Origin of the sequence: Lysobacter solisilvae (genome assembly GCF_016613535.2) — a bacterium.
Taxonomy (GTDB): domain Bacteria; phylum Pseudomonadota; class Gammaproteobacteria; order Xanthomonadales; family Xanthomonadaceae; genus Agrilutibacter; species Agrilutibacter solisilvae.
Genome location: NZ_CP071518.1, coordinates 1,536,354 through 1,590,899 on the forward strand (window position 1 = coordinate 1,536,354; position 54,546 = coordinate 1,590,899).

Here is a 54,546-nt window from a genome sequence, read left to right on the forward strand (position 1 = left end):
GAGCCCCGGGCAGCAGGCATCCGACGAAAGCCAGTGCGGCGCCTGGGCCACTGAACAGAGCGGCTTCGATCCTGCACATCCCCCCGTGCCAGCCACGGCCACGAACGCGCCGGTGACCGGCAGCGGAGCGCGGGTGCGCGGTGCCGCGGCGGGCGCCACCGTGGGCGCGATCGGCGGGAACGATGTTGGCAACGCGGCCGCAAAAGGCGCCGTGGTGGGCGGCGTCGTGCGGCGCAACCGCAATCGCATGGCGGCGTCCCAGCAGAACCAGGCCAACGCCCAGCAGGTGCAGGGCATGGAGCATTCGTATCGCATGGCACGCAAGTCGTGCCTGGAGGGTCGTGGCTACACGGTCAATTAGACGGCCGGCCGATAGTTCGCGCAGACGGAACTGAAGCCGTCGATCCGGTTCCGGTACGGCGTCCCGGCAATCTGCACGCGCCCCTGGGGTCACTCCGCACAGCGCCTGGACGGACCGGAAAGCCGACGCATGGAGGTCCGCCTCCGGATGTCCGGCCATACAATCCCGGCATGCGCCACTTCACCCGCTTGGCTCTGCATTGGCTCGTGGTCATCGCGATGATCGCGACCACCGCCGTGGCGCCCGCCCAGGCCGCCGGCGACGCCCTGCAGGCATACGCCACGGCGCAGATGGCGGCGGCCATGGCCGACATGCCCTGCGACGACGAAGCCCCGCAGTCCGCGCAGCATGAGATGCCCTGCGACTGCTGCACGCCGGCGTCCTGCGACCTGTCCGCGTGCCTGGGCACGGCGTGCCTGCCCGAATTGCCGCGTTTCGTAGCGGCCATTCCGCCGGCGGCGATTCCCTTGCCGTGGGTCACGCCCGCGCCGCCCACGCGCTTTGTAGATTCACCACTCAGGCCACCGATCGCCTGATCTCTCCGTAACACCCTGCCCGGGCGCATCGCGCCCGCATCGCCCTGTGCGGCGAACACGGAGAGTTCCAATGAAATCCCATCCACGCTGGGCGGCCCTCGGGCTGCTCGGCCTGCTGCCCGTGGTCGCGGCGGCCAAACCCATCGCCTTCGCCGACGGCACCACCGTCATGGCCGAGTACGGCGCGGGAACCATGAACGAGGTCCAGCTGTTCCATGCCCCGCGCTACTGGTACTCGGTGGGCGCAGGCTGGCTCGAGCTGGCCAGCGAAGACGGCAGCAAGCAGCGCCACATCACCTACCTGCGCGGCAACCTGCTGGTGAAGCGGTGGAACCTGCCCGGCGCCCAGGCCAATGTCTTCGTCTGGGGCGGCCTTGGGCAGGCCACCGGCAACGACTTCGAGGGCAGCGACTTCGCCCGCAATGCCGGTGTGCAGTTCGACTACGAGACCCGGCGCGTATACGGCGCCTACAAGGCCGACCTGCAGGAGAGCGACCACTTCTCGCATCGCATCGACACCCTGCAACTGGGCTGGGCGCCCTACAAGCACGACTACGACACCTTGGCCACCTGGTTCGTCCTGCAGGGCCGGCGCTATACCGGCGGCCTGGCCGAGGGCACCGAAACCGCACTGCTGGTCCGCTTCTTCAAGCGCGGCAAGTGGGTGGAAGTCGGCGCCACGACCGACGGCAGGCTCCAGGCCATGGCCATGTTCAATTTCTGATGAGGAAGCCACCCATGATTCGTTTCAGACTCCTGATTGCAGCGCTCCTGCTGGGACTGTCCCCGCTCGCATCCGCCACGACGATCGAGATGGACGTCAACGGCCTGGTCTGCGGCTTCTGCGCGCAGGGCATCGAGAAAACCTTCAGGGCCCTGCCGGCCACCGAGGGCGTCTACGTCAGCCTGGAGCACCGCCTCGTCGCCGTGAAGCTGAAGGACGGCAGCGACATCGATGATGTCACCTTGCGCAAGGCGCTGACCGATGCCGGCTACACGCTGGTCGCCATCCACCGGACGCAGCACTCACTCGACGAGATCCGCCAGCGGGTGAAGGCCGATGACTGAGGCCGCCGACCCCCGGTCTCCGCTGCGCCGCAACTTCAGCGCGGCGCTGCTCACGCTGCTGGCCAGTGGGGGCACGCTGGTGTGCTGCGTCCTGCCTGCCGTGATGGTGGCGCTGGGGGCCGGTGCCGCGCTGGCCGGACTGGTGACGGCCGTGCCGCAACTGGTCTGGCTGTCGGAGCACAAGGCGCTGGTGTTCGGCGTCGCCGGCGCGGCTCTGTTGTTCTCGGGCTGGATGCTCCGGCGCGCGCGCGGACTGCCGTGCCCGGCCGATCCCGCGCTGGCGTCGGCGTGCACTCGGTTGCGAAGGACCAGCGTGGTGCTGTGGTGCGCAGCCGCTGCGTGCACGGCGCTGGGCGCCGTGTTCGCCTTTGTCCTGCCTGCGCTGTCATGAGCCTTCGACGGGGCGTTCCGCAAACCGCCCTTCCCACGCCTGCGAGTACTGATCCCATGAATGATGCAACGCTGAAACTGCGCAGCACGCTCACCTGCCCGCATTGCGGCGGGCAGGCCGAGGAGACGATGCCGATTGATGCCTGCCGCTACTTCCACGAATGCACGTCGTGCGGACGCACGCTGTCGCCCAGGGCCGGCGACTGCTGCGTCTTGTGTTCCTACGGCGACGTGCCCTGTCCGCCGATCCAGAAGCACGGGCACTGCGGATGTGCCTAGCCCGGTCGTATCGCCCGGATCCCTGCAGGTGCCGTCGACATGGACGAACTCCCACCACGCGATCCGTGCATGTTCAGTCGAGCCGTTTCGTAGCCTCGGGCTGGTACGGCACGGCCATCACGCGCATGCGGGTCGTGCGACCTCCGGGAACAGGCCATTCGATGGAACTGCCCACGGCCAGCCCGAGCAGGGCCGTGCCCACGGGAGCCAGGATCGAAATCCGGTCGCGGGCGGCATCTGCCTCGTGCGGATACACCAGTTCGATCTCGCGTTGCTCTCCGGAGCCTTCATCCCGGCACACGACCCGGGAATGCATCGTCACGATGTCGGGCGGGACGTCCTGCGGCTCCACCAGCACGGCACGCGACAGTTCCTCCTCGAGCAGGGAGGCCATCGGCGTACTACGCGCTGTCGCACCCTGCAGCAGCGCTTCCAGTCGCCGTGCGTCATGAGTGGTTACGGTCAGGTTAGGGCGATCCATGGAGTTGTTCTCCGGCGGGCAACGCGCGCCAGGTTGCAGGGGAAAGAGGCAAAGTGCTCGCGCACCTGGCCTGGGGGTGAGTGACTGGGAGCCATGGGCTACTTCGGGGCGAAAAACATGGTTTCAAGTCGAGCGTGCGCCGCGTCCCGGCCATCAGCATTCCATCCTTGAACCGGTCGACGAAGCGGGCGGGGATCGCCATCACGCGTGTGTGACGGTCCGCCGTGCGCGCGTGGTTTCAACCCCACTCGAGCCGCGCGCGCGATGACGCACTTGCCCGGCCGCTGCAGGGCCGCGCGCTTTTCACCCCGGCGTAACAGACGTCGGCACCGCAAGGTGCTTAATCGCGCTTGCGAGGTGCGAAGCTGCAGTGCGGGCCCGACCGCTGCCTCGATGCGGCCAGCTTCCGCATCGAGCCCGCGACGCGCGGCATTCCCGTCGACAGACCAGGATGGCGACATGACCAGCAAGGGCCTTACCCGCGCCATCGGCTTGGCCGTCCTGCTGGCGCTGGCGGCCTGCAGCGCGTTGCCGCCGCGCCCTGAAATGCCGGACGCTTTCGCGCCGCCGCCGGCGACGCAGGGTGAGATGGCCGCGCGTCTGGCCCCGGAAGAGGCGCGCCATCCGGGCGAATCCGGATTCCGCCTGGTCAGCGCCGGGACCGAGGCCTACGCGCTGCGCACCTACAGCGCGCAGATCGCCACGCGCAGCCTGGATATCCAGACCTACATCTGGCACGGCGACCTCACCGGCAAGCTGCTGGCGCGGCGCGCGCTGGATGCCGCCGACCGCGGCGTGAAGGTGCGCATCCTGGTGGACGACATGGACGCGCGGGCGAAGAACGCCGGCTTCGCCGCGCTGGATGCGCACGGGAACATCGAGGTCCGGGTGTTCAATCCCTTCGCCAGCCGCGGCGGCGTGCTGCGCCGCGTCGGCGAACTCGCCACCGGCCTGCGGCGGCTCAACCACCGCATGCACAACAAGAGCTGGATCGCCGACAACCGCATGGCGCTGGTGGGCGGGCGCAACCTCGGCGACGAGTATTTCAACGCCAGTGCGGATACCAACTTCATCGATCTGGACCTGCTGATGGTCGGGCCGGTGGTGCCGCAGGTCAGCGCCAACTTCGACCGTTACTGGAACTCGCCGAGCAACTACCCGATCTGGGCGGTGAACAAGGCCCCGGCGGACGCGCAGGCGCTCGCCAAGGTGCGCGCGGTGCTGGAGGCCAGCCCGGCCGAACTGGCGGGCAGCAGGTACGCCACGGTGCTGCGCGAGGATCCGGACGTGCAGCGGATCATCGCCGGCGCGGGCAGCCTGCTGTGGAGCCGCGACTGGGTCTTCGTCAGCGACGACCCGCGCAAGGTCGATCGCAGCGGCGACCGGTTCGGCCAATCGGCGGTGCTGGCGGCGATTGCGCCCGCAATGCGCTCGTCGCAACGCGAGCTGCGCGTGATCTCGCCGTACTTCGTGCCAGGGCGCGAGGGCACCCGGGCCCTGCTGGAGATCGCCGCCACGGGCGTCGACGTCGAAGTCCTCACCAATTCGCTCGCCGCCACCGACGTGGCCGCGGTGCACAGCGGCTACGCGCGTGCGCGCAAGCAGCTGCTGGCAGGCGGCGTGGCGCTGTGGGAACTCAAGCCCGTTACCGCCGCGGCTTCGAATTTCAGCCTGGGCGGCTCGTCCGGCTCCAGCCTGCACACCAAGGCGCTGGTGATCGACGACCGCCAGGTCTTCGTCGGCTCCTACAACCTGGATCCCCGCTCGACCTCGCTCAACACCGAGCAGGGCGTTCTGGTCCGGCACCCGCAACTGGCGCGGCAGCTCACGCAGCTGTTCGCATCGCAGCAGCAGGGCACGCATGCCTGGCACGTGGAGCAGGTGGAGGGCCGGCTGCAGTGGAGCGACGGGACCAGGACCTGGACCGGCGAGCCGGAGGCGACGATGGGGCGGCGGATGCGGGTCTGGGTGGCGAAGCTGCTGCCGATCCAGTCGCAGCTGTAGGGGGCACTGATGGTCCCCGCAAGAAAAAGGCCGCCCGGAGGCGGCCTTTTCCAGTCGTGCAACTTCGACGGATCAGAAGCGCAGTTCAGCGCCCAGGGTCAGCGTCTTGGCCGTGACGTCCAGGCCGTCGCCGCTGCTCTTGAAGCGGTCGTAGTTCAGGCTCAGGCCGAACTTCTCGTTGAAGTCATAGCCCGCGCCGACGCCGATGTACGGCTTGGCCGAACTCGCCTCGGCTTCCTCGACCGAGCCGTCGTATTCGGCCGTGGCGACGCCACGGGCGAAGCCGGCGCGGCCGCCGATGAAGAAGCCCTTGTGGTCGCCGCCGAAGTTCTTCTTCGCGGCCACGCCGATGCCCACGCCGTGCAGCTTGATGCGGTAGTCATCGAAGCCGTCGTTGTAGGTGGCGCTGTAGACCTGGTTGTAGAAACCTTCCACGGCGAAGTTCGCGTTGAACCAGTAGCCACCACGGAAGCCCCAGGTGGTGTCGTTGTCGCTGGCGTCGCCGAAACCGTCGACCTGGAAGTCGAGATCGCTGCGGCCGCCTTCGACACGGATGAAGCCGCTGCCGTCGGCGAAGGCCGGTGCGGAAAGACCGGCCAGCGCCAGGCTGACGGCGAGCACGATGTGCTTGTTCACTGATTTCCCCTGTTATTTGTTTTTTGCCCGGTCATGCCGGGCGGGGGATGTTAAAAGATCATGAAGATGCCGGAAAGGCGCGTGGCCGGTTTTCCACCGGAAAACGGCGGGTTCGAAGCGGCCCGTGGTGAACCGGTCAGGTTTGCGCCTGCGCGAGCGCGCCCCCCGGCCGCACATCAGGGCGACCTTTGCCGATCGTGGCGAAAGCCCGGTGCGCACCTGCAGTCAGTCCCAAGCATGCGCCCCACGCTCCAGGCAGCGCCACAAGCGTGCCGCGGCCTGCGGCATCCAGGGATGCAAGCCAACGGCTACAGCCCCAGGTCGATTGCCTCGGTCACCGTGGTGGGGCCGCCGGTCAGTCCGTCGATGCGCACCAGGCCCACGAGCGGGCAGTAGGTCTTGTGCTCGATCGCGCCAGGCGACAGCTTCGACCATTCCTTGATGACCACGCAGCCATCGAAGTCGCCGATGGCGATGGATGTCGGGACGTCGATGCCTTTCACCTTGCCCATGTCCTCGGCGACACCTGCGTAGTACTCCTGCCGGTACTTCTGCCCGGGGCCAGGGTTCGCGAGCATGATCAGGCCGGCGACGGCGCCGTCGACACCGGCTTCCCACGACCCTTCCTTGCTCGTGCCCGCGGGATCGCCGTTCTCGTCGAACAGGTACTCGGTCGTGTCCTCGCCGAAGTACCAGACGTTGCCGGCGTCGTCCTGCGCATGCCAGTCGAAGGTATCCTCCAGCAGCACGTCGCGCCCGCCGTCGCAGTCCTCGTCCAGCCATTCGCGATCCTCGATCACGCGCGCGACCAGGCCGGCGTAGGGACCGGTAAAGGTCCTGGTGTCCTGCGTGACCACAAAGGAACCGACGATGCACTCGTCCTCGCCGACTTCGAAGTACACGATCTCCCGGCCCGCCGGGAGCGGCCAGTACGGGTTGTCGATCTGCAGCGGCGCGGAGAAGTTGGACAGCTGGAAGTCCGGCGTGACCAGGCCGCCGGCGTTCGCCGGTGCTGCGAACAGGCACAGGCCGGCGGCCGCGCCGCCCAGGAGATGCGCCCGCATTGCGGAAGTGATGGCGCTGCCCATGGCGCACCTCGGAGCGTGGCGGGGTCGGCTCGGGCATAGCGCGCGCGAAGGGAAGCCGCGGCGAAATTGCCGTTAGCGGTACGTGACCCGACCGTACATGCGGGTCGCGAACGTCGAGCTGGCCCCACTTTCCGGACGGCGTGCCCGGCAGCCCAAAAGAAAAGCCCCGCCGAAGCGGGGCTCTCCTGACATCAGCACGATCGCCCGCCACTTCACATCTGCGGCGGCACTTCCTCCTCGGCCCGCACACCCTGGCCGCTGAAGCGCTTGCCCAGCACGCGGCGCAGGGTGTCGAAGCCTTCGCTCTCCGCGTAGCGCTTGAGGATGCTGTAGCCGTCCAGTGCGGCGACCATGGCATCGGAGCCCAGCGCCATCTGCGTGTGGCGCGACTTGTCCACCAGCGTGGTCAGTCGCGTCAGGCGGACCTGCAGCGCGTCGTGCGAGGCGATGTCGCGCTTCATCTCTTCCACGTCGAAGCCGCGGGGCAGCAAGGCCAGGTTGTCGGAGATCACGTCGGCAGCGCCGCGCACGAAGGCCTCCGAGCCATCGCCCATCTTCACCAGCAGCCTGCGCTGGGAAGCCGACATGCCGACCAGGAACGGTTCCAGCGCCGCGGCCAGCGCGTCGATGGCCGTGTCCACCTGTGCCCACTGTTCGGGGCTGTAATGCTGATGCACGAGATTCTGTTTCATGTCTTCCCTGAGTCCTTGTGAGTGTCGCTCCAGGCCCGGCCACCATGGCCGGACGTGTGCAGCCACCGGGGCTGCATTGAACTAGCACGCAGGGCGATCGGGTCCGAGGACACGCTTGCATATGACGCGTGCTCATGTATCTGGCTTGTATCGGATGTGTCTGGTTTGTATCCGCGCCGGTGCGGATCATGGTTCTCGGAAGCGGGTGCCCGCTTGCGGATATCGGCTTGGAAACCCTCGCCTGCGCCGTGGATTGACGCGCGGCGTCGCAGGCGGCGCGCGCGTGCCTCGCCGCCGCCCCGAGCGACGCGAAGGACGTCCAACGCTTTCCGCCGCTGCTTCGCCGCACCCCATCGACGACGGCGCGGACCTGGCCGCTGTCTAATTTTTGTCCACGAGCTACCAAAAACGGGACGCGCGCGTCCGGAATTCAGACGCTCGCGTCCAAAAATCAGACGCTCGCGTCCGAAAAAGACACGCGCGCGTCCAAAAAAGAGTCGCTCGCGAGTGATTTCGGGACGACGGCGTGTGATTTCGGGACGCTCGCGTCCAAAAAAGACACGCGAGCGTCCGAAAAAGACTCGCGCGCGTCCCGTTTTCGGTAGCTCGCGGGCCGAATTCAGACGTCAGGCGCCGCTGCGAGGGGCGGCAGCGGGGCGCGGGAGGGTGGCGACCGGCACCGGAGTCGGCGGCCTGATCGCTCTGATTCCGCAGGGGTATTGACACACTTCCATAATTCCGGAAATATGGAATAATGGATACCGCCGCCGCCCTCAGCGCCTTGAGCGCCCTCAGCCACGACACCCGCCTGGCCGCCTTCCGCCACTTGGTGGAAGCCGGACCGGGGGGGCTGGCCGTGGGCGAACTGCGCGAGCGCCTGCAGACCCCGCCGGCGACCCTGAGCGCCCACCTCAACGTGCTGCGTGCCGCCGGCCTGGTACAGGACGAGCGCGTCGGCCGGGTCATCCAGGTGCGCGCCCACTACCCGCAGATGAACGCATTGCTCGCCTACCTCACCCAGAACTGCTGCGCCGGTGAAGGTGCCGCCGCGCAGGTCTGCTGCCCACCCACTGGAGAAACGAAACGATGAACCGCTTCCACGTGCATCTCAACGTCAACGACCTCGCCGCCAGCATCGGCTTCTACTCCAGCCTGTTCGGCAGCGCGCCCACCGTGCGCAAGGACGACTACGCCAAGTGGATGCTGGAAGACCCGCGGGTGAACTTCGCGATCTCCGCGCTGGGCCGCCCGGCGGGCGTGGACCACCTGGGCATCCAGGTGGACAGTGGCGACGAGCTGGCGAGCCTGGGCCAGCGCCTGGATGCCGCCGGCGCGGCAGTGATCCCCGAGGATGCCGCGGTGTGCTGCTACGCGCGCTCCGACAAGCTGTGGGCGCAGGACCCGCAGGGCACGCGCTGGGAAACCTTCCACACCGTGGGCGAGGCGACGACCTATTACGCCGGCGACGCCGCCTGCGCCACCGACGGGCAGGCCTGCACGCCCGACGTCACCCGCATGAAGCCGCGCACCGAAGTCGCCGCCAGCTGCTGCGCGCCGCAGTCCGGATGCTGCTGATGACGCAGCGTGTGCAGGAGGCGCCATGAAGCGCGTGCTGTTCGTCTGCGTGGAAAATTCCAACCGCAGCCAGATGGCGGAGGCGTTCGCGCGCCTCCACGGCGGCGACGAAGTCCAAGCGCTGAGCGCCGGGTCGAAACCTTCGGGTCAGATCAACCCCAAGGCCGTGCGCTTCATGGCCGAGCTGGGCTACGACCTGACGCGCCACGCGTCCAAGTCGCTCGACGAGGTCACGGGCGACTTCGATGCCGTCATCACCATGGGCTGCGGCGACGACTGCCCGTGGGTGCCCGCCAAGCGGCGCGAGGACTGGGCGCTGCCCGATCCGAAACACATGGACGACGACGGCTATCGCGCGGTGCGCGACGAGATCGGCGCACGCGTGATGTCCTTGCTGGCGCAGCTGTGATGCCACCGCTGCGCACGAAACTGCTGGCCGAATTCATCGGCACGGCGCTGTTGCTGGCCGCGGTCGTCGGCTCGGGGATCATGGGCGTGGCCCTGTCGCAGGGCAACGACGCGATCGCGCTGCTGGCCAATGCGGCGGCGACGGCGGGCGCGCTCTACGTGCTGATCGTCCTGTTCGGGCCGATCTCGGGCGCCCACTTCAACCCGGCCGTGACCCTGGCAATGCGTTGGCGCGGCCAGATCGGCAGCGCCGATGCTTTGGCCTACATCGCGGTCCAGGTCGGGGCCGCGGTGGCGGGCGTGCTGCTCGCACATGCCATGTTCGACCTGCCGCTGTGGCAGCCCGGCACCCACGCGCGCACCGGGCTGCCGCAATGGATCAGCGAGGCCGTCGCCACCTTCGGACTGCTGCTGACGATCCTGCTGGGCGTGCGTCATCGCCCGCAGGCGGTGCCGGCGCTGGTGGCTGCCTACATTTTTGCGGCGTACTGGTTCACCGCCAGCACGTCCTTCGCCAATCCGGCGGTGACCCTGGCGCGCGCGCTGACGCAGACCTTCGCGGGCATCCGTCCGGATGACGTGCCCGGCTTCGTCGTGGCACAGCTGGTCGGCATGGCGGCGGGGTGTGGCGTGGCCAGCCTGCTGGTGCCGGCCGTCACGCCCAAGGGCGAAACCGGGGACGTGCGGGCAGAACTGGCATCCCAGGAAATGCGGCGGCCCTGAGTTATTTCAGGGAGCACGCCCTTCGCTGGCCGGGGTGAGCCGGCCAGCGCAGACCACGTCGCGCTCAGGCCGTCACCGCGCCCTGCACGCGCCTCGGCGCGGATCGCCACCCCAGCAGGCGGGCGGGCAGATAGAGGATCGCCTGCAGCAGCGCGAACAGCGCGCCGAAGGTGATGCCGACCAGGCGGAACGGCAGCGACAGCAGCCAGACCAGCGGCCACAGCACCAGGGCCAGCAGGGCCAGCGGCCAGCACAGGACGAAGAGCACGCACCAGGCGAGCAGCGCGATCAGGGCCTTCATGTCGAACTCCTAGCAGCCGGAACGGACGGCATTCGCACCTTGCCCCCGAAGGAACCTCCCGGCAACCGGCGTGCGATGAAGCCGGCCAATCCGCGGACGAAGCCCCCCGCGTGGCGACGAAAAACCCCGGACAGCGACTGGTCGGTCGCCGAGGCGCGCCGCACGCGGCGACGCTATGGACGAGTCAGCCGGCGCCGCCGCTCGTGAAACGCCAGGCCAGCCAGGTCAACAGCACCAGCACCGACGGGCACACCCAGCCGAAGCGGGCCGCGATCGTGAACGTGTCGCCCTGGGGCTGTGCCGGATCCACGGGAGCGACCCGGGTCACGGCGGACGCCCAGGCCAGGTTGAGCAGCCAGCCCGCCGCGACACTAACGGCAGCGGCGACACGGATATCCAGCGCCGAATGCGAGATGAGCAGCCAGAACAGGGCCACGGGGAGGAACAGGGCCGCCAGCAAGACCGCGGTGACGAGGAACTTCGGCATGGCAATGGCGCCTGGGCTGAGCTGCGTCGAGCAGCGGCTTGAACTTGAATGACTCAATGATCTGTTTGGTAAAGCCAATCCAGGCTGGGAATCGCAGGAGCAAGAATGGGCTTCGCATACAGGGGTGAGTGCTTGATCGATCCGGCGAAACCCGCCTTCCCGATCAGATACGACATGCGTTCGAACTCTTCGGCACTGATCCTGGGGTCAAGCGTGACGGACGCGACAACCCTGTCAACGGGCACCTTGATCTGGGCGACGTCGCCAGGCACCTCCGAGACGTGCCGCGAGAGCACGAGGCGCACTTCCTGTTCGTGAGCAAAGGAGTCGCGCTTGTACAGGAGAACTGAGGCTGACCCCGGCGAGTAAGACGGAGCGCGAAGTACTTCCCGGAGGAAGTCACGCGACTCCAGCATGCATCTCAACTCCTCGCACGATCTGTACCGGACTTTCCCCAGATAGACCTGCTCCAGCGGGCTCTCGAACTGCGGCTTGCACTCCCTGAGCAGGGTATGGGCGTGGGCGGTGACAAGGACGCCGCGTCTGTCGCTCGAGTAGATGCGCCACATCGCGTCCGACTCCTCGCAAAGCGACCAGCACTGTGCAAACAGGCCTTCGTCGAAGTGTGGGATGCGCAGACGTCTGCCAGTATCGGACTCGATGATCTCGCGATTCAGTGGGTTCTCGTACGGGTCCTGCCAGTAAACCGAAGGCTTCACAAGCGAGAGCTGCTCATGGCGAACAAAATCGATGAATCGCTCGAAAGGAAATATGCGATGGATCAGCAACTCATTCCGCCCGAAAGAAAGCTCCTCGGCTTCGGTGAAATGGATGATCTGGCGGTCGCTGATTGACATGAGTAGTCGCCTGAAACCTGAAGCCTGAACCAAGCCAAGCCGCTGGACGAAACCGCCTCACTGCTCGGGCGCCGGTCCAGAGATGACGAACGCGATCGACGCAAGGAAAACGAAGAGCGCCATCGCGGTCCCCTCGACGAACCGTCGGGCCTCACTTCCGCGAGCGCCCGCGCTGCAACAGCAGCCAGCCGGAAATCAGCGCCGGCAGCCCGATGAACACCAGGCCCACGAGCGAAAGTCCCGTCGCCATGCCGTGCGCGTCAGGACTGCCGCTCGCGTCGACGACGACGATGGCCTGGATGAGATTGAAGCCCAGCAGCGCCGTGAAGAAGCCGCCGGCGACGAACAGGAGGGCTCCGAGGATTTCGCGAAGTATCTGCATGTGGATTGACGTCTGAAAGAAGCTGGGCTCGCGAAACGGCTGCGTATTGAGCGGGAGGTCAGGCCTAGCCGGCGACAGGCTCGAGCCATTTCGCAGGGAGCCAGCCGGAAACGCAAGGGCCCTCATAGGCACCCGGAGCCGGGGCAGGGGACGATACGCGACAGTCGAGGATTCCGTCCTGGGCCAGGACGACGGCCGACCATTGGGCATCGGACGAGGTGCCGCACAGATGCACCAGGTCGCCAGGCTTCAGGGTGATCACCTTGGCATGGCGCTGGCCCGGGCCCGTTCGCAGGGCGAGCGGCCGCCTGCTCGTCACGACGGCAAGACTGGTGCAGGCATCCATCCCGGGTTGATCGCCGACCTTGACCGGAACAGGCGGGGCGGCAGTGGCCGCAATAGCGAAGGTCAGCATCAGGAGTGTGATGCATCTAGTCATGGGGCCCGGACACCTCAATTGAAGCAGTACGGCTTGAATGGCGGGCGGATTTCACCGGCCGCACTTAACGACACGATGGTTGGCGCGCGGGTCGTACGCGGCGGACTCCCAGGGTGCGTACGTGATCCTGTCATGCACGCCCCAGAGATATTCGAACTGGCGGCCACCACCTGCGTCGACCGTGCCCAATGCGTACACCGCGCCGAACGTGCTCTCGAATCCATTCCTGAGTTCCACCCGGGTGACCGTCAGCGCGGTGCCCGCGGGAAGCTCCGCCAGCAGGGCGCGCCCGGGCGCCTGGTAATCGAGCAGGTCGGCCGAAGCATCGTCGGACTCGTACAGGTAGGCCACCCGTTTGAGCGTTACGTGGCCCGGTACGCCTTCGGGCGCGCACTCGGCACGCGAAATGTCACGCACGTGTGTGCAGGCGGCCAGCAGGAGTGTGACGAAGCAGGCGAGAAGTTTCATCCTCGATTTCCATGTCTGGATCAAGTGGAACCGCGACGCGCTTCTGCTCGTATGCCGTTCGTCAGAGGTCATTGACGACCACAATCCTGGGTCGGCCGGAATGAGCGGGCGGCTGCTGTGTCGGGGGTGCGCCGTGCGCAAGGATGGGGTCATTGCGCAATTCGTATTGCTGCTGGCGGTCCAGGCGGACGACCAGGGTGTCCGGATCGCGCCACAGGACGGTGACCTTGCCGGTGGCGTCGTTCTTGCCGCCGGCCTTGGTGGTGACGGCGGCGACGGCCACCTTCTCCAGGACGCTGCAGCTCCCGGCGGCCTGCTGCTCGACGATGGCGGCTACCAGGTACGTGCCGTTCTGCGCCTTGCAGCCGCACTCGCGGGCAACGGCCTTGAATGCATGGTCGGGCGATGGCGTCGAATCGATCAGACGATCCGGACATCCGAAGATGGAATCGGTGCATCCGCCGAGCAGGAGGGCGGTCACGACCAGGAGAGACGACGATTTTTCCATGAACTCCATCTCCCGGATCACGCCGCGCCGCGAAGCGGCTCGCGCTTGAAAAATGCTCAGTCCCCGTCCCGCCGCCTGGGCAAAACGGCATAGGCCACCAGCACCAACCCCATGAGCAATGGAATGCCCGCGGCGGCCGCATGGCCAAACCGCTCGCACAGCGCATTGATGATCGCGCCGGTGACCTTCCTTCCGGAGGGGCAGGAATCGGTTCGAGTGAAAAGGGCATAGGCCCAGCCGAAGGAGAAGGCGCCCAAGGCGCCGACCACGGGGCGCGAGTCCCAGAACCTGTCCCACATCCGCTTGAGTGCGGCATCCGGTGCGGCGTCCTCATCTGCGGTATCGGCAATCACCGGCCGCGGCGTTTCCGCAGGGGGTGCCGCGCGCTGCTCGTACGCGGCGCGAAGGTTCGCATGGTTCTTCGGATACTGGTGCTTGTTGATGCCAGCCAGTGCCTCTTCGAGCTCGCGAAGGCTGTACCGGGAGTAGTCGATGTCGCCGTCGCGCATGAGGTCCTGGGATGGTCGGATCGGAACTGACACTGGATCAGTGCCGGGCCGCGAAGGGATCAGGCGGGTCGGCGGTCAGGGGTTGACGCATGGAACACAAGCCCCGCCAAACCCAGTCCGACGATCGTAGCGCCGATGTCATGGGGGTCATAGATCCGCCCGCGGATGGGCTGCAGGAACTCCCACACGACCAGCCCGACCGCCGACACGATGCTCGCCGCGAAAAACCAGCGGCGGGTGGCTGGATAGGTGCCCACTGGGTTCTGGCCACACCAGACGCTCATGAAGGCGAAGGGCAGGGCTACGGCGGCAGCGACGTTGGGTAGCACGCCTAGTACGTAGTGGTAGATCTGGGGGCCGTCCAGATGCGCGCTGCGCGCCTGGTGCACCAGGCTCACCACGCCGAGCGAGGCGACGGCCAACATTCCATATTTCGTGGAGGGCTTCATGGACGGCTTCATGGGGTGTTGGTGTGCAGGCGGCTCGGGTGCGGTGGAATCACCGGGCGACGGGATGGCAGGCTGGCCGCGGTCTGGATGGATACGGACGCCGCCATGGGCGGGTCAGGCCTCGCGTGGCCACAGCGCGCGGACGAACCGCCAGCCCGCGACGATCCCGATGATCAGGGCCAGCGGCGCCCACAGGATCGCGGTCATCCCGTAAAGGGAGCTGATCGGGCCCGTCAGGCGCCACAGCACGGCCCATGGCAAATAGGTGATCGCGGCGGCGATGAGGAGACCTGCGAACACCAGCAGCACTTTGCGCAAGAGGGGAGGCATCGGTTGGGTTCGAAGGCATGGACGCGAAGCGGCGCCGACCGATTGTCCGTGCGCCGCCGCGCGTTGACTAGCCCGCGGGCAGGAAGCGGGTGACCTTCTGGCGGAGCAGTTGAACCAGCGCCGGGTCCATGTACTCGTACTCGTCCGGGATGTCGAGGCAGATCACCCGCTTGCCGCCCAGGTGCGCGCGGAACTTCCTGGACAGCTTGTCGCGATGCGCCTTCTCCATGACGAAGATGACGTCCGACCAGGCCAGCAGCTCCGGCGATACCGGGGTATTGGCATCGTTGCCCAGGCCGGCGGACTGCGTCTCCACGCCGGGCCAGTCAGCAAAGATCTGCTCCGCCGTGGGGCTGCGCAGGCGGTTCTGCGTGCAGATGAAGAGGACGTTGCGCGACAAGGAGGCTCCTGCGGCTCGAGGTTGGACCTTCTGGCCGCCAGTGGTTGGATGCAATCGACGAAGGCTTCTAAAGCTATCCGCGTCGCGAAATGGCTTCAGCTCCAATGGAGCGTCAGCACCCGTCCGCGGCAAGGATCTGAGCCGGTTTCCCCGCACGGCACACGAGTTCATAGGCCTGGCCGGCCTTGAAATCGAAGCTCAGGCTCGAAACGCCCGTGGCTTGCGATTCATCGGGGCAGGAATACCAGACCGTCCGCAGGCCGGATGCCACCCGGGTCGTGGCCCTCTGGTCGAGGATCAGCGGCTGGCCGTCCACGGCCGTCATGCCATGGGAAATGCCTGCAAGCGCATGAAACGGGGCGACGAAGCGAAGCACCGCGTCGTCGGATGGCGCTGCTGGCTCGGCGGGTGGGGTGCCTGCCGTTGCGGCGGCAAGCGCTGATGCGACAAGTAATCCAGATAGGCTACCCATGATCCGTCACCTCGGTGTGGACGAGAGAAGAGTGCGACAGATCAGCACGGCAGGGGTTCCGCGGTGCGCGATCCCTGCGCCGGGCGGCCCGGTAAGGGCGACGAGAGGTGGATGACGGCTGCTGGAGTCCGAATCAGGCCGAAACCTGAAGAGGCTTCGGCTTGAACGGCTTGCTAGAACTTGCCGGCCTCGCCGCAGTCCGGTCCGGCGGAGCATTCGGCCCACCTGACCTTGCCCGTGCGGGGGCCGGAGGCGTCATCACTGGCGGCATCCAGGGCGGCGCACTCTTCCGTGCGCACCGTGCGATCGGCAAGGACCTTGTCCGCCTTCAGCCACTTGCCGGTGAAGTCGGACTCCTCGGCGACCTGCACGCAGTGCGCGAAGCCCGACTTTCCGCACGCAGCAAGGATGAAGGGCAGAGCCAGGAAGATCGCTGCTTGCCTGCGACGAAGTTTCATCCGGGTTCCCGTGACTGGATCAAGCAAGGCTGCGAAGCGACATGGAGTTTGAATGAGGTGTCGAGCGTCGCACGGCGGCGGCGGACCCTAGTCAAAAAAGTCAAAGATCGACCAGTCGATGTCGGGGAACTCGAGCCAAGACAGGTCGAAGTCGAACCACGAACCCGGACTTCCCAGTGACAGCGACTCGAGCATCTCCCGCTTCATGGCCAGGTAGTCGCAGGCCTCGCCGGCGGCCTGGTGGATGCGGTCGAAGTCGTAGTGCGTATTGAAGAGCGCATGCGACCAGCAGGCGACATCCATGGGGATGTCGCAGCGCTGGTTGGCGGCGCGCACCTGGTCGACCGAATAGAACTTGCGCTTGCCGTGGTGCTGGATCAGGTCGTCACCCACGCGTTTGGCCTGGGCCTGCTTGTCGCGCGGGCTGATGGCGCAGGGGGCGGTCTGGGCGGTTGTCATGCCGTGCTGTCCAATGAGGGTGTGTTGCGGCCAGGCGCTTGAAACCTGAAGCCAGGTGGTGCCGCGAAGCGGCTTCGGATTGAAGGAATCTTCAGGCGTCGCAGGCTTCCGTGAGCTTATTCAACCGGCTCCCCGGGAACTGCACGGCTCCGCGCGACGGGATGATGCCCGGAAGCACGCGCGACTCCAAATGTGGGTGGCCCAGGGTTCCGCGGCTGGTCCAGCGAGCCGGCCCGATGCTCAAGACGGCCAGAGCAGCTCCCGGAGTTCAATGTGAAACCTTCAGGATGGGATTGAATGACGGTCAGCGTTTCCTGACGCCCTGACGCCCGGCCCAGCGGCTCTTTTACCTGTTCTGGCGGGATCCAGGCCTGCCAGGACGGCCGCACCCCGGGACGTGGCGCCGCGGCGTCCCGGCGGGTATCGTTTCGCCTGCCGGCCCCGGGACCGGTGACGCTCTGACAGGGGATCCCTTGAATCGATTCATGTTCTGCGCAGGCGCGCTGGTCGCCTGCGTCGCTTCGCTTGCGTCCTTCGCGCCCACCCCCGCCCGTAGCACCGACAGGATCATGTCGGTGCCCAGCGAGCCTGCGAGGGCCAAGGCCGCGCGTCCGCCGGTCCACTGGCGCGCGACGAGTGTTCCCGCCTCGAGGGTTGCGCGCCTGGCTTTCGGCGAAATGCCGGTGCGCCGCCTGCTGGATCTGGAGCGCCACAACGCCCGGGACATCGCCAAACCCACGCAGATCGGCCTGGCCCGCACCACCGCCCGCGAGGGCATCCAGGTGTCCTTGCCAGCGCTGGACTGGTTGCCCGCGGCGAAGGGCGGCCACGTCGCCAGGATCGAGGTGCATTCGCCCGATGCGCTCGGCCTGCGCGTGGGCCTGTTGCTGCAGCGGTGGGATTCCCGCATCGAGCTCCGGGTCGGTGGCAGCGCGAGTGGCGAACCCCTGGCGCTGATCTCCGGCCAACAGGCCAGCCGCCTCGCCAACGAGCAGCTGTACTGGACGCCGTCGACCGACGGCGACAGGCAGACGATCGAGCTCTATGCCCCCGAGGGCGTTCCGACTTTGGGGGTCCGAGTCCAGGTGCCGCAGATTTCGCATCTGATCGCGGACAGCCGCCACGGATTCAAGCTGCTCAAGTCCGGGGAAGCCGGTGCATGCAACGTCGACACCGTATGTCGAGTGGCCGAACTCGGTCCGGCGTACGAGGCGGCCACGAAATCGGTTGCCAAGATGGTTTTCGTCATCGACGGCGGCACGTACGCCTGCACGGGAACGCTGTTGAACGATGCCGACACCGCCACGCAGATTCCCTGGTTCTACTCCGCACATCACTGCATCAGCACCCAGGCCGTGGCCAACACGCTGGAAACCTGGTGGAACTGGGAAAGCACGACGTGTGGTGAGCGGGCCCCGGGTCAGGGTCCGGCCTATGGTGCGACCTACCTGTACTCCGATCCGACCACCGACGGCCTGCTGCTGCGCCTGGGCGATGCGCCGGGCAGCGCCACGTTCGCCGGTTGGGATGCCCGTCCGCTGCCCACCGGCGTACGCGTATTCGCCATCCACCATCCGGCAGGCGACCGGAAGAAGGTCTCCGAAGGACAGCACGTCTCCACCAACACCGCCCAGCACATCGTGGGCTGGACGCGAGGGACCACGGAAGGCGGTAGCAGCGGTTCGGGCCTGTTCGTGCCGGACCAGGGCCAATACCTAGTTCGCGGTGGCCTGTTCCGTGGTTCGGCCAGCTGCGCGAACACCGGTTCGCTGTCCAACAAGGACAACCGCGACGAGTACTCCCGCTTCGATCTCGTGTTTGCGCACATCGAGCACTACCTGCGTCCGCCCAACGTCGCGCCGACGGCAGCCTTCGGCTTCGTGCTGGGCCTGGATGGCGTCGTGTCCTTCACCGACGCATCGACCGATCGCGACGGCCAGGTCGTCGCGTACCAGTGGACGTTCGGTGACGGCACCACGTCGACGGAACGTTCGCCCACGCACACCTATCCGGCGGGTGGCATCTATACCGCCACGTTGAAGGTCATCGACAATCGTGGCGGAACGGCGACAACGTCCAAGCTTGTCCGCACGCCCACGATGCTGCTGGAGTCGCAGCCGCTGACCCTGGCCGGTCCGACAGGCTGGGCAGCCTTCTATCGATTCACGGCGCCGATGTATGCCTCGAACCTGAAGTTCACCCTGTCCGGTGGCACGGGCAATGCGGACCTCTACCTGAGCCGTCAAGGTTGGCCCAACGGCAGCAGCTTCCAGTGGGCATCCCGGGGACCCTCCAATGCGGAGGCGCTTACGTTTGCCAAGCCCGCCGGTGGCTACTGGTACATCATGGTGCACGGCAAGCAGGCCTTCAGCGGGGCCACGCTGAAGGTGACTTACGACGGTGGCGACAAACCGGTCACGCTGTATGTCGATGACCTGACCATGACGGAGGGACGGTCCGGGCGCATGGGCTTCCGCACTTCGACCACCGCGCAGTCCGTCACCTTCACGGTCACGGTGGAGGACGGCACCGCCATCGCAGGCGTGGACTATGAGAAGCCGGCGCCGCAGACGGTGACCGTCCCGCCGGGGAGCCTGGAGGGGTCGTTCGCCATGATCACCCTTGACGACGCGCTGATCGAATCCAGTGAAACGGTGAAGGTCAGGATCACCAATCTCCGCGGCGGCGTGTTCGCGACGGACGGAGACGCAACCTTCGTGATCAAGGACAACGATGGCCGGCGCGGCATCAACGATTTCGACGGCGACAACCGTTCGGACGTGTTCTGGCGACATGCAACGACGGGGGCAAACGACATCTGGAAGGGCGCCAATGCCACCACGCGCCAGGCGACGCCCGCGGTCACTGATCCGAACTGGACGCTGCTCGGGAGCGCGGACTTCAACGGCGATGAGAAGTCCGACGTTCTCTGGCACAACAGCGCGACCGGGGCGAACGTGCTCTGGATGGCGGGCAATGCTTCCAACCGCGTGAACCTGGACAGCCAGCCCGACCCGAACCTGGTCTTTGTCGCCGTGGGACGTTTTGGCAACTACGGCGTCGCGGACATCGCCTGGCGCGACACCCGCACCGGATCGATCGTCATCTGGACCGACGGTCGCAGCGAAAATGCGACAGTGCGGACCCTGGGTTTGAACTGGACCGTCGTCGGAAGCGGCCTGTTCAGCACGGCGGACAAGGTCGGCCTGGTGGCTCGTGAACCCGGTGGCCATGTTTGCCTGATGTGGAGCGACTCGTGGTGGTGCCCATACGGTCCTGCGATAGTGCTTGTCACCGACCCCGACATGAAGGTGGCGGGCGTGGGTGACTTCGACGGGGACAACGAAGACGACGTGCTCTGGCGAAACGTTCGCACCGGGGCCAACACGATCTTCATCTCGTTCGCAGGCGAGATCCGCAGGAACCTTACCGCGGTGACCGACCTGAACTGGAAGGTGGCGGCGGTCGGCGACTACAACGACGACGGCATTGCCGACATCCTCTGGCGCAACGACAAGACCGGCGCGAACGACGTGTGGTATTCGGGCAATTCGGCCCTGCGCAAGCCGCTGGCCGCGGTGTCGGACCTGCGTTGGCGGGTTGCGCTGTGAGAACCCCCTCCCGCCCGGCGCGCCCGTCGGGCGGGAGGCGCGGCTAGACTAGTGGGACATCTTCCCGCGGCGCCGCGCTCGCCACGCTTCGGCCCGGTGGGAAGTCTTCTGGACACAGTCGCTGGCACGGCCCCTGCCGCGCCCCCGCACGGACCCACGCCATGACCCGAGTCTTTCGCCCCGTTTCCCTCATCGGCGCCCCCACCGACATCGGCGCCGGCCACCTGGGCGCGCGCCTGGGCCCGGAAGCGCTGCGGATCGCGGGGCTGGCGCAGGCGCTGGTCGCGCGCGGTGTCGACGTGGCCGACCGCGGCAACCTCGACGGGCCGCGCAATCCCTGGCAGCCGCCGAGCGAGGGCTATCGCCACCTGCCCGAAGTCGTCGAATGGAATCGCCTGGTGATGGAGGCCTCGCTGGCCGAACTGCGGCAGGGCCGCATGCCGGTGCTGCTGGGCGGCGACCATTGCCTGGGGCTGGGCTCGATCACCGCCGTGGCGCGCCATTGCCGCGAGACCGGCAAGAAGCTGCGCGTGCTCTGGCTGGATGCGCACGCCGACTTCAACACCAGCGACGTCACGCCTTCGGGCAACGTGCATGGCATGCCGGTCGCCTGCCTGTGTGGCCTGGGCCCGCGCGAGCTCACGCACCTGGGCGGCGACGCGCCGGCGATGCGGCCGGACGAGATCCGCCAGATCGGCATCCGGTCGGTGGACGAAGGCGAGAAGCGCCTGGTCAAGGAGCATGGGCTCGACGTGTACGACATGCGCTACATCGACGAGGTCGGGATGAAGCGCGCGATGGAGGAGGCCCTGGACGGCATGGACGAGAACACCCACCTGCACGTGAGCTTCGATGTCGACTTCCTCGATCCCGGCATCGCCCCGGGCGTCGGCACCACCGTGCCTGGCGGCCCGGATTACCGCGAGGCGCAGCTGGTGATGGAGATGATCGCCGACAGCGGGCGCATGGCCTCGCTGGACATCATGGAGCTCAACCCGGTCATCGACACCCGCAATGTCACCGCGGAAGTCGCCGTGGACCTGGTGGAAAGCCTGTTCGGCAAATCCACGCTGATGCGCGACTGAACCGCTTGCGCAGACTGCGACGTGCGCCACTTGCCTTGGCCGCGGTGGCCGCCGACGATGCGCGCCGTGCGGCGGCTCATGGCCGCGTCGCCCTCACCCCAAGACCCGCGGAGCCCCTTGTGAAGAAGCTGATGACCGTCCGTACCGCCGCCCTGCTCGTGCTCGGCCTGTTCGCGCTGGGCGCCCTGAGCGCCTGCAACACGATGGAGGGCCTGGGCAAGGACGTGCAGAAGGTCGGCCGCAAGGTCGAGGACAAGGCCAGCCGCTGAGGCGGCCCGTCTTGCCAGCCTGCTGCCAGGCGTGTTCCCGCGAGGGCTGGAGAAATCCGGCCCTCATGCCTTTTGGGACCTTCACGCCGGCCTGAATGCGCGCGTGCCGCCAGACTGAATCGCAGCTGATGTCGATCGGGCGACTGCACAGGAAGTTCATCGCCCCCCGGGTTAGATGCCACTGCGGACCCTGAGGCAGCCTTGGGCGTGAAGGGTCCCGTGAACAATCCGTGGATCGAAGGAGAAGGAAATGAAGCGTCTGATTTTTGTGATGTTGCTGGCCAGCATGTCCGGTGGCTTCCTCACCGCCTGCAACACGATGGCCGGTGTGGGCGAGGACGTGCAGGATGTCGGCGAGAAGGTCGAAGACAAGGCCGAAGACTGCAAGGACGCCAAGTGCTGATCAGCGGGTGGGTCCCGGCCATGGGCCGGACCTGAAGAAAAAGGGCGGCGCGAGCCGCCCTTTTTCTTTGCGCCGCGCGGGCCGGTGGTTTCGCGCGGTCCCGCGCCTGGCCTACCAGCCCGGAGGATCGGCGACGAAGCCGCCCGGGAACGCATGCGGGGCGTCCTCGTTCCAGCGGTCCCGCCGGTAGCGCGGCACCACGCCGCGGGCGACCAGGGCGTAATAGTCGTCGTAGCGCAGCTGGGTGACCTGGGCCGGGCTGCGCGAGGCGCGCTCGAAGCCGGTGTGCGAGACCGGCGACCATTCGCGGGCCCCGTGGCCCGTGCCCAGGCTCTGCTGCCGCGCTTCCTCGCGGGCAATGGCCTTGTCCGCGCGAGCGCTGGAGGCCGCGCTGGGCGGGGCGGCGGCGCCGTCGCTGGCCGCGGCATCGCGTTCGTAAGTGCCCGGCGCATTGCGCGGCTGGTAGATCGGCGCCGGCTGCGGGTAGTAGTAGGTCCGGGCCTCGGTGAAGACGGCCACGCCGATCACCCCGACGTTGTCGGGCCGCCCGGTGCGGGCGGCGTAGCTGTCCGGCAGGTCGGTGAAGACGAACTGGGCCACGTCGTCCATCGACTTGCGCCAGCCGTTGATCTCGGTGGACTGCCACGGCTCCAGCACGTAGCCGGCCTGCGACGGGTGCGCAGTCTGGCCGGTCACCGCGTTCACGCCGTCGATGGAGAGCACGACCAGCACGCGCTCGCCGCTGCTGTTGGTCAGGCGCACCGCGTAGCGGTGGCCGGGTTCTCCGGCGATCCAGGGCTGGCCGCGGTGGCGGAACTGCTCCAGCCAGTCGCCGCGGTCGCGGTCGATGACATCGACATCGACGAGGCTGGCCTGCACCGGCGAGCAGGCGGCCCAGGGCGGCGCACAGGGCGGCAAGCGGGACGAGGCGGCGGATCATGGCGCGGTCTCCAGGGAAGGTGCCGATGCAAACGGCCCGTGCCGGACATCGGGGTTGCCGGCCGTCCCGGCGGACGGCGGCGTTCAGCCCCTGCTTGGGGCCTCTGCTGGGAAAGCCGGGCCAGCGGGTAAACTTCCCGACCGCATTCCTGTCGTGCCGCCATGCCCACCCGAGATCTCACCCGCGTCCTCACCGGCATCACCACCTCGGGGACGCCGCACCTGGGCAATTACGTCGGCGCGATCCGGCCGGCAGTCGCCGCCAGCCGCCAGGCCGACGTGGAGAGCTTCTACTTCCTGGCCGACTACCACGCGCTGATCAAGGTCACCGATCCGGTGCGCGTGCAGCGCTCGACGCTCGAGATCGCCGCCACCTGGCTGGCCTGCGGGCTGGAACCGGACCGCGTCTGGTTCTACCGCCAGAGCGACATCCCCGAGATCCCCGAACTCACCTCTGGCTGCTCAGCTGCGTGGCCGGCAAGGGCATCCTCAACCGCGCACACGCCTACAAGGCGAGCGTGGACCGCAACCGCGCCGAGGGCGCCGACGACGATGCGGGGATCACCGCCGGCCTGTTCATGTACCCGGTGCTGATGTCCGCCGACATCCTGCTGTTCAACGCCCACCGGGTGCCAGTCGGGCGCGACCAGATCCAGCACATCGAGATGGCGCGCGACTTCGGCCAGCGTTTCAACCACCTCTACGGCGAACCGGCCGGCGAACAGTTCTTCACCCTGCCCGAGGCCGTCATCGAGGAGCAGGTGGCGACCCTGCCGGGCCTGGACGGCCGCAAGATGAGCAAGAGCTACGACAACACGATCCCGCTGTTCGCACCGCGCGAGCAGCTGCGCAAGCTGATCGCGGGCATCGTCACCGACTCGCGCGCTCCGGGCGAACCCAAGGACGCCGATACCTCGCACGTGTTCCAGCTGTACCAGGCCTTCGCCAGTCCGGCCGAGACCGCCGCCATGCGCGAGGCCTTTGCGCAGGGCATCGGCTGGGGCGAAGCGAAGGCGCAGCTGTTCGAGCGCATCGACCGGGAAGTCGCGCCGATGCGCGAGCGCTACGAATCGCTGATGGCGCGTCCGGCGGCCATCGAGGTGATCCTGCGCGAGGGCGCCGCACGCCTGCGCGCGCGCTACGCCACGCCGCTGCTGGCGCGGCTGCGCGAGGCCGTCGGGCTGCGGGATCTGTCCCGCACGGCCGTGGCCGGCGATGCGCGCAAGGAGAAGGCGGCACTGCCGGTGTTCAAGCAGTATCGCGAGGGTGCGCAGTTCTTCTTCAAGCTGGTCGATGGCGAACGCGTGCTGCTGCAGAGCGTGGGCCACGACAGCGGCCGCACCGCGGGCCAGCTGGTGGCGCGTGCGAAGCAGGCCGGTGGCGCCGCGTTGCGGGCGGCCGAAGGCGGCGCGGTGCACCTGGGCGACGAACTGCTCGGCCATCTGCATGACGCCGCCGAACTGGCGGATGTGGTCGAAGCCCTGGCGCGACTGGTCGAAACCGAATAGTCGACGGGGCAGGGCGGGCGCCTCGCCGCGATTGGCGTGAGGCGCTGGCGCGATGCCGGTGCGTTCGGTGCAGTGAGTGCGGGCTGAAGCGGCGTTGTCTGCGATGCGTGAAATCGCCCCGTATACCGCGCCACGCGCTTGACTCGGCCAGCCCCCGGCGGGATGGTGAACCCATGTCCGCCACGCGAGCGCCCCTGCACACGCATGCCGATGAAGCCGCCCGGCTGGCGGCGCTGGAGGCGTACGCCATCCTCGACAGCGCCCCCGAGCAGGCCTTCGACGACATCGTCAGGCTGGCCGTCACGGTGTGCGACGTCCCGGCCGCCTCGATCTCGCTGATCGACCGCGAGCGGGTGTGGTTCAAGGCGCAGATCGGCATCGACCAGCCGCAGGTGCCGCGCGAGTTGTCGCTGTGCAACCACGCGATCGACGCGCCCGGCCGCACGCTGGTGGTGGACGACCTGGCCATCGATCCCATCCCCGCTGCGCGTCGCCGCCGCCTGGGCGGCAAGCCGCCGCGCTTCTACGCCGGCGTGCCGCTGCTCAGTCCCGACGGCTACGCATTGGGAACGCTGTGCGTGGCCGACGTCCGGCCGCGGCACCTGAGCGACGTGCAGGTCGAGAGCCTGGAGCTGCTGGCGCGGCAGACGCAGCACCTGCTGGAACTGCGCCGGATGATGGTGGAGCAGGGCCGCCTGCTCAGCGCGCGCGAGCAGGCCGCGCAGACCGCGGAGCTGGCGCGCGCCGAATGGCAGCGCCGGCACGACGCCCTGCGGCAGAGTGCCAGCCGCGACCCGCTGACCGGGCTGCTCAACCGCGCGGGGATGGAGGAACTGCTCGCCGAGGCGCTGCTCACCGCGCCGAGCGAACGCGTGCGCTACACGCTCTTGCTGCTGGACATCGATTACTTCAAGCAGGTCAACGACCGCTACGGCCACCTGGCCGGCGACGAGGCGCTGCGCGCCGTGGCGCAGGCGGTCATCAGCACGATCCGCGCCGGCGACATCGCCGTGCGCTACGGCGGCGAGGAGATTTTGGTGTATCTGCCCGGCACATCGCTGGCCGCCGCCACCGAGGTCGCTCACCGCATCCGCGAGGCCGTCACGCGCGCGGCGCTGCCGTTCCGGCTGACCGTCTCGGTCGGCGTCGCCGCGGGCGACCCGACGCGCGACACGCCCGCGCAGACCTTCGACCGCGCCGACCAGGCGCTTTATCGCGCCAAGCAGGGCGGGCGCGACAGAGTGGCGGTGGACGATACGCCGATGCTGTCGTAAGCGGAGAAGGCGTGCTCCTTCCCCCGCTCCGCGGGGGAAGGCTGGGATGGGGAGGCGTGCTCCTTCCCCCGCTCCGCGGAGGGAGGCTGGGATGGGGAGGCGTGCTCCTTCCCCCGCTTCGCGGGGGAAGGCTGGGATGGGGAGGCGTGCTCCTTCCCCCGCTTCGCGGGGGAAGGCTGGGATGGGGGCGCGCCGCGCAGCGGCGCGTCAGGTCGCCGAACCGGAAAGGACAAGCGTTACCGAGTTAGCCGGAGCGCTCGTTCACGGCCACTCGTTCGGCACCGCCCCGCGTTCCGGGTGATGCATCTTCACCACGCAGAAGCGGTGTCCCGTGGGAGCTTCCATCACCCACCAGCGCTTGATGAACTGGATCTTCTTCGCACCCAGTGCTTCCAGCCGCGCGGCCTCGGCGTCGACGTCGTCGGACTCGATGTCCAGGTGCACGCGCGAGGGATGCTCGACCTTCTGCACTTCGATGTGCAGCTCGCCCGGCGTACCGCCGAACATCTGGTAGGTGCCGGGTACGTCGCCGGCATCGGCGTCCTCGATCTGCAGGCCCAGGGCCTCGCTCCAGAACGCGGCGGCCGGGTCGAGTTCACCGGTCTGGCAATCGATGATGAAACCAGCAAGACGGCTGCGATGGGCCATGTGGACTTCTCCTGGGCTGGTGGGCGTTGAACCGGTCGCGACTGCCTGCAGCTGCGCCGCATGGCGCGGGTTTCGACCCGCCGCCTAGCATGCGCGGCGTGGCGCCCCGGGACCCTGCATTCTCATCCCGCCGACGTGCTTCCGAAAAGCGGCGGGTCGAGACCCGCCCTATGAAGGTTGACAGTGCGGCAGGGCATCACGTCGAGCGCATAGGGCGGGTCTTGACCCGCCGCCTTGCATGCGGGCGTCACGCCCCCGGGCCCTGCAATCTCATCCCGCCGATGTCTTTCCGAAAAGCGGCGGGTCGAGACCCGCCCCATGAAGGTGGACAGGCGTCAGTTCGGTGCGGCCATGTCGTCCAGCAGCGCCTTCAGGAAGCGCGCCGCCTCGCCGCCCGTGCAGGCGCGGTGATCGAAGGTGATCGAGATCGGCAGGCGGCGGTGCACCTCGATGCCGCCGATCACGGCCACCACGTCGTGGCTGAGCTTGCCGGCGCCGATGATCGCCACGCACGGCGGGACCACGACCGGGGTGGCGTAGCGGCCGGCGAACATGCCGAAATTGGACAGCGAGATGGTGTAGCCGGCCAGCTCGCTCGACGGAATGCTGCGGTCCTCGACCTGCGCGCGCAGGCGCTGGATGCCGGTGCGGATGCCCGCGCCGTCGAGCATGTCGGCATTGCGCAGCGCCGGGACGAACAGGCCATCGTCGGTGTCCACCGCGATGCCGATGTCCACGTGCGGGTGCTGTGTGCGGGTGAGGTTGTCGCCGTCGAACCAAGCATTGAGCGCGGGCACGGTCTTGCAGGCAGAGACAATCGCGCGCACCAGGCGGGCGGTGATGTCCTGCTTGCCGATCCAGGCGTGCAGGTCGGCATCGTCGACCAGCGTGGTCGGCACGACCTTGCTGTGCGCGTCGGCCATCACGCGCGCCATGTTGCGGCGCACGCCCTTGAGCTGTTCGGGCTGGCCGCTGGCGGCAACGCCCGGCGGCTGGGTGCGCATCGGCTTGCCGGACTGCGACAGCGTGCTGCGGGCCGCGGGCGCCGGGGCCGCCGCAGGCGCGGGCGCCGCCGCACGCGCGGGGGCGGGCGCGGCGCCGGCCTTCGCGCTGCCGTCGGCGGCGGCGCGCTTGACGTCGTCCATGGTCACCACGCCGTCGGCGCCGGTGGCGCGCACGCGGGTGATGTCCACGCCCAGCTTGCGCGCCTGCGCACGCACGGCGGGCATCGCCTTGACGCCACCGACGGCGACCGCGCTCTCGCTGCGCACCGCGTCGGAGCTCTGCATCGCACCGACCACGGTGCCGCTGTCTTCGCGGATGGACTCCGTCTTCGTCTCGGGCTCCGGCGCAGCCGTGGGCGCTGCCGCTTCGGCGTGGCCGCCGCCGTGGTGGTGGCCGGTGTCCTGGCCTTCGGCGCGCTGCGGCAGCGCGGCGTCCACTTCGAACTCGGCGAGCATCCTGCCGGTGATGACGATGTCCCCCGGGCCGCCGGCGAGCTTGAGCACCTTGCCGGAGACCGGCGAGGGCACTTCGACCACGGCCTTGGCGGTTTCCATCGAGACCAGCGGCGCGTCGAGCATGATGGTGTCGCCGGGCTTGACCATCCACTCGACGATGGTCGCGTCGGGCAGGCCTTCGCCGAGGTCGGGGAGGAAGAACGTCTTGGTCATCGTCAGGTCCGCTTGTGGGGCGGTTTGAACCCGCCGCGAGGTGTCGAAAGGATGGAAAACGCCGGAGTGAGTCGCGAGGCGGCGGGTCGAGACCCGCCCTATACCGACATGGCCCGGTGCACCGCGGCCACGATCCGGTCCACGCTGGGCAGGTACTTCATTTCCAGGCGGAACAGAGGGATGTGCGTGTCGTAGCCGGTGACGCGCTCGACCGGCGCGACCAGGTCGTACATCGACTCCTCGGCCAGACGCGCGGCGATCTCGGCGCCGAAGCCGGCGGTCTTGGGGGCCTCGTGCACGATCACGCAACGACCGGTGCGCGAGACCGATTCGGCGATCGTCGCGAAGTCCAGCGGCCGCAGCGTGGCCACGTCGATGACCTCGCAGCTGATGCCCTCGCCGGCGAGCTTCTCGGCCGCTTCCAGCGATTCCTTCACCTGTGCGCCCCAGGTCACCAGGGTCACGTCGGTGCCGTCGCGCAGCACGTAGCACACGTCCAGCGGCAGCGCCTCGCCGTCGTCGGGCACGACTTCCTTGTACTGGCGGTAGATGCGCTTGGGCTCCATGAAGATCACCGGATCCGGTTCCCGGATCGCGGCCAGCAGCAGGCCGTAGGCGCGTGCGGGCGAGGAGGGCATGACCACGCGCAGGCCGGGCACGTTGGTGAAGATCGACTCGTTGGCCTCGGAGTGGTGCTCCGGCGCACGGATGCCGCCGCCCCACGGCACGCGCAGCACCATCGGGCAGTGCAGGCGGCCACGCGTGCGGTAGCGCATGCGCGCGGCGTGGCAGACGATGAAGTCCACCATCGGGTACATGAAGCCGTCGAACTGCGCTTCGGCGATCGGCTTCATGCCCTGCGAGGCCATGCCGACGGTGAGGCCGGCGATGGTGGTCTCGTCCAGCGGCGTGTCGAGCACGCGCTGCGGGCCGAAGGTCTGCTGCAGGCCCGCGGTGGCGCGGAACACGCCGCCGTTGACGCCGACGTCCTCGCCGAGCACGACGACCGTGTCGTCATGGCGCATCTCCCAGGCCATGGCCTGGGTGATCGCCTCGATGAGGGTGATCGCGGTGGGTGCAGCGGTGGGCGTGGCGGCGGCGGTGTCGATCTTGGGCATGGTCTCGGCCTTGTTCACGAGCGACCCTCCAGCGCGAGCGCGGCGGCGCGGTGCGCCTGCACGTCCGGCGGCATGTCGGCATAGAGGTAGTCGAACATCGCCTCCACCGGCTGCACGGGCGTGTTGAGGTAGGCGTTGATTTCCTCGTCCACGCGCTTGCCGCAGTCCTCGGCCCAGGACTTCTCCTCGGCTTCGCTCCAGGCGCCCTTCGCGGTGAGATAGGCGCGCAGGCGCGGGATCGGGTCGCGGCCCCAGGCCGACTTCACCTCTTCCTCGCCGCGGTAGCGACGTGCGTCGTCGGCGGTGGTGTGGTCGTGCAGGCGGTAGGTGAGGAATTCGATCACCGTGCCGCCCTCGCCGTTGCGCGCGCGCTGGGTGGCGCGGCGCATGCCTTCGAGCACGGCGATCAGGTCGTTGCCGTCGACCTGCAGGCAGTGCAGGCCGCCGGCCAGGCCCTTCTGCGCCAGCGTGGTGGCGCCGGTCTGCGCCGAGCGCGGCACCGAGATCGCCCAGCCGTTGTTGATCACGCACAGCACCAGCGGCGAGGTGTACGCGCCGGCGGAATTGAGCGCGGCGTAGAAATCGGTCTTCGAGGAGCCGCCATCGCCACAGCAGGCGACCGCGATGCGGTCCTCCTTGCGCAGCTTGAACGCCAGCGCGGCGCCGGCGGCCATCAGGCACTGGGTCGAGATCGGCACGCACCACGGGTAGTCGTGCTTCGGGCCGGCGAAGTCGTTGCCGCGTTCGTCGCCGCCCCAGTACAGCAGCACTTCGCGCGGCTGCACGCCGCGCATGAACTGCGCGCCGTACTCGCGGTAGCTCGGCGCGAAGACGTCTTCGGGGCGCATCGAGGCGCCGATCCCCACGTGGGTGGCCTCATGGCCCAGGCAGCTGGCATAGGTGCCCAGCTTGCCGGTGCGCTGCAGCGCGATGGCCTTGGTGTCGAACACACGCACGAAGAGCATCTGCTTGAACAGCGGCAGCAGGGCCTTCGGGTCGGCCAGGTCGGCCGGCGGCTCGGCCACGAGCGCGCCATCGGCGCCCAGGTATTGCAGGTGTTCGATTTCGTAGCGTGCGGCGATCGTCATCGCGGATCCTTCATCCCATCGTTCTCAGCCGCCCGATGATACCCGCCGCCGGTTAGCGCGGCGTTGCGCAATGCGGCAAGCGGGCGGCGTACGGTCGCGCCATGCAGCGCAGTGCTCCGGAAAAAACAAAGCGCGGCCGAAGCCGCGCTTTGCAGGGTGCATGTACGGGGGCGCCACGATCGGCGCCCGCGTCCGGCTCCGGGCCGGTCAGGACATCCCGGTCACGGCATGCCGGACAGGGGCATGCCGATCAAGGGCATGCCGATCAAGGGCAGCCGATCAAGGGCATGCCGATCAAGGGCATGCCGATCAAGGCACGCCCACGATGCGGTTGCGGTACTGCGCCTGGTTGTCGGCGGTATCGGCGTCCGGCGTGGTGCTGGCCACCGAGGCGTCCAGGGTGAGGAACTGCGTGCTGTCGCTGCGCGCGGGAATCCGCAGGGCCACGCCCAGGCCGCGCAGGCTGCCGGCGGCGACCACGCCGCTGGCGCGGCAGGTCAGGGCGAAGTCATGGTCGTCGCCATCCACGCCACAGGTCCAGCCCGGCGGGGCGACGAAGGCCACGTTGGCCGCCGGCGCATCGCCGCGCAGCGTGACCACCGGCTGCCAGGCGGCGTCCGGGCCGCGGTTGCCCAGCAGGACCACGAACGGCTCCAGTCGCCCGTAGTGCAGCTTCTTGGCGGGACCCGACAGCGACAGCCACAGGTTGGCCTGCGCGTCGACGGCTACCGAGACGGCGGCCTGGTTGTCGCCGTTGTGGCGGTCGGTGAGGACCGAGTTCACCGCCACGCCCAGGCGCAGCGCGCCACCGCCGATCGCGTCGGGGACGAGGACGGCCACGTCCAACCGTGCGCCCGCGCCGGTCGCCAGCGTGGCGATGGTGCAGGTGACCGTCGTGGTAGCGGGATCCTGGACGGGTGCCGCGCAGGTCCAGCCGGCCGGGGCGGTGACAGCCGGGGCGACCCGTGCGTCGAACACGAGGGCCACCGCGGTGCTGGCGGCGGCGCTGGGACCGGCATTGGCCACGTCCAGCGTGTAGCGGGCCGTCTGGCCGACGTGCACCGCCGGCGTGCTGGTGGCCAGTGCCACCGACAGGTCGGCGCTGCGGAAGGCCGGCACGGCGATGGCCACGCGCACCGGATCGTGGTCGGACACGCGCACCGGCACCGACATGTCGGCGTAGTTGTCGACGCCGAAGTCGGCGTTGATGCGGGCGTGGTCGACGTCGACGGCCAGTGCATCGGCCAGCAGCGACTGGTTCACCAGGGCGTGGTCGAGCGTCTGCGCGTTGCCCTCGAACACGTAGGAGTAGCGCTGCGCCGGGTCGGCGATCAGCTGCGAGCCGTCGACCAGCGGCGTGGTCAGCGGGCTGTCCACGTAGTCCAGCACCTGGTCGGCCGCGGCTTCCTCGCCACGCACGATGCCGAGCACGTCGACGTAGCCGTCGTTGAACTCGAAAGTGTTGAAGTCGCCCAGCAGCACGATCTTCTCGGCCGGGTTGGCCTGCTGGAGCTGTTCGACCAGGCCGGCCAGGTAGGCCGCCTGTGCGCCGCGCTTGGCCCGCACGCGGGCGCCCTCGCTGGCCCAGCCGCCCGAACCGGCACCCAGGCCGTCGACGCCGTTGAGCGAGCGCAGGTGGTTGATGACGACGGTGATCGGGTAGCTGGCGCCGTTGTCCTGGTGCACGCGCGCGCGCAGCAGCAGCGGCGGGCGGTCGTTGAGCAGGTCGGTCGAGCCGTTCGGGTTCAGCAGCGTGGCGTCCTTGCCGAACTGGGTGACCCCGAGCACTTCGACGCGGGCCACGCCCGCGCCGTTGTCGCGCGAGGCGACCAGGAAGCCGACGTTGATCCCGCCCACGTCGTTGCCGGGCACCAGGTAGGGCACGTAGGCCGGGGCGCGCGTGCAGGTGGCCTGCAGGCGGTCGGACAGCATCTGCAGGACGCGTGCGTTCTCCACTTCCACCACGCCCAGGATGTCGGGGGCCTTGAGGTAGTCGCAGATCGCCGCGGAGGTCTTGGTCAGGCGCTTGTCGAGGGCTTCGGGCTTGAGGGTCGGCGCGCCGTTGCCGTCGGCCACTTCGTCGAAGAAGCGCAGCAGGTTGAAGCCACCCACCGTCACCGCTTCATAGGGCGCGTCGGCCACGGCGGTCGGCGCCATGCCGCCGCTCACCTGCGGCGGGGTCGCCGTGTCGGGCAGCATCGCCCACGTGCCGCTGAAGTAGTCCAGCACGCCGAGCAGGCCGCTCACCTGGGCCCGGTTGTCGACCGACAGGGGCAGCGCGTCGATCTGGCCGCGGCTGCGCACCATCAGGCGTTCGGGGTTGGTGTCGAAGCGTGGCGGGTTCTTGCCGGCTGGAATCGGCGTCACGTCGAGCGCGGGGATGCCCGGCTCGCGGAACGGCGTGGCGACATCGGGCAGGGTGACGTAGAAGACGCCGTCGCTGGAGGCGGTGGCGTCGTCCTCGTCGATGCGGCCTTCCGAGGCGCCCACCACGACGGCGGAGGCGACGCTCACGCGCATGGCTTCGAAGCGCTCCAGCGTCGCCGGCTGCGCGCCGGGACCGAGGTCACCGGCGGTCAGTTCGACCGGCGCCGGCAGGGTTTCGCCGGTGGCCAGCACTTCGATCGTCGGCGCGCTGAGCTCGGTGATGGTGAGCTGGTGCGGGCCGGTGGCCGGAATGAATTCCTCCACCTTGGCCGTGACCCGCACGCGGTTGCCCACCGCGGCGGTGGCCGGCGGCGCACTGCCGGTGAACACGAACACCGCTTCGGACGTGGCCGCGTTGCCGTCGCCGGTGACGCTCTGCAGGAAGAAGCCGTTGTTGAACTTGCGCGCGGTGACGATGCCTTCGGTCACCACCAGCTTGTCGACATGGGCCGAGCGCAGGCCGTCGCCCTGGATCTGGGCGATGGTCAGCGCGAGGGCCTGCACCGGCGGCTCGACCACCGTGCCGCTGTTGCGCGGGTTGGGCGCCAGCACGGCGAAGTCGGCCTGGTTGTTCTGGGTGTCCACCGCGCCGTTGCCATTGCGCACGGCCGCGGTGGTGTTGGACAGGGTGGCGGTGGGCGCGGTCTCGGCGCAGGTGGCCGCCGTGCCGAAGCCCACGAAATCGACCACCGCGCCGCCGAGCGGGCAGGCGCCGCTGAGGGTGGTGGCATTGCTGACCAGCGCGATCTTGCCGGCCGTGCCGGACATGGCGATGGTGCCGGTGGCGTCGGGCGTGGGCAGGGTGACCGTACCGCCAGTGCCGTCGGCCTGCTTGATGAGGTAGTAGCCGCCGGCCGCGATCGTCCCGGCGAGGTTGGTGCGCGTCCAGCTGGTGCCGGCGGCCGAGGCGTACTGGACGCTCCAGCCGGCCAGGTTGACGGCGGTCGCGCCGTTGTTGCGCAGTTCGATGAAGTCGCTCTTGAGCGTGGCGCCGCTGTTGCCGCCGCCGCCATAGACCTGGCTGACGACCACCTGCGCGTGTGCACCGGTGATGGGCGCAATACCGGCCACTGCCGCCCAGACCAGGCGGCCAACATACTTGTTCATGCAGTTCCCCGAATTTGAAAAAGCCCGCACGATCCGGCCCAGGGACCCGGCCAGGACGGCCGTTGTGCGGGCGCAATTGTGCACGGCATTTTCCTCATATGCATTTCAGGAATATGACGGCGCGAGGTTCCAACCTGTCGGCCGCAGTCGCGTGGCGCGGGTAAGCGCACGGCACGTGGGGTCCGTCGTCGGATCGCCGGGCAGGGCGTCCCGGTGCGCTGTGCTCACCGGCGCTGCTGAACCGGCGGGGTCCACCCGCGATCCGCAATGACCTGGATCAAACGAGACCTGCCAGCCCATGCGTTACCCTTTAACGCTTGGCCAAGAGCCCGAGCCCATGACCGTCGACAAGAACACGCGCGCCCTCGAAACGGGCATCCTCACCGACCTGTCGGGCCGCCTGAGCTACGGCGGCTACCTGCACCTGGAGCGCCTGCTCAGCGCGCAGCAGCCGCTGTCGAGCCCGCCGCACCACGACGAGATGCTCTTCATCGTCCAGCACCAGGTGGCCGAGCTGTGGATGAAGCTGATGATCCACGAGCTGCGGGCGGCGACCGTGTTCCTGCGCAACGACCACGTCTGGCAATGCCGCAAGGTGCTGGCCCGCTGCAAGCAGGTGCTGCGCCAGCTGACCGAGATGTGGTCGGTGCTGGAGACGCTGACGCCGTCGGAATACATGGAGTTCCGCGAGATCCTGGGCCCGTCCTCGGGCTTCCAGTCGCTGCAGTACCGCACCATCGAATTCCTGCTGGGCAACAAGAACGAGGCGATGCTCAAGGTGTTCGCCCACGACGAGGCCGGACACGCCTCGCTCAAGGAAGTGCTGGACGCGCCGAGCCTGTACGACGAGTTCCTGGTCTACCTGGCCCGCTGGGGCCACGCCGTGCCCGAAGCGCACCGCGCGCGCGACTGGTCGCGCCCGCACGTGTCCGACCCCGCGCTGGTGCCGGTGTTCGAACGCATCTACGAGGACACCGCCACGTACTGGCGCGAATACGCGTTCTGCGAGGACCTGGTGGACCTCGAAACCCAGTTCCAGCTGTGGCGCTTCCGCCACATGCGCACCGTGCTGCGGATCATCGGCTTCAAGCGTGGCACCGGCGGATCGTCGGGCGTGGGCTTCCTCAAGCAGGCGCTTGAACTGACTTTCTTCCCCGAACTGTTCGAGGTCCGCACCTCCATCGGGCTCAATACCGGTCACGGCAGCGCCAATTACGGCGCGCCGGTGCCGGACGCGCCCGCGGTGTGATGGACCCGGTGGCGCACGACTGTGTCGGTGCGCTGCTGGTTCGGGACGGACGCGTGCTGCTGGGCCGTCGTGCCCCCAACCGGGCCTGGCTGCCCGATGCCTGGGATCTGTTCGGCGGGCATATCGAGCCGGGCGAGTCCCCCGAAGCCGCACTGCATCGTGAGCTGGCCGAGGAGTTGGGCGTGCGCGCGCTGGAGTGGGACTGGGTCGGGACGCTGGAAGGCGGGGACTGGCGCCTGCGCGTCGCCCGCGTGCGCGCCTGGTCGGGCGAGCCGCACAACCGCCAGCCCGCTGAACATGCCCACATCGAATGGTGCGGACTGCCGACGGCGCAGGCGCGGCTGGCCGCGGCGCATGCCGGCTTCCCGCCGATGCTGGCGCGGGTGCTGGCGGACGGCACGTAGCGCCCGCCATCTTCCGCAGTGCGCAGTGGCTTCGGGCTTACGGCAGCCGGATCCCCAGATCACGCGCCCCCCGGCAGCGGCCCACGGCGGCGTGCGTGGGCGTGCCCCGGCTTGTCCGGATTTGGCGGCCGGTCGCGGGGCCGGACCGGGCGCGCGGGTGGCGATTGCACGGCGGCCGGCGCTTGCGGGGCTCGCGGTCGGCGGCCGCCCCGGGCGTCCCGGATACGCCCGGGAATTGCTGCGCCGCAGCACCGCTTTCGGGTTTGACGTGCCCTGCCGCGTTCGGTGATCCTCGCCCGTCCCTCGCATCCGTGGGGGTATTTGTTTCCTGAATCAACGACGGGGGAAGCCGCATGAGCGGTGCCACAGAAGCAATGTCGCCGGGTGCACCAATCCCGGAATTCACGCAGGTAATGGGCCATCCGCGTCCCCTGTGGATGCTGTTCATGACCGAGTTCTGGGAGCGGTTCGCCTTCTACGGCATCCGCTGGGCGCTGGTGCTGTACATCGTGGCGCAGTTCCATGCTGGCAGTTCGACCGGCGAGGCTTCGGCCAACCAGACCTACGGCGCCTACCTGGCGCTGGTGTATGCCGGTGCGATCTTCGGCGGCTATGTGGCGGACCGGGTGCTCGGCTACCAGCGCTCGATCCTGCTCGGCGCGGTGATCATGGCGGCGGGTCTTTTCATGATCGCCATGCCCAATCCCGAGATCTTCAAGTTCGGGCTGGCCACGATCATCGCCGGCAACGGCCTGTTCAAGCCGAACATCTCGACGATGGTGGGCAAGCTTTATTCGCCGACCGATGAGCGCCGCGACTCGGGCTTCACCATCTTCTACATGGGCATCAACCTGGGCGCGATGATCGCGCCGCTCCTGACCGGCTGGCTCGCCGAACGCATGTTTGGCGGCACTCCTGACATGCCGGCCTACAAGGTCGTGTTCATGACGGCCGGCCTGGGCATGCTGATCAGCCTGGTCTGGTTCTGGTTCGGCCGCCGCCAGCTCGGCGGCATCGGTCGCCCGAACGAGGGCGGCGAGCACAAGGGCCGCGTGGTGTTCACCCTGATCGGCGCCCTGGTCGCGATCCCGCTGATCTACTTCCTGCTCTCCATCAAGGCGACCACGCTGCAGTGGTTCGTGCTGTTCCCGATGTTCGCCCTGCTGTGCATCATGATCCTGGTCGAAGGCATCAAGGAGGGCCCGGTGCAGCGTGACCGCGCCATCGCGATGCTGATCATCTTCACCTTCAACATCCTGTTCTGGATGTTCTTCGAGCAGGCGGGCAGCTCGTTCACCTTCCTCGCCGAGAAGATCGTCGACAAGAACGTCATGGGCTTCGCCTGGCCGGTGGCCTGGTTCCAGTCGGTGAACTCGCTGGCGATCATCGCCTTCGCGCCGGTCATGGCGTGGCTGTGGGTGAGGCTCGGCAAGGCGAACCCGTCGATCCCGCGCAAGTTCGGCCTCGGCCTGATCTTCAACGGCCTGGCCTTCCTGCTGCTGATGTTCGCGCTGACCTCGCTGCTCAACGCCGCCAACATGATCCCGTTCTGGACGCTGTTCATGGTCTACGTGATCCAGTCGATCGGCGAGCTGTGCCTGTCGCCGATCGGCCTGTCGATGGTGACCAAGCTGGCGCCGCTGCGCCTGGTGGGCTTCGGCATGGGTGGCTGGTTCCTGTCCACCGGCATCGGCAACAACCTGTCCGGCATCTTCGCCGGCCATGTCAGCGGCGAGACCGGCATGACCGCGGCGTCGGCGCTGTCGGGTTACACCTTCGGCTTCTGGGCCCTGGTGATCCCGGGCGCGCTGCTGTTCCTGATCGCCCCGCTGATCCAGAGGCTGATGCACGGCGTGAAGTAACGCCTCGATCCGCGCCTGCGGGCACGGACCGGAATACGAAAACGGCGGCCTCCGGGCCGCCGTTTTTTTGTCCAGGAAGAATAGGGTGGGCCTTGGCCCACCACGTGCGTTGGAGATGCGTGGGGTGGCGGATCAAGACCCGCCCAATGGATCGAGAGGCCGGGCAACGCTCGCCCACGGCCGGAGTGCGACGGCGCCGGGTCAAGCCCCGCCGGTAAACCTCACTCCTCAGGCAGCGCGCCGTCCGGGTCGGACTCCATGCCTTTCATGCCCTGGGCCAGCTTTTCCAGCAGCCGGTCCAGCTGCGCGCATTCGTCCGCATCCAGCGGCGACAGCAGGCGGCGTTCGTAGTCCAGCGCCACCGGCACGACCTCGTCGTAGATGCGATAGCCGTCGCCGCTGAGTTCCAGCACGGAACGGCGGCGATCATCGTCGTGGGTGTCGCGCTGGAGCAGCCCGCGTTCGAGCAGGCGCGCGACGGTGCGGCTGACGGCGACCTTGTCCATCGCGGTGCGCGCGGCGACCGCATTGGCGGACAGGCCGGGGTAGCGGCCCAGGACCGCGATCACCCGCCATTCGGTGACCCCCAGTCCGAAACGGCGCGCATACGCCCCGGCAATGGTCTGGCTGACACGATTGGACAGCACGCTCAGCCGATAGGGCAGGAACCGGTCGAGTTCCCAATGGGCATGGCCCTGGGCCGGCTGGCCCGACGGGGCGGCCTTGGCCGGAGCGGCCGTAGCCGCGGACGCGGAGCTAGCCGCATCCTGACCGGCGGTCGGGTTCTGGCTTGTTGTTGGTTTCATCTGAAACTATAGTCGGCGTTCGGGCACGCTCCGCGGCCCTTCGCGTCCCACGTTAACAGGAGTCTTCGCCATGAGCGCCCAGACCGCCGCGACCGGCCCGAACCTCGGCATGCAGGTCACCACGTTCGAAAATCCGCTTGGCATCAACGGCTTCGAATTCGTCGAATTCGCCGCGCCCGCCGGCCAGGCCCCCCTGCTGCACAACTACTTCCGCAAGCTGGGCTTCACCGCGGTGCTGCGTCACAAATCGCGCCCGATCACGGTGTACCGCCAGGGCGGCGTCAACTTCCTTGGTCAACGAGGATCCGGACAGCTTTGCCGCGGACTTCGCCGCCCAGCACGGCCCCAGCGCCTGCGGTTTTGCGATCCGCTTCCAGCAGCCCTCCAAGGTCGTGTTCGACACCGTCATCGGCAACGGGGGCGAGGCGGTGACCGACAAGGCCGAGACGAAGGCCGTCGACGCGCCGGTGGTCAAGGGCATCGGCGACTGCATGCTCTATCTGGTCGACAAGTACGGCGACAAGGGCTCGATCTACGCCGACGACTACCTGCCCATCCCCGGCGCGGACCAGGACCCGAAGGGCTTCGGCCTGACCTTCATCGACCACCTCACGCACAACCTGTTCTTCGGGAACATGGCCAAGTGGTCGGACTACTACGAGCGCCTGTTCAACTTCCGCGAAATCCGCTACTTCGACATCAAGGGCGCCAAGACCGGCCTGGTGTCCAAGGCGATGACCGCGCCGGACGGCGTGGTGCGCATCCCGCTCAATGAATCCTCCGACCCCAAGTCGCAGATCAACGAGTACCTGGACGCGTACAAGGGCGAAGGCATCCAGCACATCGCCTGCTTCACCGACAACATCTACGACACCGTGGAAGCGATGCGCGCGCAGGGCGTCGAGTTCCTCGACACGCCCGACACCTATTTCGACGTGATCGACCAGCGCGTGCCCAACCACGGCGAGGATGTCGCGCGCCTGCACAGGAACAAGATCCTGATCGACGCCGACGCCGAGACCAAGCAGCGCAAGCTGCTGCAGATCTTCACCCAGAACGCGATCGGCCCGATCTTTTTCGAGATCATCCAGCGCAAGGGCAACGAGGGTTTCGGCGAGGGCAATTTCCAGGCCCTGTTCGAGAGCATCGAACGCGACCAGATGAAGCGGGGCGTGCTGTAAGGCGGTAGAAACGGTCGGCATCAGGCCTCGGGCAGGTCAACCCGCAACGGATACTTGGCAATGGCGGGTCAAGACCCGCCCTACGGACCCATATGAAATCGAACGGCTACCAATCTGGTTTCGGCAACGAATTCGCCACGGAGGCGGTCGCCGGCGCGTTGCCGGTCGGGCGCAACTCGCCGCAGCGCGTCGCGCACGGGCTGTACGCCGAGCAGCTGTCGGGCACCGCGTTCACCGCACCGCGCGCCGAGAACCGGCGCAGCTGGCTGTACCGCATTCGACCGGCGGCGATGCACGGGGCGTTCGAGCCCTTCGCGCAACCGGCCTTCCACAACGACTTCGACGGCGGGCCGGTCTCGCCGGACCAGCTGCGCTGGAGTCCGCTGCCGCTGCCGGCGCAGCCCACCGACTTCGTCGACGGGCTCTACACCATGGCCGGCAACGGCTCGGCCGCGGGCCAGCATGGCGTGGGCATCCACCTGTATGCGGCCAATGCCCCGATGCAGGGGCGCTTCTTCTATGACGCCGATGGCGAGCTGCTGATCGTCCCGCAGCAGGGCCGACTGCATATCGCGACCGAACTGGGCGTGCTGGACGTGGAGCCGCAGGAGATCGCGGTGATCCCGCGCGGCGTGCGCTTCCGGGTCGAACTGCCCGACGGCGCCGCGCGCGGCTATGTCTGCGAGAACTTCGGCGCGCTGCTGCGCCTGCCCGACCTGGGTCCCATCGGCAGCAACGGCCTGGCCAATCCGCGCGACTTCCTCACCCCGCACGCCGCCTTCGAGGACAGCGAAGGGGAGTTCGAGCTGATCGCCAAGTTCCAGGGCCACCTGTGGCGCGCGCCGATCGGCCACTCGCCGCTGGACGTCGTCGCCTGGCACGGCAACTACGCGCCCTACAAGTACGACCTGCGCCGCTTCAACACGATCGGCTCGATCAGTTACGACCACCCCGATCCTTCGATCTTCCTGGTGCTGCATTCGGCCAGCGACACGCCCGGCACCAGCAACATGGATTTCGTGATCTTCCCGCCGCGCTGGCTGGTGGCGCAGGACACGTTCCGTCCGCCGTGGTTCCACCGCAACATCGCCAGCGAGTTCATGGGCCTGGTGCACGGTGCGTACGACGCCAAGGCCGAAGGCTTCGCGCCGGGTGGCTGCTCGCTGCACAACTCGATGACCGGGCACGGCCCGGACGCGGCCACGTTCGACAAGGCCAGTGCCGCGGACCTGTCCAGGCCGGACGTGATCGGCGACACGATGGCCTTCATGTTCGAGACGCGCGCGGTGATCCGTCCGACCCGGCAAGCCATCGACGCCGCCCATCGGCAGCGCGACTACCAGGCTTGCTGGGCCGGCCTGCGCAAGCAGTTCCGCGCCGCGGACGCGTAGGCTCGCGACAGGGTTTCGCGCGGCCTGCACGCCGCGTGGATAGGCTGCGGACTCCGATCCTGGAGTCCGCGATGCTGCCTTCCGCCATTCCACGCCTCGCCCCGCTCGCCGCGTTCGTCCTGGTGATGGCCGCCTGCAATGGCGCCGGCACCCCGCCCGCGACCGACGCCACGACACCGGTCGCCGAAACCACCCCGTCCGCCGAGCCTGCGCCCGCGCCGTCCACCGGGACGCCGCCGCCGGCCGAACCGGTACCGCCGCCGGCCTCCGAACCTCCCGCCTCCGATCAGCTGGCCCGCTTCGACGGCTACGGCGACATGCGTTTCGGCATGAGCGCGCAGGACGCCCGCAAGGCCTGGGACGGGGAACTGGGTGGACCCACCAGCGGCTCGCACTGCTACTACGTCAATCCGGTTTCCAATCCGGAACAGGCCTACTTCGCCCTGATGATGGACGGCGGAAAATTCGTCCGCTACGACGTCGGCAACGATCGCGAAGTCGCCCCGGGCGGCGGCAAGCGCGGGATGACGCAGGCCCGGATCGCGGAGCTTTACGGCGACCGCGTCGAGGTCACGCCGCACAAGTATTCCGACGGCAAGTACCTGCGCATCAAGGACACCGCCGGCAACGGCGTGCTGGTGTTCGAGACCGACGGAGCGGGCAAGGTGACCGAATGGCACGTCGGCGTGCCGCCGCAGGTCGACTACGTCGAAGGCTGCAGCTGACCTGACGTGTCGCCGGGCATCGCCGGTCCCGGGCCGGCGCCGCCGGACCGGCCCGGCGGCCACCCGCGACGGCAGTCCACGTTGAAACGGTAAGATCGATCCACCCTATCGGAGGCGACCACGATGATCCTGGCAGTCGGCTTGTTCGCGCTGGGCCTGGTGCTGCTCGCACTGGGCGGCGATTCGATCGTCAAGGGCGCTTCGGGCCTGTCCAGGAAGCTGGGCCTGTCGCCCTTCACCACGGGGCTGGTGCTGGTGGCCTTCGCCACCTCGCTGCCGGAGCTGGCGGTCAACCTCACCGCCGCCCTGCATGGCCAGGGCGAGCTGGCGCTGGGCAACGCGGTGGGCAGCAACACGGCCAACGTCGGGCTCACCCTGGGCGCGGCCGCGCTGGCCGCGCCGCTGGTGATGCGCTGGCAGACGCTCAACCGCCTGCTGTGGATCCTCGTGCTGGGCACCGTGGCGGTGCTGGTGCTGGGCGCCGATGGCAGGCTCTCGCAGGTCGAGGGGCTGGCGATGCTGCTGGCCTTCGTCGGCGTCTTCTTCTATGCGCTGATGCGCAGCCGCGGCGAGTCGCGGGAACTGCGCGAGGACATCGCCCGGTTCGCGGAAACCAGCACGCTGCCGATGCAGAACGTCATCCGTTTCGTCCTCGGCGCGCTCCTGCTGTGGATCGGCTCGCTGCTGATCGTCGGCGGGCCCGGCGTGCACCTGTTCGGCCTGGATCTGTCGGATGTCGGCGCCTCGCACATCGGCCAGGGCATGGGCCTGTCGCCGGTCCTCACCGGCCTGATCCCCGTCGCGATCGGCACCGCGTTGCCGGAAGTCGCCGCCGCCATCGCCGCCGCCCGCCGCGGGCAGGGCGACATGGTGATGGGCCACGTGCTGGGCGCCAGTGTGTTCAACATCCTGGTGGTGATCGGCGGCATGGCGGCGTTCGGCTCGATCGACCTGCCGATGACCCAGATGAGCCTGAAGCCCCTGGTGAGCAGCTTCTCGCTGCCACTGGGTTACGAGCTGCTGGCCGCGCTGGCGTTCGCGCTGATGCTGTACCCGGTGCTGCGCGGCGACATGCGCGTCAACCGCACCGAAGGCGGCCTGCTGCTGCTCGCCTACGCCCTCTACGTCGCCGTGGAACTGTTCGCCAGCCGTTAGACTCGCTCCCCATGAGCGAGCCACCCCACGCGCCGCACGGCGCGGTCTTCCACCTGCCGCGCGCCCTGCGCTCGCTGGTGGAATTCTTCCGCCTGGAGGCGGCGGGCGGGATCACGCTGATCGCCGCCGCCGCCCTGGCGCTGGCGATCGCCAACTCGCCGTGGGTGCACCAGTACGCCGCGGTGCGCGACATGACGATCCAGCTGGGCACGGGCGAGGTCAGACTGGCCAAGCCGCTGCTGCTGTGGGTGAACGATGGCCTGATGGCGATCTTCTTCCTGCTGGTGGCGCTGGAGATCAAGCGCGAAACCCTCAGCGGCCAGCTGGCCGGCCGCGAACGACTGATCCTGCCCCTGGTCTGCGCCTGCGCCGGCGTCGCGGTGCCGGCGCTGTTCTTCATTGCGTTGAACCACGACGACCCGGGCGCGATGCGTGGCTGGGCGGTGCCCACCGCCACGGACATCGCCTTCGCGCTGGGCGTGCTGGCGCTGCTGGGGCCGCGCGTGCCGGTGGGCATGAAACTGCTGCTGTCGACGATCGCGGTGGTCGACGACCTGATCGCCATCGTGATCATCGCGCTCTTCTACTCGCATGGCCTGTCGCTGCCGGCGGTGGGCCTGGCGGCCGCCGTGCTGGCGGCGATGGCGCTGCTCAACCGCCGCCGCGTCCTGGCGCTGTGGCCTTACCTGCTGCTGGGCCTCGTGCTGTGGGTGTGCGTGCTCAAGTCGGGGGTGCACGCCACCTTGGCCGGCGTCGCCACCGGGCTGATGATTCCGCACGTCGATCCACGCAACGCCATTTCCGACGAGGTCGAGCACTCGCCGCTGGAAACCCTCGAGCACGCCCTCCACCCCTGGGTGGCCTTCGCGATCCTGCCGGTGTTCGCCTTCCTCAATGCCGGCCTTCCGCTGGGCGGGTTGCGCGCCGAGGATGCGCTGGCGATGCTGCCGCTGGGCATCGCCCTGGGCCTGGTACTGGGCAAGCCGATCGGCATCGTGGGCGCCGCGTGGGCGATGCGCGCGCTGGGCTGGGCGCGGTTCCCGGCCGGCATGGACGGGCGCGCAATGCTGGGACTGGGGATGCTGTGCGGCATCGGTTTCACGATGAGTCTGTTCATCGCCTCGCTCGCCTATGCCGAACGCTGGCGCTACGACGAGTCGGTGCTGGGCGTGCTGGGCGCCTCGCTGATCGCGGCGGTCCTGGGTGGCCTGTGGCTGCGGGCGGTCCTGCCGCCGCGCGTGCCCGCCCCTGCGGCCGAAGAACGGACTTCCGCCATTCCTGACGGCCCGGAGCGCGAATGAAGCACGCACTGGTTTTCGGCGGCAGTGGCCAGATCGGCCGGCCCCTGCTTGGACGCCTGCTGCGCGATGGCTGGCGTGTCACCGCCGTCTCGCGCCAGCCGCAGCACGAACGGCTGGGCCTGACCTGGCTGCGGGGCGACTTCGACGCGATGCCCACGCTGCCCGAACAGGTCGACGTGCTGCTCAGTTGCGGGCCGCTGGATGCCTTCGCCCGCTGGTATGGCGGCAGCCGCCTGGAATGCCCGCGCGTGGTGGCCTTCGGTTCGACCAGCATCGAGGTCAAGCGGGGTTCGGCCGACCCGCACGAACGCGACCTGGCCCAGCGCCTGCGCGAAGGCGAGGAGGGCGTGATGGCCGCCGCCGCCGCGCGCGATGCGGCGGCCACGTTGTTGCGGCCCACGCTGGTCTACGGCGCGGGCCGCGATGCCACGTTGACGCGCATTGCCCACCTGGCCAGCCAGTGGGGCCGCTTTCCGCTGCCGCGGCGCGCCTGCGGCCTGCGCCAGCCGGTCCACGTGGACGACCTGGCCAGCGCGGCGTTCTCCGCGATCGGCAGCGCGGCGTCGCATGGCCAGGCCTATGCGCTGCCCGGCGGCGAAACCCTCGCCTACCGCGACATGGTGCTGCGTGTGCTGGAAACCCTGGAGCCCGTGCCGACCCTGGTCGAGTTGCCCTCGCCCTTGTTCAACCTGGCCCTCGCCATGGCGCGCCTGACCGGACGGGGCACCGGGCTGGGCGAGGCGGCGGTCCTGCGCATGCGCACCCACCTGGTGTTCGATCCCGCACCGGCACAGCGCGACCTGCGTTACGCGCCGCGCGGCTTCGCGCCGACGGCGCGCATGTTCGAAGCGCGCACGGACGAGGACGACGCGGCGGACTGAGCCGCGATGCGGGGCAGTGCGCTTGCGCTCAGGGATCTCTGCTCAAGGAGCTTCTACTTAGGGTGTTTCCGCCGCCGGCACGGACCGCGACTTGGCGATCCCGCGCAGCGCGATGATCAGCACGCCGCCCAGCACCATCGCGCCGCCGATCCACAGCCGCGGGCCGGGCCGATCGCCCCAGAACGCGATGCCCAGCGACACCGCCAGCACCGGTACCAGCAGCAGCCACGGCGTGACCTGCGCGACCGGGTGGCGCTGCACCAGCAGGTAGTACAGGCCGTGGCCGAACAGCGAGGACACGAAGGCGGCGTACAACGCGCCGCCCCAGGCCACCGCGCTGGCCGACGGCAGCTGCGCCAGGCCGCCTGGCTCGAGCACGACGCTGATCGCCAGCAGCGGCAGCACGCTGAACACCGCGGTCCAGCCCTGCTGGCTGAAGACATCCAGCCCCCTGAGCGGTTTCATCAGGACCGTGCCCAGGGCGAGGAACGCGGCCGAAATCACCATCAGCACCAGCGACAGCGGCCGGTCCAGCACCAGCGGATCGAAGCCCAGCACCAGTACGCCGGCGAAGCTGACGCCGATGGCCAGCCCCGTGCGCCAGGCGAAGCGTTCGCCCAGCACCCACCAGGCCAGCAGCGTGGTCATCGGCACGTAGCTCTGCATGACGATTGCCGGCGAGGACAGGTCGCCGGCGAGCTTGAGCGCGGTGAAACTCAGCCCGAAGTGCAGCACGCCGATGCACAGCGCCACCGCGATCAGGCGCGGCCACTGCCCGGGTGCGGGCCGCTTGAGCATGAAGGACAGCGGCAAGGCGAGCAGCGCGAAACGCAGCGCGGTGAACAGGAACGGCGGGATCTCGCGCAACGCCAGCGCCGATGTCAGGAAGTTGATCGACCAGGCCAGGCAGATCAGCAGGATGAGGCCGACGTCGCGTGCAGGCATGGGGACCAGAGTGAGTAGGGGCGTGCGCGTGAGCGAGGGCGACGGGCCGTGGCCGTCGCGCGGGAAAGTCGGTGGGAACGCAGCCGCGGTCGTGTTGCGCGGCGGCCGCGCGACGTCAGTAGGCCCAGCCCAGCTTGCGGAACAGCTTGGCCAGCACCCACGCCGGGCCGATCAGCAGATAGGTCAGGTCGGTCAGGAAACTGGGCTTGCGGCCTTCGATCTTGTGGCCGACGAACTGGCCGATCCAGGCCACCACGAATACGCCGATCGCCGTGTACAGCAATCCGGTCGCGCCGAGCGTGTCGTACAGGTACTTGGTGAACCAGCCCAGCAGCACGAACGCCGCGAGCATGCCGAAGCCCAGCGGCTTGGATGCCCGGTAATAGAACATCCAGGCGCCGAACATCGCCAGGCCGGCCCACAGGCCGGGCCGGAACCAGCTGCCCGGCGAGGGGATGCACCACAGCAGCGCGATGACGCTCCACAGGATCGCCGGCACGCAGATCACGTGGATCAGCTGGTTGGTGGGGTTGCGATGGTCGCCCGAATAGCTGGCGAACCAGCGGTCGATCGGGCGTTCGATCGGGCGGTCGGCGGTGGCGTTCATTGCGGGTTCCCAGGGAGCGCTGGGGGGACTGTACGCCATGGAAGGGAGCGGTGGCGCGGGACTGAAAAGCCCGGCATCAGCGGGCGGACGGGGATAGGCGACACCCGTTCCGGTGGGTGACGCACCGGGGCCGTCACTGCCGACCCCAGACCAGCGCAGGGCCGGGCAGTGGCCCGTCGGCCGCCTGCCCGAAAACCTGCCGGAGGTGCCGCTCACCCGGCGGGCGGGCCGAGGCCCGCGCTGTTCAATCGACGCGGATGCCCGCCAGCTTCTCCAGCGCCTCGGCGTACTTGGCGCGCGTGCGTTCGATCACCTCGGCCGGCAGGCGCGGGCCGGGAGCGCTCTTGTTCCAGTCCAGCGTTTCCAGGTAGTCGCGGACGAACTGCTTGTCGTAGCTGGGCGGGCTGGTGCCGACCCGGTACTGGTCGGCGGGCCAGTAGCGCGAGGAGTCGGGCGTGAGCATCTCGTCCATCACGTACAGCCGGCCGTCGGCATCGGTGCCGAACTCGAACTTGGTGTCGGCCAGCAGGATGCCGCGCTGGGCGGCGTAATCACGCGCGAAGGTGTACAGCCGCAGCGTCGCGTCGCGCACCTGCTCGGCCAGGTCGGCGCCGACCAGTTTGACCGCGGTGTCGAAATCGATGTTCTCGTCGTGGTCGCCGACCGCGGCCTTGGTCGAGGGGGTGAAGATCGGCTCGGCCAGCTGCTGGGCCTGCTGCAGGCCGTCGGGCAGGGTGATGCCGCTGATGCGGCCGGTGCGCTGGTAATCCTTCCAGCCGCTGCCGATGATGAAACCGCGCGCGATGCATTCCACCGGGACCGGCTTCAGGCGCTTGGTCACCACCGCGCGCTGGTCGTACATCGCCACGTCCACGCCGGCGGGCAGCACGCTGGCCACGTCGATGCCGGTCAGGTGGTTGGGCACGATGTGTTCGGTCTTGCCGAACCAGAAGTTGCTGATCTGGCAGAGCATCTCGCCCTTGCCGGGAATGGGGTCGGGCAGGACGACGTCGAAGGCGCTCAGGCGGTCGGTGGCGACCATCAGCAGGTAATCGCCGGACGGCGTGCCCGCCGGCAGCTGCGCGGCGGGCAGGTCGAACACGTCGCGCACCTTGCCGCGATGGCGCAGCGGCAGGCCCGGCAGGTCGGATTCGAGCAGGTAGGGGCGGTGCAAAGTCGTGGACAACGCGGGTTCCTCGCAGGTGGCGCGGACTCCGTCGGTGGCGGCCTCGCGGGGCGCGGGCGCGCGACGGGGCCGGGCAGTGTACGCCGGTCCGGGTGAGGCTGCAGGTACACTGGCCGCCCCGCGTCCCGAGCCCTGTTCGAGCCCCATGAAACGCTGGTACGGCAAACTGCTGGGCTTCTTCGCCGGTGCCGCCCTGATGCGCGCCAACCCGCCGCTGGGCGCGCTGATCGGCCTGCTGATCGGCCATGCCTTCGACGCCGACTGGTTCCGGTTGCGCCAGCGGGACAACCCCTACGGCGTGCTCGGCCTGAGCGCCGACGCCACCGATGCGGACATCGACCAGGCCTATCGCCGCCTGATGGCCCAGTACCACCCCGATCGCCTCGCCGGCGCCGCCGTGGAACTGCGGCAGCAGGCCGAGGCGAAGGCCCGGGAGATCAACGCGGCCTACGACCGCATCAAGACACTGCGCCGGCGGTGATGGCGGCGGCCACCCCGGCAGGCCATCCCGCGCCGCGGCGGCCCCTGTCGGCCGTGCCGGCGGGTTCCAGTCCCTCGCAAGGCGCCCCTGGGGCGCGCGCGGGGCGGGCCCACGTCCCGGCGATGCGCTGTTCCACTGTTTCCGATTCCCCATGAGGTCGTCCATGCAATCCACGGTCATCGCCCCCTCCATCCTCTCGGCCAACTTCGCGCGCCTGGGCGAGGAGGTCGACAACGTCCTAAAGGCCGGCGCGGACTGGGTGCACTTCGACGTGATGGACAACCACTACGTGCCCAACCTCACCATCGGCCCGATGGTGTGCGAGGCGCTGCGCAAGCACGGCGTCACCGCGCCGATCGACGTGCACCTGATGGTGCAGCCGGTGGACCGGCTGGTGCCGGATTTCGCGAAGGCCGGCGCCTCGATGATCACCTTCCACCCCGAAGCCAGCGCGCACGTGCACCGCACCGTGCAGCTCATCAAGGCCAGCGGCTGCCAGGCCGGCCTGGTGCTCAACCCGGGCACGCCGGTGGAGGTGCTGGACTACGTGCTGGAAGACCTCGACATGGTGCTGCTGATGTCGGTCAATCCCGGCTTCGGCGGGCAGTCGTTCATTCCGTCCGCGCTGGAGAAGCTGCGTCGCGTGCGCGGCATGATCGACCGCAGTGGCAAGCCGGTCCGGCTGGAGATCGACGGTGGCGTCAAGGCCGACAACATCGCCGAAATCGCGCAGGCCGGCGCCGATACCTTCGTCGCCGGTTCGGCCATCTTCAACGCGCCGGACTATGCGGGCGTGATCAAGCGGATGAAGGATGCCGTCGCCGGGGTCCGCTGAGCAGGACCGTCCCGTGGCGCGATGGGGATAACTTTCCCAATTTTGTGGATAAGTGCGCGGTGCCTGAGGCGCTGCAACCGCACGCCTGGGGTTCGGAGCCTCATCGACGGGCCTTCGGACGTCCGGATGTCGGGTGGTTGAGCCTCAGCTGCCGGGTTTTGTGCCCCAAACGACCGGCTTTGCTGCGGACGGACGCGCGGGTCAGTGTCACGCGTGAGGCAGGTGAACCCGTCGAATCCGACACTTATCCACCGCAAAAGGTCTGGACGCTCCATGCCCGAGGCTTTGATCCTCGTGCGCGGCGCTTCGTGGTCGAAGCTTCGGGCCTGGAAGGCGTGGCTCGTGCCCCGAACCGACGCGGGTGCGGCCCCGGGGCCTGTGCGTTGCCTGTCGACTCCCGCCGTTGCCTGGTCGCGCGGACAAACAAAAAAGGCCGGCCAGATGCGCCGGCCTCCGTCGAATAAGGGAGGCGATCCTGCCTCCGCCCGTCGTCCTTGGGAATGGACTCTGATTCTCCGTGGGGGCGGTTACAGCGGTATTACGCTGCCAGGAGCGGTAACGGCCCTGGGGCTGATCGTCTGCAGCGCGCGGCGGCGCGCCTGGGCATTCGAGGCGGTGTGGATTCGGCCTGGCGCGATTGCAGCGCGCGGCGGCGCGCCAGGTATTTGAGGCAGCCTGGATTCGGCCTGGCGCGGCGCGGTATGACGAATTGCCATGTGGGCAAGAGCGAAGCTGCCTGGCGCGGCTTCCGGCTGCGTCTGCCCGCCGGCCGGGGCATCGGCGGTAGCCCCTCTACGCAGCGCGCGGCGGCGCGTTCGGCATCCGGGGCCCTATGGAATTGGTCTGGCGCGGCTTCCGCGTGCGTCTGCCCGCCGGCCGGGGCATCGGCGGTGGCTCCTCTACGCAGCGCGCGGCGGCGCGTTCGGCATCGGGGGCCGTCTGGAATTAGTCTTGCGCGGCGCGGCGCGGCATACTGCCCCGCCGCATCAAAGCCCGCTGCGCATGCAACTGGACGCCGAACAGTTCCGCCAGCTCGCCGAGGCTGGCCATACCCGCATCCCGGTCGTCCGCGAGGTGTTTTCCGACCTCGACACGCCGTTGTCGGTCTACCTCAAGCTCGCCGACGGGCCGCACACCTACCTGTTCGAATCGGTCGAGGGCGGTGAACGTTTCGGCCGCTATTCGATCATCGGGCTGCCCGCGCGCTGCGTGTACGCCTTCGCCGGCCACACGCTGTTCGTGACCCAGGACGGCGAGCTGGTCGACAGCCGCGTGGTCGAGGATCCCTTCGCCGAAGTCGAACGCCTGCGCGCCGCGCACAGCGTGCCGCGCATCGAAGGGCTGCCCGGGTTCACCGGCGGGCTGGTCGGCTGGTTTGGTTTCGAGTGCGTGCAGTACATCGAGCCGCGCCTGGCGGCGCCGCGGGCCGACGGCGAGCACAAGCCCGACGAACTGGGCACGCCCGACATCCTGCTGATGCTCAGCGAGGAAGTGGCGGTATTCGACAACCTCAAGGGGCGGCTGTACCTGATCGTGCACGCCGACCCACGCGAGGAGCGCGCCTTCGCGCGTGCGCAGCGGCGGTTGGACGAGCTGACCCATCGCCTGCGCCAGGGTGGCCCCGGTTATCCGGAAACGCGTGACTCGATCGGGCTGGACGAAGGCGATTTCATCTCCGGCTTCACCCGCGACGGCTTCATTGCCGCGGTGGAGAAATCCAAGGAGCTCATCCGCGCCGGCGACATCTTCCAGGTGGTGCTGAGCCAGCGCCTGAGCGTGCCGTTCAAGGCGCGCCCGGTGGACGTGTATCGCGCGCTGCGTGCGCTCAACCCGTCGCCGTACATGTATTTCCTCGACGTGGGCGGCACGCAGGTGGTCGGTTCCTCGCCCGAGATCCTGGTCCGCCTGCAGCACGATGCCGCGGGCATCGGCGAAATCACCGTGCGACCGATCGCCGGCACGCGACCGCGCGGCGCCACGCCCGAGGAAGACCAGGCGCTGGAATCGGAACTGCTGGCCGACCCCAAGGAGCGCGCCGAACACCTGATGCTGATCGACCTGGGCCGCAACGACGTCGGACGCGTCAGCCAGCCCGGCAGCGTGGAGGTCGGCGAGCAGTTCGTCATCGAGCGCTACAGCCACGTCATGCACATCGTCAGCGAGGTCACCGGCCAGTTGAAGCCGGGGCTGAGCTACGCCGACGTGCTGCGCGCGACGTTTCCCGCCGGCACCGTCAGCGGGGCGCCCAAGGTGCGCGCGCTCGAGGTGATCCGCGACCTCGAACCGATCCGGCGCAATGTGTATTCCGGCGCGGTCGGCTACATCGGCTGGCACGGCGATGCGGACACCGCCATCGCCATCCGCACCGCGGTGATCCAGGACGGACGCCTGCACGTGCAGGCCGGCGCCGGCATCGTCCACGATTCCGATCCGGCCAAGGAATGGGACGAGACCATGAACAAGGGACGCGCGCTGTTCCGGGCCGTGGCCGAGGCCGCTCGTGGCCTGTGAGGCGCTCAGACGTCCGGCTGAATCGTCGGCTGAATCGTTCCTGCTGAATCGTTCCCGCTGATCCAGTTGGCACTGGGCCCTCCGATTGCGGGTCACCGCGACGGACGGTAGGTCCATCGCGACCGAACGGTCCGAAAGCTGCGGGCCGCCCGTCAGTGCGCCGTCCGCACCGCGACACCCTCAACGTTCTATTCACAGAAGGCACGGTTCACTCGTTACCAGAGTGTCCGTACGTAGAACGATGCAGTCCTGCGTAATCGAGGGAGTACGCCATGCATCCGATTTCCGATGGGAGCGTCCAGTCCCGTTTCGCCAATGGTTTTGCGCGGACGGTGGAACTGATATGTCCCCAGTGCAACGAAAAGTCGATGTTCGAGGCCCAGCCGTGGCAGGAGCACGGCGGCAAGATCGTTGCGACGCAGATGCACTGCCTGCGCTGCACGAAGGCCATGCTGCTGGTGCAGGTGCTGGACGATGAGGGCGGCTGCCGCGCCGACTCGCTGTCCACCGATCCCGCACCGGGCGGTCGCCGCCCGATGGAGGGCGTCGATCAACTGCATGCGTTGTCGCCGCCGCTGGCGCGCAGCTACGACTCGGCGCTGAAGCTTTACAACCACGCCGAATGGGGCCCGTCCTCGCTCAGCATCCACCATCTGCTGGAAGGCCTGGCCGCGCGCCTGCTCGGCCCGGACAAGCGCGATGCGCCGCTGAGCCGGCAACTGGAAGCATTCCCGCGCGAGATCGACCTCACCCGGCCCCTGCAGGACATCGCGCAGCTGATGGCGCCCGACGGCGCGTTCGGCCGCCATTTCGACGACGAAACCTCGATCGACAAGGGCACCGCCGAACACCTGATGGAGCTGACCGAACTGCTCATCCAGTACCTGGTGGTGCTGCCTGGCGAGATGGCCGAACTCAAGCGCCGCATCGCCACCGCGCCCGTGCCGCTGCGCCGCGGCACCACGGTAGGCGGGGTGGGATGACGCAGCCGCGCGCCGGAAGGCGGCGCGGACACGAATGAAAGGGCGCGGCACGCCGATAAGTTGCGTGCCGCGCCGGGGCGGGGAGGGCGGCTGGGCCGCCTTGATCGCCCGGTTTACGCGCAGCGCGTCACGCCTGCGCCTTGCTCATCGCGATGAACGCCTTCTTCAGGCCGTCGCCGCTTACCGCCGTGCCGCCCAGCGACCAGCCGCCATCGACCGGGATCACCGCGCCGGTGACGTAGGCGGCCATCTTCGAGCCCAGCCACAGGCAGGCGTCGGCAATTTCGCTGTCCTCGCCGAACCGGCGCAGCGGCACGCTGTCGCTGACGATCTGCGCCAGTTCCTTCGTCGGCGCCAGGCGCTTCATGCCCTCGGTGTGGGCGATCGGACCGGGCACCACCGAATTGACACGGATGCCCGCCGGGCCGAACTCGATCGCACCCACGCGCGTGATCATGTCGACGCCGGCCTTGGCCGCGCACACGTGCATCTGCAGTTCCATGGGCTGGAAGGCCTGCGGCGCGGAGATGTTGATGACGCTGGCACCGGGCTGGCGGAGGAATTCGAAGGCCGCGCGCACGACGTTGAAAGTGCCCAGCAGATCGATGTCGACCACGGTCTTGAAGGCGTTGGCCGACATGCCAAGCGCCGGTGCGGGGAAGTTGCCCGCCGCGCCGGAGACCAGCACGTCGATCTTGCCGAACCGTTCGTGCGCCTCGCGCAGCGCGGCCTCCACGGCCGCGTACTCGCGCACGTCGGCGGCGAAGCCGGCGGCGTCCGGACCCAGCTCGCGCAGCTGGGCCACTGCGGCGTCCACCTTGGCCTGCGAGCGTGAGAGCACGCTGACCTTCGCGCCAGCGCGGGCGAAGGCCTGGGCGATCCCCAGGTTGATGCCGCTGGTGCCGCCGGCGACGAAGACGTGGGCGTCGGCGTAGGAAAAGGGCTGGGTCATGCGGGGCTCCGGAAAGGGTGGGGTGGCGGCGCCCCTGGAACGGGACCATTCGCCGGCGTACGCATACGATAGCGTCCTGCGGCCGGCGTGCGACCACCCTGCGGCAATCCGTGCGGCAATCCGTGCGGCCGGCTAGGGTGAATCACGGCCCCGGCGGGGCTGCCGGCGCGGGGGTTCGAGGAACTGGCCCGCAGGGGTGTGCGCCTCCGCCCGGGCCGGGTCGGAACCCGGCCGAACGCGAGCCAGGCGGGGGTCTCCCCACCCGGCCGAGGCGGTGAAGCGTCGGCGCAGCGGTCGGGCGCGCCCGCCCCGATCCCCGTCCCCGGCGGATGCGGACTCAGACCGAGCGGGTCGCCACCGCAGGCGGGATCGCCGCCGCGCGGCGGGCAGGCGCCAGCACGGCCAGCTGGCCGAGCAGCCACAGCATCGCGGCGCCCACCGGCAGGTAGGTCAGTGGCAGGCGCGGCAGCTCGTACATGCCGATCAGCAGCTGGTTGATGGCGTAGGCCAGCAACATGCCCACGACGATGCCGATGCTGGCCAGCAGGAAGTTCTCGGTCTGGAAGTAGCGCAGGATCTGCCCGCGGGTGGCGCCCAGTGCGCGGCGGATGCCGATCTGCCGCGTGCGCTGCTGCACCCAGAAGCTGGCCAGGCCGACGATGCCCATCGCGGTCACCACCAGCAGTGCGATGCACACGATGGCCAGCAGCCACGCCATCTCGCGGTCCTTCTCGTAGTACGCGTCGCGCATTTCCTCGACGGTCTCCTGCCGCAGGATGACCCGGTTGGGATCGATGCGATGCAGGGTCTCGACCGCGCGCGCCAGCAACTCCGCGCGCTGGGCGGGGTCCTGCGCGCGCAGGATGTAGTTCGGGAAGGATCCCTTGATGGGCAGCAGCACGGAGTAGTCGTACACGGCCGGATCGTTGTGGCCGTGCGCCTGCGCCAGGTGCTCGACGATGCCGACGATGGTGATGGGTGCATCGCCCCAGGCCAGGAAGGACTTGCCCAGCGGATCCTGGCCGGGGAAGAGCTTCTCGGCCATGGCGCGGCTGATGATGGCGGCGGGAATGGCCACCTCGCTGTCAGGCGCCTCCAGCGTCTCCCAGTCGATCAGCTCGCTCGGCGTGAACCGCCGGCCCGCGACCAGGTTCAGGCCCATCGCGTCGACGACCTGCTCG

58 protein-coding genes and 2 pseudogenes (2 of these 60 running past the window's edge) are annotated in these 54,546 nt (G+C 68.6%); 30 read left to right on the top strand and 30 right to left on the bottom strand.

Translation table 11 applies throughout. The features are described 5' to 3' along the window. From I8J32_RS06805 to I8J32_RS06830, 6 genes are all read left to right on the top strand, one after another. Positions 1–361 carry the 3' portion of a hypothetical protein gene (locus I8J32_RS06805; protein ID WP_200616343.1) on the top strand. It extends 98 nt beyond the left edge of the window, so 361 of the gene's 459 nt are visible here — the last part of the coding sequence; its start codon lies beyond the left edge, outside the window; the stop codon is at positions 359–361. Positions 362–531: 170 nt separating this feature from the next. Continuing rightward, positions 532–897 (top strand): hypothetical protein, encoded by a 366-nt coding sequence (locus tag I8J32_RS06810; RefSeq protein WP_200616341.1) that lies wholly within the window; start codon positions 532–534, stop codon positions 895–897. A gap of 70 nt (positions 898–967) precedes the next feature. Next, positions 968–1,621, top strand: coding sequence for a hypothetical protein (locus tag I8J32_RS06815; protein WP_200616340.1), 654 nt, complete (start codon positions 968–970; stop codon positions 1,619–1,621). Positions 1,622–1,635: 14 nt separating this feature from the next. Next, a complete protein-coding gene (locus I8J32_RS06820) occupies positions 1,636–1,965 on the top strand; it encodes a heavy-metal-associated domain-containing protein (protein ID WP_200616338.1) in 330 nt (109 codons plus the stop codon). Further along, positions 1,958–2,356 carry a hypothetical protein gene (locus tag I8J32_RS06825; RefSeq protein WP_200616337.1) on the top strand — a complete coding sequence of 133 codons (399 nt, stop codon included), beginning with the start codon at positions 1,958–1,960 and terminating at the stop codon, positions 2,354–2,356. Before I8J32_RS06820 ends, I8J32_RS06825 begins: the two co-directional genes overlap by 8 nt. 56 nt (positions 2,357–2,412) lie before the next feature. Then, on the top strand, positions 2,413–2,634 hold the full coding sequence (locus I8J32_RS06830) for a GDCCVxC domain-containing (seleno)protein (RefSeq protein ID WP_200616336.1): 222 nt from the start codon (positions 2,413–2,415) through the stop codon (positions 2,632–2,634). Positions 2,635–2,707: 73 nt separating this feature from the next. Here I8J32_RS06830 and rnk read toward each other — a convergent pair whose 3' ends face one another. Beyond that, positions 2,708–3,115 (bottom strand): nucleoside diphosphate kinase regulator, encoded by a 408-nt coding sequence (gene rnk, locus I8J32_RS06835; protein ID WP_200616334.1) that lies wholly within the window; start codon positions 3,113–3,115, stop codon positions 2,708–2,710. A 459-nt stretch (positions 3,116–3,574) separates the two neighbouring features. Here rnk and I8J32_RS06840 point away from each other — a divergent pair, with 459 nt between their 5' ends. Further along, positions 3,575–5,119, top strand: a complete 1,545-nt coding sequence (locus I8J32_RS06840) for a phospholipase D family protein (protein ID WP_200616333.1) — start codon at positions 3,575–3,577, stop codon at positions 5,117–5,119. Positions 5,120–5,191: 72 nt separating this feature from the next. Here I8J32_RS06840 and I8J32_RS06845 read toward each other — a convergent pair whose 3' ends face one another. The 3 genes from I8J32_RS06845 to I8J32_RS06855 all read right to left on the bottom strand — a co-directional run bounded on the left by I8J32_RS06845 (position 5,192) and on the right by I8J32_RS06855 (position 7,535). After that, on the bottom strand, positions 5,192–5,755 hold the full coding sequence (locus I8J32_RS06845; protein WP_200616331.1) for a porin family protein: 564 nt from the start codon (positions 5,753–5,755) through the stop codon (positions 5,192–5,194). A gap of 308 nt (positions 5,756–6,063) precedes the next feature. Next, positions 6,064–6,819 carry a hypothetical protein gene (locus I8J32_RS06850; RefSeq protein ID WP_207526836.1) on the bottom strand — a complete coding sequence of 252 codons (756 nt, stop codon included), beginning with the start codon at positions 6,817–6,819 and terminating at the stop codon, positions 6,064–6,066. 236 nt (positions 6,820–7,055) lie between these two features. Next, positions 7,056–7,535: a hypothetical protein gene (locus tag I8J32_RS06855; protein WP_200616329.1), complete on the bottom strand. Its 480-nt coding sequence runs from the start codon at positions 7,533–7,535 to the stop codon at positions 7,056–7,058. A gap of 754 nt (positions 7,536–8,289) precedes the next feature. Between I8J32_RS06855 and I8J32_RS06860 the strand changes: the two genes are divergently transcribed. From I8J32_RS06860 to I8J32_RS06875, 4 genes are read left to right on the top strand one after another with little or no spacing between them, the layout of a single operon-like run. Then, on the top strand, positions 8,290–8,625 hold the full coding sequence (locus I8J32_RS06860) for an ArsR/SmtB family transcription factor (protein ID WP_200616327.1): 336 nt from the start codon (positions 8,290–8,292) through the stop codon (positions 8,623–8,625). Next, complete coding sequence (locus I8J32_RS06865) at positions 8,622–9,110, top strand: ArsI/CadI family heavy metal resistance metalloenzyme (RefSeq protein WP_200616326.1); 489 nt, start codon at positions 8,622–8,624, stop codon at positions 9,108–9,110. Before I8J32_RS06860 ends, I8J32_RS06865 begins: the two co-directional genes overlap by 4 nt. A 25-nt stretch (positions 9,111–9,135) precedes the next feature. Next, the gene (locus I8J32_RS06870; protein ID WP_200616325.1) at positions 9,136–9,519 is read left to right on the top strand and encodes an arsenate reductase ArsC; all 384 of its coding nucleotides are present in this window, start codon (positions 9,136–9,138) and stop codon (positions 9,517–9,519) included. Next, positions 9,519–10,241 (top strand): aquaporin, encoded by a 723-nt coding sequence (locus tag I8J32_RS06875; protein ID WP_200616323.1) that lies wholly within the window; start codon positions 9,519–9,521, stop codon positions 10,239–10,241. Before I8J32_RS06870 ends, I8J32_RS06875 begins: the two co-directional genes overlap by 1 nt. A 64-nt stretch (positions 10,242–10,305) precedes the next feature. Here the strand turns inward: I8J32_RS06875 and I8J32_RS06880 are convergent, their stop codons facing one another. The 14 genes from I8J32_RS06880 to I8J32_RS06945 all read right to left on the bottom strand — a co-directional run bounded on the left by I8J32_RS06880 (position 10,306) and on the right by I8J32_RS06945 (position 16,760). Beyond that, positions 10,306–10,542 carry a hypothetical protein gene (locus I8J32_RS06880; protein WP_200616322.1) on the bottom strand — a complete coding sequence of 79 codons (237 nt, stop codon included), beginning with the start codon at positions 10,540–10,542 and terminating at the stop codon, positions 10,306–10,308. A gap of 184 nt (positions 10,543–10,726) precedes the next feature. After that, the gene (locus tag I8J32_RS06885) at positions 10,727–11,029 is read right to left on the bottom strand and encodes a hypothetical protein (protein WP_200616320.1); all 303 of its coding nucleotides are present in this window, start codon (positions 11,027–11,029) and stop codon (positions 10,727–10,729) included. A gap of 53 nt (positions 11,030–11,082) precedes the next feature. Continuing rightward, positions 11,083–11,886, bottom strand: a complete 804-nt coding sequence (locus I8J32_RS06890; RefSeq protein WP_200616319.1) for a DUF2971 domain-containing protein — start codon at positions 11,884–11,886, stop codon at positions 11,083–11,085. 151 nt (positions 11,887–12,037) lie between these two features. Beyond that, the gene (locus I8J32_RS06895; RefSeq protein WP_200616318.1) at positions 12,038–12,268 is read right to left on the bottom strand and encodes a hypothetical protein; all 231 of its coding nucleotides are present in this window, start codon (positions 12,266–12,268) and stop codon (positions 12,038–12,040) included. A 64-nt stretch (positions 12,269–12,332) separates the two neighbouring features. Next, positions 12,333–12,683 (bottom strand): hypothetical protein, encoded by a 351-nt coding sequence (locus I8J32_RS06900; protein ID WP_200616316.1) that lies wholly within the window; start codon positions 12,681–12,683, stop codon positions 12,333–12,335. Positions 12,684–12,758: 75 nt separating this feature from the next. Then, positions 12,759–13,175 (bottom strand): hypothetical protein, encoded by a 417-nt coding sequence (locus I8J32_RS06905; protein WP_200616315.1) that lies wholly within the window; start codon positions 13,173–13,175, stop codon positions 12,759–12,761. Positions 13,176–13,236: 61 nt separating this feature from the next. Continuing rightward, positions 13,237–13,692 (bottom strand): hypothetical protein, encoded by a 456-nt coding sequence (locus I8J32_RS06910; protein ID WP_200616314.1) that lies wholly within the window; start codon positions 13,690–13,692, stop codon positions 13,237–13,239. Positions 13,693–13,739: 47 nt separating this feature from the next. Then, positions 13,740–14,192 carry a hypothetical protein gene (locus I8J32_RS06915; RefSeq protein ID WP_200616312.1) on the bottom strand — a complete coding sequence of 151 codons (453 nt, stop codon included), beginning with the start codon at positions 14,190–14,192 and terminating at the stop codon, positions 13,740–13,742. A 59-nt stretch (positions 14,193–14,251) separates the two neighbouring features. Then, positions 14,252–14,653, bottom strand: coding sequence for a hypothetical protein (locus I8J32_RS06920; protein WP_207526837.1), 402 nt, complete (start codon positions 14,651–14,653; stop codon positions 14,252–14,254). A gap of 102 nt (positions 14,654–14,755) precedes the next feature. Further along, positions 14,756–14,959 (bottom strand): hypothetical protein, encoded by a 204-nt coding sequence (locus I8J32_RS06925; protein ID WP_200616310.1) that lies wholly within the window; start codon positions 14,957–14,959, stop codon positions 14,756–14,758. 79 nt (positions 14,960–15,038) lie between these two features. Then, positions 15,039–15,371 carry a low molecular weight protein tyrosine phosphatase family protein gene (locus tag I8J32_RS06930; RefSeq protein WP_200616309.1) on the bottom strand — a complete coding sequence of 111 codons (333 nt, stop codon included), beginning with the start codon at positions 15,369–15,371 and terminating at the stop codon, positions 15,039–15,041. 112 nt (positions 15,372–15,483) lie between these two features. Beyond that, positions 15,484–15,747 (bottom strand): hypothetical protein, encoded by a 264-nt coding sequence (locus I8J32_RS06935; RefSeq protein WP_200616307.1) that lies wholly within the window; start codon positions 15,745–15,747, stop codon positions 15,484–15,486. Positions 15,748–16,016: 269 nt separating this feature from the next. Next, positions 16,017–16,301: a hypothetical protein gene (locus I8J32_RS06940; RefSeq protein WP_200616306.1), complete on the bottom strand. Its 285-nt coding sequence runs from the start codon at positions 16,299–16,301 to the stop codon at positions 16,017–16,019. 87 nt (positions 16,302–16,388) lie between these two features. Continuing rightward, positions 16,389–16,760: a DUF6559 family protein gene (locus tag I8J32_RS06945; protein WP_200616305.1), complete on the bottom strand. Its 372-nt coding sequence runs from the start codon at positions 16,758–16,760 to the stop codon at positions 16,389–16,391. A gap of 473 nt (positions 16,761–17,233) precedes the next feature. Here I8J32_RS06945 and I8J32_RS06950 point away from each other — a divergent pair, with 473 nt between their 5' ends. The 4 genes from I8J32_RS06950 (at position 17,234) to I8J32_RS06965 (ending at position 22,128) form a co-directional block, all read left to right on the top strand. After that, positions 17,234–20,371 (top strand): PKD domain-containing protein, encoded by a 3,138-nt coding sequence (locus I8J32_RS06950; RefSeq protein WP_200616304.1) that lies wholly within the window; start codon positions 17,234–17,236, stop codon positions 20,369–20,371. Positions 20,372–20,532: 161 nt separating this feature from the next. Next, positions 20,533–21,456 (top strand): arginase, encoded by a 924-nt coding sequence (rocF, locus tag I8J32_RS06955; protein ID WP_200616302.1) that lies wholly within the window; start codon positions 20,533–20,535, stop codon positions 21,454–21,456. 131 nt (positions 21,457–21,587) lie between these two features. Continuing rightward, positions 21,588–21,725, top strand: coding sequence for an entericidin A/B family lipoprotein (locus I8J32_RS06960; RefSeq protein WP_200616301.1), 138 nt, complete (start codon positions 21,588–21,590; stop codon positions 21,723–21,725). 250 nt (positions 21,726–21,975) lie between these two features. Beyond that, the gene (locus I8J32_RS06965; RefSeq protein ID WP_200616300.1) at positions 21,976–22,128 is read left to right on the top strand and encodes an entericidin A/B family lipoprotein; all 153 of its coding nucleotides are present in this window, start codon (positions 21,976–21,978) and stop codon (positions 22,126–22,128) included. A 111-nt stretch (positions 22,129–22,239) separates the two neighbouring features. On the opposite strand, the gene I8J32_RS06970 is transcribed toward I8J32_RS06965, so the two are convergent. Continuing rightward, positions 22,240–23,046 (bottom strand): hypothetical protein, encoded by an 807-nt coding sequence (locus I8J32_RS06970; RefSeq protein WP_407060995.1) that lies wholly within the window; start codon positions 23,044–23,046, stop codon positions 22,240–22,242. Between the two features lie 183 nt (positions 23,047–23,229). On the opposite strand from I8J32_RS06970, the pseudogene I8J32_RS06975 reads away from it, so the two are divergent. Continuing rightward, a pseudogene (locus tag I8J32_RS06975) lies at positions 23,230–24,455 on the top strand (tryptophan--tRNA ligase); the annotation flags it as partial. 293 nt (positions 24,456–24,748) lie between these two features. Continuing rightward, positions 24,749–25,849 carry a GGDEF domain-containing protein gene (locus tag I8J32_RS06980; RefSeq protein ID WP_200616297.1) on the top strand — a complete coding sequence of 367 codons (1,101 nt, stop codon included), beginning with the start codon at positions 24,749–24,751 and terminating at the stop codon, positions 25,847–25,849. Positions 25,850–26,110: 261 nt separating this feature from the next. On the opposite strand, the gene I8J32_RS06985 is transcribed toward I8J32_RS06980, so the two are convergent. The 5 genes from I8J32_RS06985 to I8J32_RS07005 form a co-directional block, all read right to left on the bottom strand. After that, positions 26,111–26,497 (bottom strand): VOC family protein, encoded by a 387-nt coding sequence (locus tag I8J32_RS06985; RefSeq protein ID WP_200616296.1) that lies wholly within the window; start codon positions 26,495–26,497, stop codon positions 26,111–26,113. 335 nt (positions 26,498–26,832) lie between these two features. Further along, a complete protein-coding gene (locus I8J32_RS06990) occupies positions 26,833–28,176 on the bottom strand; it encodes a dihydrolipoamide acetyltransferase family protein (RefSeq protein ID WP_207526880.1) in 1,344 nt (447 codons plus the stop codon). Between the two features lie 92 nt (positions 28,177–28,268). After that, positions 28,269–29,288, bottom strand: a complete 1,020-nt coding sequence (locus I8J32_RS06995; protein ID WP_200616381.1) for an alpha-ketoacid dehydrogenase subunit beta — start codon at positions 29,286–29,288, stop codon at positions 28,269–28,271. A 14-nt stretch (positions 29,289–29,302) separates the two neighbouring features. Next, positions 29,303–30,376, bottom strand: a complete 1,074-nt coding sequence (gene pdhA / locus I8J32_RS07000; RefSeq protein WP_200616295.1) for a pyruvate dehydrogenase (acetyl-transferring) E1 component subunit alpha — start codon at positions 30,374–30,376, stop codon at positions 29,303–29,305. A gap of 309 nt (positions 30,377–30,685) precedes the next feature. After that, a complete protein-coding gene (locus I8J32_RS07005) occupies positions 30,686–33,910 on the bottom strand; it encodes a lamin tail domain-containing protein (RefSeq protein ID WP_207526839.1) in 3,225 nt (1,074 codons plus the stop codon). Positions 33,911–34,247: 337 nt separating this feature from the next. Between I8J32_RS07005 and I8J32_RS07010 the strand changes: the two genes are divergently transcribed. From I8J32_RS07010 to I8J32_RS07020, 3 genes are all read left to right on the top strand, one after another. Next, a complete protein-coding gene (locus I8J32_RS07010; RefSeq protein ID WP_200616293.1) occupies positions 34,248–35,159 on the top strand; it encodes a tryptophan 2,3-dioxygenase in 912 nt (303 codons plus the stop codon). Between the two features lie 8 nt (positions 35,160–35,167). Next, positions 35,168–35,563: an NUDIX domain-containing protein gene (locus tag I8J32_RS07015; protein ID WP_200616292.1), complete on the top strand. Its 396-nt coding sequence runs from the start codon at positions 35,168–35,170 to the stop codon at positions 35,561–35,563. A gap of 353 nt (positions 35,564–35,916) precedes the next feature. After that, positions 35,917–37,425 (top strand): peptide MFS transporter, encoded by a 1,509-nt coding sequence (locus I8J32_RS07020; RefSeq protein WP_200616291.1) that lies wholly within the window; start codon positions 35,917–35,919, stop codon positions 37,423–37,425. 221 nt (positions 37,426–37,646) lie between these two features. Here I8J32_RS07020 and I8J32_RS07025 read toward each other — a convergent pair whose 3' ends face one another. After that, entirely contained in the window at positions 37,647–38,231 is a 585-nt protein-coding gene (locus tag I8J32_RS07025) for a MarR family winged helix-turn-helix transcriptional regulator (RefSeq protein ID WP_200616290.1), read from the bottom strand. A gap of 70 nt (positions 38,232–38,301) precedes the next feature. On the opposite strand from I8J32_RS07025, the pseudogene hppD reads away from it, so the two are divergent. From hppD to I8J32_RS07055, 6 genes and pseudogenes are all read left to right on the top strand, one after another. Next, positions 38,302–39,412, top strand: a pseudogene (gene hppD, locus I8J32_RS07030) (4-hydroxyphenylpyruvate dioxygenase). A gap of 92 nt (positions 39,413–39,504) precedes the next feature. Beyond that, positions 39,505–40,803: a homogentisate 1,2-dioxygenase gene (hmgA, locus tag I8J32_RS07035; protein WP_200616288.1), complete on the top strand. Its 1,299-nt coding sequence runs from the start codon at positions 39,505–39,507 to the stop codon at positions 40,801–40,803. 71 nt (positions 40,804–40,874) lie between these two features. Further along, positions 40,875–41,528, top strand: a complete 654-nt coding sequence (locus tag I8J32_RS07040) for a lectin (RefSeq protein ID WP_200616287.1) — start codon at positions 40,875–40,877, stop codon at positions 41,526–41,528. Positions 41,529–41,651: 123 nt separating this feature from the next. After that, positions 41,652–42,683 (top strand): sodium:calcium antiporter, encoded by a 1,032-nt coding sequence (locus tag I8J32_RS07045; protein WP_200616286.1) that lies wholly within the window; start codon positions 41,652–41,654, stop codon positions 42,681–42,683. Between the two features lie 11 nt (positions 42,684–42,694). After that, on the top strand, positions 42,695–43,984 hold the full coding sequence (gene nhaA, locus I8J32_RS07050; RefSeq protein WP_200616285.1) for a Na+/H+ antiporter NhaA: 1,290 nt from the start codon (positions 42,695–42,697) through the stop codon (positions 43,982–43,984). Further along, positions 43,981–44,865 (top strand): NAD-dependent epimerase/dehydratase family protein, encoded by an 885-nt coding sequence (locus tag I8J32_RS07055; RefSeq protein WP_200616284.1) that lies wholly within the window; start codon positions 43,981–43,983, stop codon positions 44,863–44,865. The genes nhaA and I8J32_RS07055 overlap by 4 nt, the downstream gene beginning before the upstream one ends. Positions 44,866–44,922: 57 nt before the next feature. Here the strand turns inward: I8J32_RS07055 and I8J32_RS07060 are convergent, their stop codons facing one another. The 3 genes from I8J32_RS07060 to I8J32_RS07070 all read right to left on the bottom strand — a co-directional run bounded on the left by I8J32_RS07060 (position 44,923) and on the right by I8J32_RS07070 (position 47,603). Next, positions 44,923–45,810: a DMT family transporter gene (locus I8J32_RS07060; RefSeq protein ID WP_200616283.1), complete on the bottom strand. Its 888-nt coding sequence runs from the start codon at positions 45,808–45,810 to the stop codon at positions 44,923–44,925. A gap of 115 nt (positions 45,811–45,925) precedes the next feature. Then, entirely contained in the window at positions 45,926–46,417 is a 492-nt protein-coding gene (locus I8J32_RS07065) for an Mpo1 family 2-hydroxy fatty acid dioxygenase (protein WP_200616282.1), read from the bottom strand. Positions 46,418–46,661: 244 nt separating this feature from the next. After that, positions 46,662–47,603 carry a phosphoribosylaminoimidazolesuccinocarboxamide synthase gene (locus I8J32_RS07070; RefSeq protein WP_407060996.1) on the bottom strand — a complete coding sequence of 314 codons (942 nt, stop codon included), beginning with the start codon at positions 47,601–47,603 and terminating at the stop codon, positions 46,662–46,664. Positions 47,604–47,748: 145 nt separating this feature from the next. On the opposite strand from I8J32_RS07070, the gene I8J32_RS07075 reads away from it, so the two are divergent. The 4 genes from I8J32_RS07075 to I8J32_RS07090 all read left to right on the top strand — a co-directional run bounded on the left by I8J32_RS07075 (position 47,749) and on the right by I8J32_RS07090 (position 52,413). Continuing rightward, on the top strand, positions 47,749–48,084 hold the full coding sequence (locus I8J32_RS07075; protein ID WP_200616280.1) for a J domain-containing protein: 336 nt from the start codon (positions 47,749–47,751) through the stop codon (positions 48,082–48,084). Positions 48,085–48,247: 163 nt separating this feature from the next. After that, positions 48,248–48,919: a ribulose-phosphate 3-epimerase gene (gene rpe / locus I8J32_RS07080; RefSeq protein WP_200616279.1), complete on the top strand. Its 672-nt coding sequence runs from the start codon at positions 48,248–48,250 to the stop codon at positions 48,917–48,919. A 1,002-nt stretch (positions 48,920–49,921) separates the two neighbouring features. Next, entirely contained in the window at positions 49,922–51,430 is a 1,509-nt protein-coding gene (gene trpE, locus I8J32_RS07085) for an anthranilate synthase component I (RefSeq protein ID WP_200616278.1), read from the top strand. A 272-nt stretch (positions 51,431–51,702) separates the two neighbouring features. Further along, positions 51,703–52,413 (top strand): hypothetical protein, encoded by a 711-nt coding sequence (locus tag I8J32_RS07090; RefSeq protein ID WP_200616277.1) that lies wholly within the window; start codon positions 51,703–51,705, stop codon positions 52,411–52,413. Positions 52,414–52,540: 127 nt separating this feature from the next. Here the strand turns inward: I8J32_RS07090 and I8J32_RS07095 are convergent, their stop codons facing one another. Continuing rightward, complete coding sequence (locus I8J32_RS07095) at positions 52,541–53,365, bottom strand: SDR family oxidoreductase (protein ID WP_200616276.1); 825 nt, start codon at positions 53,363–53,365, stop codon at positions 52,541–52,543. A gap of 337 nt (positions 53,366–53,702) precedes the next feature. Further along, positions 53,703–54,546, bottom strand: the 3' portion of a protein-coding gene (locus I8J32_RS07100; RefSeq protein WP_200616275.1) for an ABC transporter permease. The gene runs 374 nt beyond the window's last position; 844 of the gene's 1,218 nt are visible here — the last part of the coding sequence; its start codon lies off the right edge, out of view; its stop codon occupies positions 53,703–53,705.

Excerpts from the sequence above, each read along its gene's own strand:
- I8J32_RS06810 (WP_200616341.1), top strand. The coding sequence starts at position 532 with ATGCGCCACTTCACCCGCTTGGCTCTGCATTGGCTCGTGGTCATCGCG.
- I8J32_RS06815 (WP_200616340.1), top strand. The coding sequence starts at position 968 with ATGAAATCCCATCCACGCTGGGCGGCCCTCGGGCTGCTCGGCCTGCTG.
- I8J32_RS06820 (WP_200616338.1), top strand. The coding sequence starts at position 1,636 with ATGATTCGTTTCAGACTCCTGATTGCAGCGCTCCTGCTGGGACTGTCC.
- I8J32_RS06825 (WP_200616337.1), top strand. The coding sequence starts at position 1,958 with ATGACTGAGGCCGCCGACCCCCGGTCTCCGCTGCGCCGCAACTTCAGC.
- I8J32_RS06830 (WP_200616336.1), top strand. The coding sequence starts at position 2,413 with ATGAATGATGCAACGCTGAAACTGCGCAGCACGCTCACCTGCCCGCAT.
- rnk (WP_200616334.1), bottom strand. The coding sequence starts at position 3,115 with ATGGATCGCCCTAACCTGACCGTAACCACTCATGACGCACGGCGACTG.
- I8J32_RS06840 (WP_200616333.1), top strand. The coding sequence starts at position 3,575 with ATGACCAGCAAGGGCCTTACCCGCGCCATCGGCTTGGCCGTCCTGCTG.
- I8J32_RS06850 (WP_207526836.1), bottom strand. The coding sequence starts at position 6,819 with ATGCGGGCGCATCTCCTGGGCGGCGCGGCCGCCGGCCTGTGCCTGTTC.
- I8J32_RS06855 (WP_200616329.1), bottom strand. The coding sequence starts at position 7,535 with ATGAAACAGAATCTCGTGCATCAGCATTACAGCCCCGAACAGTGGGCA.
- I8J32_RS06860 (WP_200616327.1), top strand. The coding sequence starts at position 8,290 with ATGGATACCGCCGCCGCCCTCAGCGCCTTGAGCGCCCTCAGCCACGAC.
- I8J32_RS06865 (WP_200616326.1), top strand. The coding sequence starts at position 8,622 with ATGAACCGCTTCCACGTGCATCTCAACGTCAACGACCTCGCCGCCAGC.
- I8J32_RS06870 (WP_200616325.1), top strand. The coding sequence starts at position 9,136 with ATGAAGCGCGTGCTGTTCGTCTGCGTGGAAAATTCCAACCGCAGCCAG.
- I8J32_RS06875 (WP_200616323.1), top strand. The coding sequence starts at position 9,519 with ATGCCACCGCTGCGCACGAAACTGCTGGCCGAATTCATCGGCACGGCG.
- I8J32_RS06880 (WP_200616322.1), bottom strand. The coding sequence starts at position 10,542 with ATGAAGGCCCTGATCGCGCTGCTCGCCTGGTGCGTGCTCTTCGTCCTG.
- I8J32_RS06885 (WP_200616320.1), bottom strand. The coding sequence starts at position 11,029 with ATGCCGAAGTTCCTCGTCACCGCGGTCTTGCTGGCGGCCCTGTTCCTC.
- I8J32_RS06890 (WP_200616319.1), bottom strand. The coding sequence starts at position 11,886 with ATGTCAATCAGCGACCGCCAGATCATCCATTTCACCGAAGCCGAGGAG.
- I8J32_RS06895 (WP_200616318.1), bottom strand. The coding sequence starts at position 12,268 with ATGCAGATACTTCGCGAAATCCTCGGAGCCCTCCTGTTCGTCGCCGGC.
- I8J32_RS06900 (WP_200616316.1), bottom strand. The coding sequence starts at position 12,683 with ATGCTGACCTTCGCTATTGCGGCCACTGCCGCCCCGCCTGTTCCGGTC.
- I8J32_RS06905 (WP_200616315.1), bottom strand. The coding sequence starts at position 13,175 with ATGAAACTTCTCGCCTGCTTCGTCACACTCCTGCTGGCCGCCTGCACA.
- I8J32_RS06910 (WP_200616314.1), bottom strand. The coding sequence starts at position 13,692 with ATGGAGTTCATGGAAAAATCGTCGTCTCTCCTGGTCGTGACCGCCCTC.
- I8J32_RS06915 (WP_200616312.1), bottom strand. The coding sequence starts at position 14,192 with ATGCGCGACGGCGACATCGACTACTCCCGGTACAGCCTTCGCGAGCTC.
- I8J32_RS06920 (WP_207526837.1), bottom strand. The coding sequence starts at position 14,653 with ATGAAGCCGTCCATGAAGCCCTCCACGAAATATGGAATGTTGGCCGTC.
- I8J32_RS06940 (WP_200616306.1), bottom strand. The coding sequence starts at position 16,301 with ATGAAACTTCGTCGCAGGCAAGCAGCGATCTTCCTGGCTCTGCCCTTC.
- I8J32_RS06945 (WP_200616305.1), bottom strand. The coding sequence starts at position 16,760 with ATGACAACCGCCCAGACCGCCCCCTGCGCCATCAGCCCGCGCGACAAG.
- rocF (WP_200616302.1), top strand. The coding sequence starts at position 20,533 with ATGACCCGAGTCTTTCGCCCCGTTTCCCTCATCGGCGCCCCCACCGAC.
- I8J32_RS06960 (WP_200616301.1), top strand. The coding sequence starts at position 21,588 with ATGACCGTCCGTACCGCCGCCCTGCTCGTGCTCGGCCTGTTCGCGCTG.
- I8J32_RS06965 (WP_200616300.1), top strand. The coding sequence starts at position 21,976 with ATGAAGCGTCTGATTTTTGTGATGTTGCTGGCCAGCATGTCCGGTGGC.
- I8J32_RS06980 (WP_200616297.1), top strand. The coding sequence starts at position 24,749 with ATGTCCGCCACGCGAGCGCCCCTGCACACGCATGCCGATGAAGCCGCC.
- I8J32_RS06985 (WP_200616296.1), bottom strand. The coding sequence starts at position 26,497 with ATGGCCCATCGCAGCCGTCTTGCTGGTTTCATCATCGATTGCCAGACC.
- I8J32_RS06995 (WP_200616381.1), bottom strand. The coding sequence starts at position 29,288 with ATGCCCAAGATCGACACCGCCGCCGCCACGCCCACCGCTGCACCCACC.
- pdhA (WP_200616295.1), bottom strand. The coding sequence starts at position 30,376 with ATGACGATCGCCGCACGCTACGAAATCGAACACCTGCAATACCTGGGC.
- I8J32_RS07005 (WP_207526839.1), bottom strand. The coding sequence starts at position 33,910 with ATGAACAAGTATGTTGGCCGCCTGGTCTGGGCGGCAGTGGCCGGTATT.
- I8J32_RS07010 (WP_200616293.1), top strand. The coding sequence starts at position 34,248 with ATGACCGTCGACAAGAACACGCGCGCCCTCGAAACGGGCATCCTCACC.
- I8J32_RS07020 (WP_200616291.1), top strand. The coding sequence starts at position 35,917 with ATGAGCGGTGCCACAGAAGCAATGTCGCCGGGTGCACCAATCCCGGAA.
- I8J32_RS07025 (WP_200616290.1), bottom strand. The coding sequence starts at position 38,231 with ATGAAACCAACAACAAGCCAGAACCCGACCGCCGGTCAGGATGCGGCT.
- hmgA (WP_200616288.1), top strand. The coding sequence starts at position 39,505 with ATGAAATCGAACGGCTACCAATCTGGTTTCGGCAACGAATTCGCCACG.
- I8J32_RS07040 (WP_200616287.1), top strand. The coding sequence starts at position 40,875 with ATGCTGCCTTCCGCCATTCCACGCCTCGCCCCGCTCGCCGCGTTCGTC.
- I8J32_RS07045 (WP_200616286.1), top strand. The coding sequence starts at position 41,652 with ATGATCCTGGCAGTCGGCTTGTTCGCGCTGGGCCTGGTGCTGCTCGCA.
- nhaA (WP_200616285.1), top strand. The coding sequence starts at position 42,695 with ATGAGCGAGCCACCCCACGCGCCGCACGGCGCGGTCTTCCACCTGCCG.
- I8J32_RS07055 (WP_200616284.1), top strand. The coding sequence starts at position 43,981 with ATGAAGCACGCACTGGTTTTCGGCGGCAGTGGCCAGATCGGCCGGCCC.
- I8J32_RS07060 (WP_200616283.1), bottom strand. The coding sequence starts at position 45,810 with ATGCCTGCACGCGACGTCGGCCTCATCCTGCTGATCTGCCTGGCCTGG.
- I8J32_RS07065 (WP_200616282.1), bottom strand. The coding sequence starts at position 46,417 with ATGAACGCCACCGCCGACCGCCCGATCGAACGCCCGATCGACCGCTGG.
- I8J32_RS07075 (WP_200616280.1), top strand. The coding sequence starts at position 47,749 with ATGAAACGCTGGTACGGCAAACTGCTGGGCTTCTTCGCCGGTGCCGCC.
- rpe (WP_200616279.1), top strand. The coding sequence starts at position 48,248 with ATGCAATCCACGGTCATCGCCCCCTCCATCCTCTCGGCCAACTTCGCG.
- trpE (WP_200616278.1), top strand. The coding sequence starts at position 49,922 with ATGCAACTGGACGCCGAACAGTTCCGCCAGCTCGCCGAGGCTGGCCAT.
- I8J32_RS07090 (WP_200616277.1), top strand. The coding sequence starts at position 51,703 with ATGCATCCGATTTCCGATGGGAGCGTCCAGTCCCGTTTCGCCAATGGT.
- I8J32_RS07095 (WP_200616276.1), bottom strand. The coding sequence starts at position 53,365 with ATGACCCAGCCCTTTTCCTACGCCGACGCCCACGTCTTCGTCGCCGGC.